Genomic DNA, 48,210 nt, shown 5'->3' with positions numbered 1-48,210 from the left:
GCCGTCAAACGCGCCATCCGAGCTATTTACACCGCGTCCACCGCCGATGCCGCTGCAGCCGCGCTGGATGATCTCGATGACGAGTGGGGGCGAGCCTATCCGGCGATGATACGTTTGTGGCGTAACGCCTGGACCGAGTTCGTGCCGTTCCTCGACTACGACATCGAGGTCCGGAGGGTGATCTGTACGACGAACGCGATCGAATCGTTGAACGCCCGCTACCGGCGAGCAGTCCGAGCGCGAGGGCATTTCCCCAGCGAGCAGGCCGCGATGAAATGTCTGTACCTTGTCACCCGCAGCCTCGACCCGACCGGACGAGGCCACACCCGATGGATGATGCGCTGGAAGCCAGTCCTCAACGCCTTCGCCATCACTTTCGGTGACCGCTGGCCGGGCGCCGAGCACTACTGACAACATCGCCGGAACCACCGTTCTCGTTACAGACCCTGCAGCGGCGCCGGGAGGGGGTCGTCTCCCGATTGTCCTCCGTCCAGTGGCCGGCCGCGTAGATGCAGTGAGCCGCGGTGACCCCGCGGGGCCGTGAGCCTGCACGCGTCTCCGGGCTCGCATCCTCGCGTCACGACATGGCGAAGACCGGTCGCCCGAGGCGGCGCGGGCAGACCCTCTGACTGTCGCAGGACGACACCGGTGTTGGTCGCAGGCCCGCAGGCGACTATTGAGGTGATCGCGGCGACGAACCGTGTAAGGGACGTCTACGTTCGGTGACGGTCAGGACGGCGGCGAAGACGGCCTGGACGGCGACGTAGCCGAGCACGAACGGCAGCATGACCAACGCGGGATATGTCGTCGTCGGATCGGGCAACGGGGTGAGCGCGGCGATCGCGACGACCAGACCGCAGTTGAGCAGTGACAGGCGGGCGTAGCCGACGCCGTCGCCGTCGGCCTGGCGGCGGGCCAGCTCGAACACCACGACGAGCCGGAACAGCACACCGACCATGAGCGCGGCGATGATCGGAGCGCCGACGGTGTAGCCGGGGCCCAGGACCCGCAGCACCGGCCAGCCCAGGGCCGCACCCAGGACGAGGAGCGGGACGAACAGCACCAGCATGCGGCGTCGCGTGTGGCGGGCGAGCTCGGCGGCGCGGTGGGGTTCGCGCGCGGTCTGCACGGCGAGGGAGTTGGTGAAGAACACCGCGGCGGTGTCGACGACGACGGTGGCCTGCCAGGCGATGAAGAAGACCGCGCCGATGGTGTTGCCCATCCGGAAGTTCGCCAGCAGCGGGATCTGGTTGTAGAGCAGCACCGCCCCGAGCTGGGCGACCGCGGTCGGAGCGAGGAACCCCGCCATGGTGGCCCGGCTGGGGAGAGTGCCGGGTCCGCCCGTGGCGGCAAACCGGCGGACCAGGAACCACAGCACGATCGTGCCGGCTCCGATCCACACCACGACCGGGATCACCCACGACAGCACCATGCCCTGCGACGCCAGACCCGCCCCGAGCGCGGCGAGCAGGCCGATCCGGGCGACGGCGAAGGTCCCGCTGCGCCACACCGCCAGCCAGGGCCGGCCGACGGCGACCATGACGAAGTCGTGCACCACGAACACGCCCCACCCGGCGCAGCCGAGCACCAGCAGCAACAGGCCGAACCCGAAGGGACCCTCGCCGGCGGCGACCAACGCCACCCGCGGGACGAGCAGCCCGTAGACCAGACCGGCCAGACCGGACAACGGCATGATCAGCAACAGGCTGCCGAACACCAGCCGTACGGACTTCCGACCCGCCCCCGGCAGCCACCTCATGATGCCGATGCCGAGGTTGAGCTGGGCCGCGCCGCCGATCAGCTGCATGGCCGAGACGAACTCCGTCGCCCGCCCGACCTCTTCCTGCGGCATCACCCATGCCGCGATCAGGAACCCCAGCAGACCGGCGACGGAGTTGAACACCGAGGTCAACGTCAGGGCCAGCGAGTCGCTCGACCCATCCTCCCGCGGACGACCCGACGGCTCGGAACGAGGCACTGTGGCGACGCTACGGGAGCCCCGGGGCGAGTGGCCGACCGGTCACACGTGCAGCTCCGAGCACTCGCCCCGGGCGAGCTGCGCGCGGAACACGGCGTCGAACGGGCTGTTCGGCTCGTCGTCGAGCGAATCGACGAACACCACCACCATCCGCCCGTCCTGACCTGCCGCGATGCGCCCGAGCATCGCTCGCCACGCGGCGAGGTTCGGGTGTCGGTACATGAGCGCGGCCTCGGCCGGGGCCAGGAGATCCACCGCGCTCTGCAGAGCGGCGGGCGTCAGGTCGTAGGTTCCCGTGCCCCTCCGTCGGCCGGTGACGATCCCGAGGACCAGCGCAGGGAGGCGGTGCAGCCAGCCGACGTTGACCACCGGAAACGACCACCCGATGCCGTCGTCGGTCGGGACGAACGCGACCCCGTAGGCGGCCGTCGGGGTCCAGCCGGGCATCCGGGCGGTGAACCGGTCCACTGCCGCCTGGATCAGCTCCGGTGTGGGCCACTGTTCGTCGAGACTCATGCCGCACAACTACCGGACTGCTGCGGCCGCCCGGGAGCGGTTTTCCGGCGAGCGCGGACCCCGTGTCGGCGGGGGATTCCGGCCAGGTCTTTGACCTGAAGCCGGGTTCAGCCCCGAAGCTCAGCGCATGAGCACCTCGACGGCCTGTTGGGCCTACCTGTTCGAGCACCCCGGCGCCGATCCCGCGCGTGACCGCCTCGTCCTCGACTCCGGGGGGCAGCGCTCGCTGATCGTTGCCGTCGCCTCGACGGCGGACGCCCCCGCCGTCGCCGCCGGCCTCGTTCGCGACGAACACGTCACGCTGATCGAGCTGTGCGGCGGCTTCGGCAGCGGTGACGTGGCCGCGGTCGCCGCCGCCGTCGGCGAGCACGCAGCCGTCGGGCACGTCGTGTTCGGGGTGGACCAGATCCCGGCTGCCGCGGCCTATGCGACGGCGGCCACCGCGGCGCTGTCGGCCGCGGCGTCCACACCCGACGCGTCGTCCTCACCGGCACCCGGTCGCCGATAACGCCGCCTGGTCCACGACGCATGCGTTCATCTCGCGCGCAGCCGGCCCGTCGGCGAGTGCGCGCGGGGGGAGCCGGCCGCGGGGGAGAGGCGCGATCGCCGCGGGCCCCGTCGCGGCTCCGGCGGGTTCAGGCGCTACCGGCGGGTGCGGGCCAGCTGAGGCGGACGTCCTCGGCGTAGTCCGCGCACCGGGCCTGCGGTACCGTCGTGACCTGCTCGGGGACGTCGTCCCCGACGAGCAGCCGGAACGGCCCCCCGGGTGCGGCGACGTGTCGGCGGAGCGCCTCGTCCGCCCGTCCACGGGCGCCCGAGCGGACCGTCGGTGCGCCAGGGGACCTCGACCATCCGACGGTGATCAGCGGCCGGACGGGACAACCTCCCCCGACATCACACCGGCCCGATGCTCGGCGGGAGGAAGACCGAGCGCGGCGAGGGCGGCGCCCGTCAGCTCGCCCGCCGCCACCGGGTAGCGCCGGAGGTGGGGGATCCGTGCGCAGTCGTCGACGATCGTCCTCGCGGTCCTGACCAGCGTCGCGGCGTCGGCGTCGGCGTCGGGCAGGTCGGGGCGGGCCGCCGAGAGCCATCGCTGCCACTCCGCCACCTCGTCGGCCTGGATGCGGTCGATGCGCTCGCGGGCGGCGTCGGGGAGGTAGAGCCGTTCGGTCAGCCGGACGGCGAGCAGGTCGGTCGCCTCGAGCGCGACGCGCACGTAGCCCGCGACGAGCAGGCCGAGGACCGCTTCGTCCGGGCCGGGGGTGCGCAGTGCGCGTGTCGTCTCCAGCGCGAGCCACTCGTGCAGCCGGGTGACGGCGGCCACCAGGATGTCGGCCTTGGTGTCGAAGTACCGGTAGAGGGCGGGCCCGACGACGCCGACCCGGCCGCCGATGTCGTCGATGCTCACCCCGGCGAAGCCCTTCGCGCGGAACTCCTGCGCAGCCGCCCCGACGAGCTGCTCGCGGCGGGAGGACGGCACCCGGTCGGAGATCCCCACCGAGCCGTCCGTGACGGTGGCCGCGGGGGCGGCGATCACCCGCCTGCTCGCCTCGGCCAGCTGGTGGGCGAGCCGGGCGCGGGGGAGCGGGGTGTCGTAGAAGCCCGCTCCGGAGATGATGCTGACGATGACCCAGCTGCGGAGGTCGGTCACCTCGGGGGACAGGTCGCCGCGGGAGGGGGAGAGGAGGAGCTCGTCGAGCTGCCTGCCGATCCACCGGGTCCTGTTGCGGACCAGCTGGAAGTCCTGGGCGTCGAGGTGGCGGGCCTCGCGCTGCCACAGCAGGGAGAGCCGGCGGCTGTCCAGCGCGGCCTCGGTGAGCGCGCCGAGCGTGGTGTCGAGATCGCGCTCACCGGGCGGCAGCGCGGCCAGCGTCGTGATCGTGTCGACGACGTGCTGCTGGTCCTCGAGCACGACGTGCGAGAGCAGGGCCCGCTTGTTGGCGTAGTGGCGGTAGAGGGCCCGCGCGGTGATCCCGCTGGCCTCGGCGATGTCGTCCATCCGGACGGCGTGGAACCCGCGGAGGCTGAAGAGCTCCCCTGCGTTACGGGCGATCTCGGCCCGCCGGTTGCGGGGCCGGGACCGCGGTGGCGCGCTCGCCGCGTCCATGCCGTGGTCTCCTCTCGCCGTCCCGATCCTAGCGAGGGAGACCACGGCCCGGCCTCAGGTGGGCGTGCCCCGCCGTCCCACCGATGCGGTGGCGACGGTCCCCGTCGACCGCCCCTGGACGAACTCCTCGACCGTGGTGGCGTTACAGCTCATGTACAGCGTCGCGAGGTCCTCGCCGCCGAACGTGCACGCGACCGCCTGCGCCCCGGTCACGGCGACCTTGTCGGTCAGCTCACCGCCCTCGACCACCCGGTAGAAGCCGGCGTCGTCCCCGGTGGTGAGCGCATTGCCGAACCACACCCCTCCGTCGGTGTCGAGGGCGATGCCGTCCGGCATGAACGTCTCGGGCAGCTGTGCCCAGACGTGCGGGTCCGACAGGGTCCCGTCGGGCGCGCGGTGGTAGGCGGTGATCCGGTGCAGGAAGGTCTCCGCGAGCAGGAGGCGCCCGTCGGACGTGAGCGCCATGCCGTTGGGGAACAGCACGTCGCCCTCGACACGCCGGACGGTGCCGTGCGGGTCGACGTGCGCCAACGCCGTCGGCCGCGGGTCCTCGGTTCCGACGGCGAACCCGAAGTTGCCGGCGTAGGCGTGCCCGTCGGACGTCACGAGCAGGTCGTTTCCGGGGCCGCCCGCGATGTCGCTGAAGTCGGCGTAGGTGCTCAGCGCGCCGTCCGTCCCGATCCGCTGGATCGTCGCGTCGGTCTGGGAGACCACCAGGGGGGTGCCGTCCGGCAGGAACCCCAGGCCCGACGGTGCGCCCGGAACCCGGGCGACCGTGGCGGCGTCCCCGTCGGGGGCGAAGGTCAGCACCGTGCCGGCGAAGAAGTCGCTGGCCCAGAGTGCACCGTCGTGCCATCGCAGGCCTTCGAGGAACTGGTGTCCGGTGGCGAACCCGGTCGGGGTGTGCAGCTTCATCGCGTCACTTCCGTGTCGATTCGAGGGTCGTGTGCTCGCGCGCCAGCTCGCGGAGCCGGAACTTCTGGATCTTGCCGCTGGGATTGCGGGGCAGGTCGTCGACCAGGAGCAGGCGCTCGGGGAGCTTCTGGCGGGCCATCCGCCGCGTGGTCAGCCACTCGACGAGCGCTGGCAGGGTCACCTCGCGACCGGCCTGCGCGACCACGACGGCGCAGACCCGTTCGCCGAGCACCGGGTCGGGGGAGGAGACGACGGCGACGTCGGCGACCGCGGGGTGTTCGAAGAGGTGGTCCTCGATCTCCTTGGCGCTGATGTTCTCCCCGCCGCGGATGATGATGTCCTTCTGGCGTCCGGTGATCTCGACGTAGCCGTCGTCGTCGATGTGGGCGAGGTCGCCGGTACGCAGCCAGCCGTCGTCGGTGAAGGCCGCGGAGTTGAGCGAGGCGTCGAGGTAGCCGAGGAACAGCTCGGGACCGCGCACCTGCAGCTCACCGTCCGGGGCGAGCCGTACCTCGGTGGGGCCGATCGGCCTGCCGTCGGTCCGCGCGCGCTTGTCCACGGGGTCGTCGGCGTTGCAGGCCGTAGCCGTCGGGTACTCGGTGGACCCGTAGCCCCGGCTGACGGTGCAGCCCAGCGCCGTGGTCGCGGCCCGGACCAGCTCCGGCGGGACGTCGGCGCCGCCGCACGCGAAGACGCGCAGCGAGCTCACGTCGCGTTCGGCCAGCGACGGGTGGTGGACGAGCCCGTGCAGGAACGGCGTGGCCGCGACCGTGAACGTGCACCGATGCTCCTCGATGAGCTCCAGACCCCGACCGGGCTCCCACACGTCGAGCAGGACGACCGCGCTGCCCAGCATGAAGGGCAGCTGCAGTCCGTAGAGGACACCGATGATGTGGCCGACCGGCGAGGGCATGAAGACGACGTCGGTCGCGGAGAGCCCGAAGAAGTCGATGATGCTGCGGTTCTCGTGGTCGAGGGTGTCGTGGCTGTGCAACGCGCCCTTGGGCGCCGAGTTCGTACCGGAGGTGTAGAGCAGCAGGGCGATGTCGTCCGGGGCCCGGGGCGTCCGGACGCCGTCCGCCCGGCCCTCGCCGAGGAGAGCGTCGAAGCTCAGCGTGCCGTCCCCGCCGTCCACCACGACGACGGTCTCCAGCTCGGGGACCTCGTCGCGGATCTCGTCGAGCATGGCCGGGTAGTCGAAGTCGCGGAACAGCCGCGGGACCACGGCGACCTTCGAGCCGGCCTGGCGCAGGATGAACGCCGTCTCGCGGTGCCGGTAGATCGGGATGATCGGGTTGCTGACCGCGCCGAGCCGGATCGCCCCGAGGTGCACGACGACCGCCTCGGCTCGGTTGGGGAGCAGCCAGGACACGACGTCGCCGGGGCCGACCCCGCGCCCGTGCAGCGCCGAGGCGAACCGGTTCACCGCCTCGTCGAGCGCGCGGTAGGTCCAGCGCCGCCCCCGGTCGACGACGGCGGTCGCCTCGGGCCTGCGCGCCGCGGCCGTGGCCAGGTGGCCGTCGACGAGGTTCCCCGCCCAGTGACCGGCCTCGACGTTGCGCCGGGCCTGCTCGTCGTCGAGCCTGGTCGCTCTCATGACTGCCTCTCGGGGTCCAGGAGTGCTGCGCCGACGTGGTGCCGCAGCTCGGTCTCGTCGCCGTACCAGCCGCGCAGCGCCAGGGCGCGCCGGTAGTACCAGCTGACGTCGGTCTCGGTGGTGAAGCCCATGCCGCCGTGCAGCTGGATCGCGTCCTCGCAGACCCGGACGGCGGCGTCCGCCGCGTGTGCCTTGGCCGTCGAGGCGATCAGGTCCAGCTCCGGAGGCGACGCCCCGCCGGCGTCGGCGAGGGCGGCCAGGCAGAGGTTGTGCAGGCCGGTCGACCGCGCGGACATGTCGGCGACGAGGTGCTTGACGGCCTGGAAGCCGCCGATCGGCCGGCCGAACTGCTCGCGCTGCCCGACGTGGGCCACGGTGCGGTCCAGTGCGCCGCGGGCGAGACCGCCGAGCTCGCAGGCGAGCAGCAACCGGCCCCACGACCGGATCCGGTCCCCGAGCCCGTCGTCGGTGACCAGGGTGTGGGCCACCGCGCCGTCGAAGGAGACGGACGCGAACGCGACCCCCGGATCGGCACTGACCAGGGGCTCGATGCGCACCCCGGGAGAGTCCGGGTCGACCAGGCACACCGTCGTACCGGCGACGACGACGAGCACCCCCGCCTGCGCGGCGAACCGGACGGCGGCGACGGACCCGACGACCTCCCGCCCGGTGACCGCGACCGACCCGAGGTCGCCCGGGACCGACGCCCCGGGGTCGACGAGCGCGGGCGGTGTCCCGTCGGCGGCCGGGACGATCTGTTCGACCAGCGCCGGCAGCAGACTGTTCTCCAGCAGCGGCCCGGGAAGCAGGTGCCGTCCGTACTCCACCAGGAACACATGGCCGAGAGCGGCCGGTGGTGCGCCGATCCCGCCCCGGTCCTGCGGCACGGCCAGGGAGTACCAGCCCAGTCCGGCGAGCTCGGATGCCAGGCCCGCGTCCCAGCCCCCGCCGTCCAGGAGCGCCCGCCGCCGTTCACCGGTGTGGGACCGGGTGAGGTAGTCGTCCACAGCGGACGCGAAGTCGTCGTGATCAGCCACGGGGCAGCCCCAGGAGTCGTTCGGCCACGATGGTGCGCTGGATCTGGGCGGAGCCGCCGTAGATGGACGCGGCCCGCGAGTACAGGTGCTCACGGGCCCAGCGGTCGGACCGCAGGCCGCCGGGCCGGGCGCCGGGCACCGCGCGCAGTGCGCCCAGCAGCCCCGCGATCTCGGCGAACACGGTCTGCTCGACGTCGTTGAGCACGAGCTTGTCGACGGAGTCCAGCGGTGTCGGGCCGGCGTCGGCGACGAGCCGGGCGGTGGTCTGCCGGGTCTGCGCGTCGAGGACCCGCATGGCGACCTGTGCCCGCCCGACGGCGGCCCGGGCCCGGGCCCCGGCGACACCGTGCGCGCGGAGCTCGCCGACGGCGTCCTCCAGCGCGACCTCGAGCTCCACCCGGCGGCGCAGGGTTGCCGCCCCGCGCTCGCTGCCCAGCGTGTGGGTGGCGATCGTCCAGCCGTCGTTCTCGTCCCCGAGCAGGTTCCGCCGCGGTACCCGGACCTCGTCCAGGAAGACCTCGCAGAACTCCCGGTCGCCGGTCATCTGCCGGATGGGCCGGGCGGTGATGCCGGGGCTCGTCATGTCGACGAGCAGGTAGCTGATGCCCGTCTGCTTGCGCACGGTCGGGTCGGTACGGACCAGCAGCGCACACCACTGCGCCTCGTGCGCCCAGCTGGTCCAGATCTTCTGGCCGCTGACCACGTAGTCGTCGCCGTCGGCGACCGCGCGGGTGCGCAGGGAGGCGAGGTCGGACCCGGCGTCGGGCTCGGAGAAGCCCTGGCACCAGATGTCCTCGCCGGACAGCATGCGGGGCAGCAGCTCGCGACGCTGCCGGTCGGTGCCGTAGCGGTCGATGGACGGTCCGACGACCTCCAGCCCGATCAGGCCGACGGGCTGGGGGGCGCGGGCCCGCACGAGCTCCTCGACGAACACCAGCTGGTGGGCGTGGGTGAGCCCGCCACCGCCCGCCTCCCGCGACCAGGCGAGGCCCAGCCAGCCGGCGTCGGACAGGGTCTTCTGCCAGCGGCGCAGCACCGCGAACCGGGCGTCGGGGTCCGACGGGACCTCGGGGGCCCCGGTCGCGGCGAGCCAGGCCCGGGCCCGGGCCCGGAAGTCCTCCAGGGATTCCACGGTCACCGTCCCGTGTAGACCGGTTCGCGGCGTTCGAGGAACGCGTTCACGGCCTCCTTGGAGTCCTCGTAGCCGGACAGCTCACGGGTCCGGTCCTGCTCGAACTCGTAGCCGGACCTGAGGTCGCGGTACTCGATGCCGTTGAGGCTGCGCTTGGCCAGCCGCAGCGTGACGGGGCTGTGCCGGGCGATCGACCGCGCCAGCTCCCGGGCCTTCGCGAGCAGCTGCTCCTCCGGGACGATCTCGACGATGCCGCCGTAGGGCAGCAGCGTCTCGGCGGGGTAGAGGTCGCCGGTGTAGTGCATCAGCCGGACCACGCCCTGCGGCACGAGCCGGGACAGGTGCTTCGCGCCGCCCAGCACCCCGACGGTGACCTCGGGGGTGGCGAACCGGGCACCCTCCGCCGCGACGACGAGGTCGCACGATGCCGCGATCGCCAATCCCGTCCCCACGGCGGCCCCGTGGACCGCCGCGATCACCGGGTAGGCGGAGTCGTAGATCGCCCAGAACGCCTCCCGGGCCTGCTCGAGCTGCTCCGGGGCGTTGTCGGGGTCCAGGGTCCGGAACGCGTCGAGGTCGTTGCCCGCGCAGAAGTGCCTGCCCCGGCCGGCGAGCACGACGACGCGTGCCCCGGGGAGGTGACGCTCGACGTCGCCGAAGAACGCGCGGATCTCACGGTAGAACTGCTGGTCGACCGCGTTCACCGGCGGGCGGTCGAGCCACACGGTGGCCACCGGGCCCTCGGTCTCCCACTTCAGGAACTGCAGATCGCTCACGGGGTGTCCTCTCCTCGACGGTGGTAGGCGGCGGCGAACGCCTCGAGCTCGCGCGGGACGTCGCTGCCCGCGGGCTGGAAGTGGAGCCAGTCGCAGCCGGCCTTCTCCAGCTCGGCGAACCGGTCCCGCCACTGGTCACGGGTCAGCGCGAGCCCGGCCGCGGTGATCACCTCGCCGGTCACGAAGGGCCGGTCGATCTCGTTGACCCCGACCACGTGCCGGTCGTGCAGGGCGATGTGACGGACGCCCTCGGGGATGTGGTCGTAGGCCGCGGCCCACGCGTGGCCGCTCTCGCCGAGCAGCTCGTCGATCACCCCGTGCTCGACGGCCCAGTGCAGGAACAGCCCCGCGCCGTGGCCCGCGGCGTCGATCACACGCTCGGAGCCCGGGTCCTCGCCCTCGTCGAGCACGGTGCCGATGAGCATCATCATCTGCGGCCCGAAGTCCGGCTCGGGCGCGGTGATCCGGAACAGCTCCGCGCCCAGGGACCGGGCGACCCCCGTACCCTTCGGGCCCTCGCCCGCGACCCCCCAGGGAACCGAGATCGGCAGGGCCGGGCCGAAGCGGGCGTCGGGCTGGATGAGCTGCATGGTCGCGCCCTCCCACTCCACCTGCTCGCCGCGCAGCAGGGCCCGCACGACCTCGGTGTAGTGCTCGACCCGCGCCCACGGCACCGGTGGTCTGCCCATGGCGAGGCGGCCGGTGAAGCCGCTCCCGATCCCGATGAGGACGCGGTCCGGCCCGGCCGTGTGCACCAGCGTGGTGATCGCCGAGGCGGTGACCATCGGGTGGCGCAGACTCGGGATCAGCACCCCCGGCCCCAGCACGATCCGGTCGGTCCGCTCAGCGGCCTGGTTCAGCACCATCCAGACGTCCGGGTACAGCGCGGGCGAGTCGTAGCACAGCGCCCTCTCGTAGCCGAGCTCCTCCGCGATGCGGATGTGCTCCGGAGTCTCCAGCGACGTGGCGAACGAGCATCCCAGCTTCATTGTCGGGTCTCCCGGTCGAAGGGGTCGGGAGTCGGAAGTTAGGGGCCATGGACATAGATTGTCAATCGACGATAACTGGATAGCATGGCCGAGTAGGCTCATCAGCAGTTGTGAACGTCTGAATGTCCATCACTGCTCACTGGTACGACATGGAGGTCGACATGCTGGTGCACTGCCTGACGCTCACGTTCACGGAGTCCGCGACCACGGCCGACGTCGAGGCGTTCCGGGACGCGATCGCGCGGCTGCCCGGCCAGGTCGGCGTCCCCCTGCGCACCCGGCAGGGTCCCGACCTCGGTGAGCGTCCGACGAACGCCGACTACGCGGTCGTCTCCGAGTTCGCGAGCGTCGAGGACTTCCGGACCTACCTCGCCCACCCGGCCCATCTCGCGGTGCCCCGGGACCACGTCCGGTCCGCGCACAGCGTCCAGTTCCACGTCGTCGAACCGGACTGAGCCTCGGTGGCCCGGTCTCCGGTGCCGACCCGTCGTGGCGCGCACCGGGCGCCGTCGGGCCCGTGGCGTGGCGGGCCGGTCAGCCGAGCGGGTCGCGTTCGGCCCGCTCGCGACGGAGTCGGTCGAGGTCGTCGGTGGCCAGCGCGTTCCAGAACCGCAGGGCCGCGTGCTCCATCTCCAGGCCCAGTTCGATGGTGATCATGCGCGGCTCGGCCCACTCCTCCCGGCCGTGCCCGAGCTGACCTCGGCGGGCCCGGACGAGCACGGGTACCGGATCGGCGCGGTGGTGCGGCAGCGCGCGGTCGAGCACGATCCGGCGGCCCGGGAGGTCCCGCTGATCGGGATGGCCCTGCCGTTCGTCGGGCATCGCGAGCTGCGCAGTGCGGGCCGGGACGGCATGAGGCCGGTCCCGGTGGGTCAGGTCGTGGCGGCCGGAGCCGGCCAGACGAAGCGGTCGTCCGCGGCGTAGTCCTCGCACCGGGCCTGCAGCGCTGCGGTGACCTGGTCGGGGGCGTCCGCCCCGACCAGGAGCCGGAACGGGCCGTCGGGTGCGTGGACGTGCCGGCGCAGGGCCTCGACCGCCTCCGCCACGGGCGCCCCGAGCGGACCGTCGGTGTGCCACGGCACCTCGGCCGTCCCGAACAGCTCGCGCCGGAGGTCGTCGCAGTCCGCGGAGGGGGTCGCGAAGTGCATCCCCGCGCCCGCCCAGTCCGTGTCGAACCCGCCGAGCTGGGCCACGGTGACGCGGATGCCGACGCGCGACATCTCACCGGCGAGCGCCTGGGAGAAGCCCTCCAGGCCCCACTTGCCCGCGTTGTAGAGGCCGAGGGTGGGCATGGCGCCGACCGCGCCGGTCGTCGAGATCTGGACGATGTGCCCGGCGCCCCGGGCGCGCAGGTGGGGCAGCACCGCCTGCGCGACCCACAGCGGGCCGAGCAGGTTCGTGTCCACGATGCCGCGCGCCTCGGTCTCGTCGACCTCCTCGATCGCGCCGACGAGGCCGTACCCGGCGTTGTTGACCACGACGTCGAGCCGGCCGAAACGCGCGATGCCGGAGGCGACCGCGGCTCGGACCGCGTCCCGCTCGCGGACGTCGGCGACCGCCACGTGCAGCGTCGACGGGAACTCCCGGCCCAGGTCGGCGAGCACGTCGGCGCGGCGGACGGTGGCCACCACCCGTTCCCCGGCGTCGAGCGCGGCCCGGGTCAGCGCCCGACCGAGGCCGCGGCCGGCGCCGGTCACGAACCAGACGGGTCGTTCGGTCACGGGGCTCTCCTCGTCGGGGCGGGCGCTCATGGCCGCAACGATACGGAACGTTCCGTATCGATTGCTATCGTGGCCGGGTGGACGACGACAGCCGTGACCACCCGCCGGCACCGGTCGGTCGCTCCGAACGGGCACGGACGGCCGCGCTCTCCGCGGCGCTGGCCCTGGCGACGGAGCTGCCGTATCCGCAGGTGACGATGGAGGCGATCGCCGCACGTGCCGGTGTCGGCAAGGCGACGCTCTACCGGCGGTGGCCGCACCGGGGTGCGCTGCTGGTCGACGCCGTGGCCCACCGCAACGCGGCGGCCGCCGGCGGCGGGATACCGGACACCGGCGACCTGGTCGCCGACCTGACCGCGGTGCTGCGGTCGGTCGTCGACGAGCTCGCGGACCCCGGATGGGACGCGCTCCTGCGGGCGCTGTGCGTCGAGGCGCTCGTCGACACCGAGGTCGGGGCGCAGGTGCTGGAACAGGTCTTCGCCCCGCAGATCACCCTGTTCGCCGACCGGTTCGCGACGGCCAGGGCCGCCGGTCAGATCGACGGCTCCGTGGGCGACGTCGAGGCGTTCGAGCTGGTCGTCGCGCCGGTCTTCCACCGGTGGCAGCTGCGGACCGGGGTGCTCGACCACGCCTACGGCGACGCCGTCGTGCGGCGCGCGTGCCGGGCGCTCGCGCCCTGAGTGCCCGGAGGTGCCCCGCCGCGCGGGCGGCTGGTCGACTCCGGTGTCCCGGGGACCGTCGAGCCGCTCAGTGCCGCGACGCCGGTGCGAACCCGGGAACGCCCGCCCGCGCGGCCGACCCGAGGAACGCCCGGCGTTCCGCATCGATCCGTGCGGTGATGCCGGGCTCGGCGGTCGGGCCGAACCCGACCTCCGGCCGGGACCCGTCCAACAGGGGGAACACGGCGTCGCAGAACTCGTCCGGGTCGGCGCCGTGGGCCGCGCCCGGTCCGGCGAGGCCCGTCGCCACGGCGGGCGGGATCAGCTCGACGACCTGGCAGCGGGTTCGGTCCAGCGCCTCCCGGAGGGTCACGGTGTAGCTGTGCACCGCCGCCTTCGCCGCGCTGTAGACGGGAGCGAACGTCTGCGGGACGAAGGCGCCACCCGAGCTGACGTTGACCACGAGAGCGGGTCCGCCCCGGTCCAGCATCATCGGGACGAGCAGCCGGGTCAGGTGCAGCGGAGCGGACAGGAGCACGTCGATCTCGTTCTGGACCTCCGACCACGGGACGACGTCCGCGGCGATCCCCACCCGCCGTTGGATACCCGCGTTGTTGACCAGGACATCGAGCTCGGGCAGCACCCGGCGGACGTGCTCGGCGAGCCGTTCACGCTCCGTGGGATCGGCCAGGTCACCGGCGAAGGTCTCGACACCCGGTTCGCCGGCGGCGACCGTGGCGAGCCGACCGGGGTCCCGCCCGGTGACCAGGACCCGGTGCCCCGCTCGTCGGTAACGCCTCGCGAGCCCGAGTCCGATGCCCGCGCTGCCTCCGGTGACCAGGACCGAGCGGGTTCCAGGTGTTGTCATGTAAACCATGGTGGACCTGGAGGGTTTACATGACAACCTGACAGTAGGATGATCTGCATGACACCGCCGCTGGACGAGGCCGAGACCGCCCGGTGGGCCGCGTGGAAGCGCGCGAACGATGCCGTGAACGCTGCGGTCGCCACCGCGATCGCCGACGCGTCGGGGCTGTCGGTCGCGGACTTCTCGGTGCTGTCGCGGGTCGTCGAGCACGGGGGCGGACGGATGGCCCAGCAGGAGCTCGGGGACATGCTCGGGTGGCAGCGGGCGCGGCTGTCGCGCCACCTGGGACGGATGGCGGAACGGGGACTGGTCGACCGCGACACCGACGCCGACCGGCGGCGTCGGGTCGTCGTCACCGAACCGGGCCTGCGCTCGCTGCGGGCGGCCCGGCCCGCGCACGCCGACGCCGTCCGCCGGGCGTTGCTCGCCCCCACCTCCAGTCCGGGGGGCGACGAGTTCTGGGCCACGGTCGTCCGGCTCGCCGACCGCAAGGACTCCCGCGCTGGTGGGGCCGAACGGGGTGATGGCAACCGCGGTCCGTAACCGGTGCGCCTCCGATTCGTTGAATCGACACGGCTACCGCAGGGGGCGTCGTGTCAGGACCGAGATGGGACCCGGACCCGGACCCGGACCCGGACTCGGGTCGCTGGGTGCTCGGGGACGAGTCGTCCCCGGTGGCCCGCCGCGGACGACGCCGGTCGGTCGAGGTGATGGACCGGTCGGACGGCGATGTCGCGCTCCCGGCCCGGGATCTCTCGCCCGAGGACCTCGTCGCCGGCATCGTCTTCCCGGCCGCACGGGAGCCCGGGCGCCGATCGGCCGGGACGCGGGACCACCCCCGACCGATAACGGAGCGTGACGATCTCGCCCGGCGAGGAGCAGGTCGGATCGACCACGGCTCCCGGCGCGGGCGTCGCCGTGCACCCGAGAGCGCCGGACCGGGCGCGCCCTCGTCCGACCGGGCTCCCGGGGGATCACCGGCCGAGGACCCGTACGCCGAGGACCCGTATGCCGGGGACCCGTATGCCGAGGATCCGTACGCCGGAGGAGCGCGTCCGACCGGGACGGTGCGGCCCCGGCCGCACCCGGTGCGCCGGCCGCCGACGGTCGCGTCCCCACCCGGGCACGGCCACAGCGGCCGTGCCCGCCACGGCGGCCGCCGGCGGGCCGAGGACCGCGCCGGGAGTCGGTACGGCCTCGGCGGGTTCGCGGCCGCCGGCCCCGGCGACGACCCGGACCTGTGGGAAGGTCCGGGGACCGGACCGGGTCCCGACCTCGGTGCCGCCCGGTCCCGGCCCGTCGACCGGGCCCCGGAGACGACGTGGGACGCGCGCAGGCTGCCGCTCGTCGAGGCCCGGCCGGCCGACCCGCACGACCTCGGGTACGACCCGCGCGACCTCGACCTCGACCGTGGTGTCGACGCCGACACCCACCTCGACGCCGACACCCACCTCGACACCGACACCGACACCGACGACATCGGGGTGGGGCCCGGCGACCGCCCGGAGGACCCGCCGCGGCGCGGACGCCGACGTGCGGTGCGGGCGGAGCCTCGTCGACGCCGATGGCCGTGGGTCGTCGGCGTCGCCGCGGCGGCTGCCGCGGTCGTGCCGATCGGGTTCGCCGTGTTCGGCGGGACCGGGGACGAGACCCCGGCCGCGTGGCGGGAGGGTTCGGTCGCGTTCGGGAGGTCGTCCGGCGGCGGCCAGCCCGGCGTCGTCCCGGCCGCCGACACCCCGGTGGCGGACATCGCACCGAACGGCGCGCCGGCTCCCGACGCCGCCGCGGGCGCGTCGGGTGAGGTCACCTTCGAGGTGAACGGCTCCGGCACGTCACGAATGATCACCTTCGGCGGTGGGTCGTCGGTCGGCCAGGCCTCCGAGGTCCCGCTGCCCTGGCGGCGGGCCGTCCCGGCCTCGGACGAGCCCGCCGAGTACTCGGTGACCGCGTCCGGCGGGGACGGCGAGATCTCGTGCCGGATCCTCGCCGACGGTGCCGTCCTCTCCGAGGAGACGGCCGGGAGCGGCTACTCCGCGGTGTCCTGCGTCGGCCGGCGCTGACCGGCGACCCCGGCGGGTGGCGCCGCGGTCAGTGCCCGGCCTCCCGGAACCGCTTCCGCGACCGCTCCAGCTCCGCCTCGGCCGCCGCCCGGTTCGCCCAGTCGGCGCCCTCCACACTCTTGCCCGGCTCCAGGTCCTTGTAGATCTCGAAGAAGTGCTGGATCTCCCGGCGGTGGAACTCGGGCAGGTGGTGGATGTCGCGCAGGTTCTCCAGCCGCGGGTCGTGGGCCGGGACGCAGAGGAGCTTGTCGTCGCCACCCGCCTCGTCGGTCATCCGGAACATGCCGATGGTGCGCACGAGCACGAGCACCCCGGGGAACAACGGCTCGCCGGTGGTGACGAGGAGCGCGTCGAGGGGGTCACCGTCCTCCCCGAGCGTGTCCTCGACGAAGCCGTAGTCGCCCGGGTACTGGGTGGCGGTGAACAGGGTGCGGTCGAGCCGGATGCGCCCGGACTCGTGGTCCACCTCGTACTTGTTGCGGCTGCCCTTCGGCACCTCGACCAGCATGTCGAACTCCACGGGCTCCTCCGATGCGTTGGCGTCAGGTCAAGGGCATACACGCTCGCCCGTCGGGGCGCACCCTGCGGAGGGGCGGGGACCGCGTGGCGCGCTCGGCGGTGCCGGTGGGCGCCGGGCGGTGCCGCCCGGCCCGGCCGCGCTCAGGGCCCTCGGTCGTCGGTGACCCCGTCGGTCCAGCCGGCCCAGCCGGAGAAGTCCAGGGTCCCGTCTCGGTCGAGCCGATCGGCGAACGCGAACAGCGCCGGTGCCGCGGTCGGGTGCACGTCGAGGGCCTCGCGCAGCTGCGCTCCGACGCAGGGCAGGTCGGTGAACACCGTCAGCCCCCACACCGTGCAGGCCTGGCCACCGGGTGCGCGGACGAGCGGTCCGAGCGCCCGGACCGCGGCGAGCAGCTCGGCGAGCAGCTCGGCGAGCAGCTCGTGGTGCGCCGGGTCGGTCGCGGCGGTGGCCACCGCACCGCCCGCGGCCCAGGCCAGGCCCTCGACCTCGTCGTCGGCGCGGTCGTCGACCCAGGCCGCCCGCAGTGGCCCGGCGAACCGGGCGACGGCGTCGGCGAGGGTGGCCCGGCCGGCCAGCAGGTCCTCGACGAGGGCGCGGTAGGTGGCCTCGGCCTCGGCGAACTCCACGGAGCGCAGGCTAGTTCCTCCGGTCGGCGAAGCCGGCGGGCAGCTCCTCCGGGCCGACGGCGATGACCGACTCGTCGTCGACGCCGACGTGCTCGAACAGCGTGATCTCGGCGAACTCCGGGATCGTCTCGATGGGGTAGGTCGGCCCGGCGTCGCGCAGCTCGCGCATGCGGTCGAGGTGCTCGTTCTGGAAGCAGACGGTCTCCCTGCCGTCGTCGGCGACCCAGCGCGGGAAGAAGATGGTGCCGTGCAGGCGCCGGCGGACCGGCATCACGCAGACGACGACCGAGGTGCCGGTCGGCTCGTTCCAGGACACCTTGTAGACGCCCTCGTCGAGCCGGACCAGGTCCACCTCCTGGTCCTTCACCCAGCGCCCGCCGACGTGGCCGCTGTGGATCCGGTAGTCGATGGTGTGGTCGTTCTTCACGTACATCTCGTACTGCCAGCCGTTGTCGTAGGTGTAGATGAACCGGTGGCCGACGACGGCGGTCAGATCGTTCTCGTCCATGCCGATAGTTTTGACCCAAAATTGTTTTGTGGCAATGCGACGTGCGACACTGTGCCGGTGACGACGACCGCCGCGCTGCTCGTCCGTGAACTCGGTCCGCTGCGGCGGACCCTGCTGCGCCGCGCCAGGACCGCTGCCGACCTGCCGGATCTCTCCGAGGCGCAGATCGAGCTGCTCCGCACGCTGGCCACGGCCGGGCCGCTCGCCCCGAGCGAGCTGGCCGCGAGACTGCGCCTGGCCCGCTCCACCGTCAGCAACCTGTTGCGCACGCTCACCGCCGACGAGTTCGTGCAGCGACGCGACGGTGCCGACCGGCGCACCGTGCTCGTCGCCGTCGCGCCACGGGCGACCGAGGCGCTGGGCCGCTACGACGCGGCGGCCGAGACCCTGCTCGGTGTGGCGCTGGAGCGGCTCGCCCCGGCCGACCGTGCGGCGCTCGCCGTCGCCGCCCCGGTGCTGGCCCGGCTCACCGGGGCCCTCGACGAGGGCTGACGCGGCGCTGTTGTCCGGACCCCGTCTCCTCCCTGCGGTGGAGGCGCGAATCGTCCTGTGGACCGATTCGCCGGAGTGCGCCGAGGGGCAGGCTCGGAGACGACCCCGAGCCACCTGCGAAAGGCCCCATGATGACGACCGAGTGCCCGGCCATGGTCCGCCTGAGCGACGCCATCGGCCGCACGGTCGCGGCCGGTACCGCCCGCGCCACCCTGCTGATGGACCTGTCGGGGACCCGCGCCATGGGGGAGGCGCTCCCGCGACGACGGCGCCCGCTGCCGGCCCTGGCCCGGGCCGTCCTGCGCCGGGTGCCCCGGCAGGTCGTGACGAGCGGTGTCCTCGACCTCGCCCGGCGCCGCGCCATGGCGGGCCACGACCACATCGCGTTCCTGCAGATCGAGGACCGGGTCTGGAGCGGGCGGCCGGGGCGCAGGCTCGACGCGCTGGGCCTCACCGACCCCGGCCGGATCGTCACCCCGCTCGCGGCGTTCGACCGGCTCGCCGAGGTCACCGAGGCCGTCGACCACGGCGTCGTCGCCGACCGCGGCGAGCGGTGGCGACGGCTGACCGTCACCACCGCCGACGGCGAGCCGGGCGAGGTGTGGCTCGACGGCGCCCACGTGCGCCGGATCCGGCTCCCCGAGCAGCGCCAGGACTCGACCACGGTCACCCTCGACGCGTTCGGCACCGACGTCGACGACCGCGACTGGACCCGGCTGCCGGGCTGAGGCCCCGGTCAGCCGGCGGCCGCGGTCATCCGCTCGTTGTCCCGGCGCACCGAGCGCGCCGCGAGGAACAGCCCCACCGACGCGATCGCCATCGACAGCGGCACGATCACGGCCAGGGCCTGCCGCAGCCCGTTCGCCGCAGCGTCGGCCGCGCTCGCTCCGGCGGCGAGTGCGTCCGCGGCGAACGCGTCCGACAGGGCACCCGCGATCACCGGCCCGACCGCCCCGCCCAGCAGGTAGAACGCGGCGAAGAAGACCGCCGTCGCCGTCGACCGCAGCCGTGGCCCGACGACGTCGGCGACGGCCGGGTAGGCCGAGGTGTAGTAGAGGTACTGCAGCAGCCACCCGGCGCCGAACAGCACCACGAACGTGCCCGTCGCCTCCGGCCCCACGGACAGCGCGAACCAGGTCAGCGGGACCGACACCAGCGTCGCCACCGCACCGACCAGCACCCGCGCACCCGTCGAACGGCGGGCGGCCCGGTCCGAGACCCAGCCGCCGACGAGCAGTCCGACCAGCCCCGTCACCCCGACGACGACGCCGGTCAGCACCGCCGCCCCGGTCAGGGACGCACCGAAGTAGCGCTGGAACAGCGGCACGGTGAAGGTGTTGACCGAGTACGAGGCGAGGTTCGCGCCGATCCCGGCGATGATCAGGAACCACATGGTCGGGACGGCCAGGACCCGGCGGAACGGCCGGTCGACCGGCATCGGCGTCGGCGTGGAAGTCGATGCCGCCGCGGCCGCGGTCCTCGACGCCGGTTCGGACGCGCCGCGGCGGGGCTCGCGCACCAGGAAGAACCCGGCCGCGATCAGCAGCCCCGGGATCGCGGCCAGCACGAACGGCGCCCGCCACGTCCCGAACGCCTCGGCGATCGCGCCGACCGAGAAGTAGGCGAGGACGAGCCCGACCGGCAGACCGAGCTGGAACAGCCCGAACGCCCGCGCCCGCTTCCCCGCCGGGTAGAGGTCGGCGATCGTCGAGTTCGCGGCGGGCGCGTAGCTGGCCTCGCCGACACCGACGCCGACCCGCATCAGCAGCAGGGAGACGTAGTTCCAGGCCGTGCCGCTCGCGGCGGTCAGCAGGCTCCACGCCACGATGCCCCAGCCCATGATCCGGGCCCGCGAGCGGTGGTCGGCGAGCCGCCCGAGGGGGAGCCCGCAGACCGCGTAGACGACGGTGAACGCCGCCGCCAGGACGCCGATCTGCAGGTCGGAGAGCCCGAACTCCAGCTTGATGGGCTCGGCGACGATCGCCGGGACGGCCCGGTCGTAGAAGTTGAACGTGTTCGCGGCGAACAGCAGCGCCAGCACCCGGCCGGCGTTGGGGGCCTGTGCGCCCTGCTCGGTGGGCAGGAATCGTTCGCGTTCGGTCGTCATGTGGCCCCCGGTCCTCGGCGCGGCCGCGCCGTTGCGGCCACCCGGGTCAGACTGCCCGACGGGGACGATTCCGTCACCGTCCACGGTTCATGCCGTGCCCGTGGCCACCATCGACCGGGTCCGGTCCGCGGGGCGGCCGTCCGGGCGCAGCCCGACCGGTCGCCGGGAGCGCGCCGCGGCCGCGGCGAGTGCCGTCGCGGCCGCCAGCAGGGTCACCGGCACCGCGACGACCCCGACCGGGAGGACCCGGTGCAGCGAGCCCGTCGCCGCGACGGCGAGGACGAAGACCGCGATGCGGGCGCCGGCTCCGGGGTTCCAGCTGCGCCCGGCCGGGTCGACCATGCCCGACACCCAGTTCGTGACGACCCCGGTGAAGTAGTTGGTGGGAGTGCCGGCCGGGCCGACCCGGCGCAGCGTCGCCCCCTGCAGGCCCATGGCCAGGGTCGCCGTCCCGATCATCGGCTCGACGGGGAAGGTGTGTCCGGGACCGCCGAGCAGCCACGCGAGGCCGAACGCGGACAGGCCCGCGAGCTCCAGGCCGAGCGTGACACCGACGGCGCCCCGGGCCGGCAGCCTCCGCTCGGCCAGACCGGCCGTCACGGTGCCGGCGACCAGGCCCAGCACGTAGCCGCCCAGCGCCCAGGCCGCGGGGGCGAGCGCCGGGGCCGACCCCAGCCCCGGCCGAGCGCCACGAAGCTGCCGGTCATGGCGCTGACGACCACATCGTGGAACGCCGTGAACGAGGCACCGTCCAGGGCGCCTGCCGCCGCGGCGAGCAGCAGCGGTACCGCTGCGAAGATCCGTGCCGTCCGGGAGTCATGATCTGTTGAGAGCACGGCGGCAGCATTCGGCCGTTCGGCCTAACGTGACGCTAAGTGCCGGGCAATGATCAGCTCACCGGACGGGGCGCGGCGGCCAGGACGCACGCCGGGTCCGCACCCGCACCCCGTCGGGGACCCGGCCCCCCGACAGGCCCCCGGCGCGCAGGCAGAAGTGCGTCCACATGTGCAACTGGATCTCCTTCCCGACCCGCAGCACGTCGAACGCCAGCGCCGCCGCGCGGTCCCCGGGCCGCGACCAGGTCTCGATGCGGAACCCGATGCCCCGGTCGTCGTCGCTCGCGGAGAACTCGATCTGCCCGGCCTCCAGATGACCGGCCAGTGTCGCGAACCGGAACGACGTCGCGTCGCGGTGCACCACTCGGACCGGCCCGTTCCACGGTGCCGGCATGAGCACCACGTACTCGTCACCCACGACGAGCTCGCCGAGCCGCCCGCGCGTCTTGCGGAAGGTGACGACCTCCGACGGGGCGAGGCGGTCGAGGTCGGCGCACACCCGTTCCATCAGGGCGGCCGCGTCGAGACCGCTGTCGCGTACGTCGACGGTGAAGACGCGGTGCAGCAGCGGTCCGGACCCCTCCTCGACCGTCTTCACGTGCGCGTCGACCAGCTCCTCCGGCAGCGCGGGCGGCAGGTCGGAGGCATCGCCGACCGCCTCGGCGCGGTCGATGTGCGGCAGGCGGCGCAGGTAGCGCGTGGCGGTCAGGGCGAGTCCCGCGGGATAGCGCAACACCGCGCCGGCGCGGCGCACCGGGCCCGGCTGGGGGGTCGGTTCCGTGCGCCGTGCCGTGGTCAGCCGGGTTCGTTCCGCGTAGTGCTCCACCGCCGCCACCAGCCGTTCCGGGTCGGTGACGGTCACGGTCATCCCGGGGTGTCGCAGCGCGCCGAACGGGTCGAGCGCCGGGACGGGGCGGTGGAACCGGATGCACACACCCCGCTCGGTGGCGCTGCCGAACGTCACGCCCCGGTCGGCGAGCGACAGCCGCGCGCCGAGCACCTTCACCGCGCGGAACGGGCCGGTGAGCTGGGCACCCGCCAGGTTCCGGACCGGTGTGGCGAGCGAGAAGAACCCGAAGCGGACCCGCAGGCCGTCGTCGTCGAGGTCGACGTGGGCGTCCGACGGATCGCCCACCCCGAACGGCAGCAGCGCCGCGCCGAGGCGCGGGTCGAGGTCGAACGGGTGGCGTCGGGGCGACGCGGCGGAGTCGGGCACACCCGCGGGTACCCGCTGCGCGCCGACCGACGCAGATCGACGCAGATCGACGCAGGCCCGTCCGGGTCATCCCCGTGCCCGCTTGAGGATCACCCCGATCTCGATGGTCTGCCCCGCTCCGACCGCGGGCACGATCGTCCCGACCGTCTCCCATCCCTGGGAGCCGAGCTCGTTGAGCTCCTGCTCCATCCCGGGATAGTCGAAGCCCTTCCAACCGAGCTTGTACTTCAGCACCTTGTGTTCGAACATCGGTCGTCCTCTCCGTGAACGGGTGGTCAGTCGGTGGCCCGCAGCAGTTCCCTGAGGCGGACGAGGACGTCCAGCTGGGCCGGGTTGTAGAGCTCCCGCATCGCCGCGCTCGTCGTCTCCGCGAGGACCCGCGCGCCGCGCGGGGCGTCGTCGTCCGGGCCTGCCAGGTCCGGATGGGCCGCCTGGATCCGCCGCACGTACGGCGCCATCCGTTCGGCGAGATCGGCGCGGACGTCCTCGCCGGCGTCGGGGGGCAGGCGGTCGAACTCGCCGTCGGTCGGGTCGGTCGGCAGGTCACGCAGCAGCTCGCCGTAGGCGGTCAGCTTGCGCGGCCCCATGAACCGGCTCATGAGCAGCATCACCGACCGGTCGGACTCGGTCAGCGCGGCCGCCTGCGCCGGCGCCATGGCCACCGGCAGGTCCGCCGGGGCCCGGCGGTCGATGATGGTGGCGAGCTCGAGGCGGGCCCGCTGCAGCCGTTCGATCGTGGCGGCGAGCTCGGCGTCGAGCGTGCGCAGCGCCTGCTCGGGATGGTCGCCCTCGTCGAGGGTGTCCGCGATCTGCGGCAGCGAGAACCCGAGATCGGCCAGCCGCTTGATGCGCAGCAGCCGCACGAGGTGCTCGACCCCGTACTGCTTGTACCCGTTGGATCGTCGCTCGGGCTCGGCCAACAGCCCCACCTGGTGGTAGTGCCGCACCGCCCGCAGGCTGGTTCCGGCCAGCTCGGCGACCTCCCGGGTGCTCCACGTCATGGTGAGGAGCCGACACCGTGCCGTCGCGGCATGGTCAAGCCGGCAGTGACCTGGACCACACGCCAGGGCCTTCGGCTTGAGTGTGCCGCAGCGGCACGGACTTCCCTCGTCGCAGCACACCACGACGAGGGAGGACGGCATGACCATGACCGAGCCGCAGCAGGACGAGACCCGCGACCGCGCCACCTCGAGCCTGCTCGACCAGATGGGCGGGACCGCGGGGTTCGTCTACTCGACGATCCCGGTGATCGTGTTCGTGACGGCGAACGCCTTCCTGTCCCTGCCGCTGACCATCGGCATCGCCGTCGCGACCGGTCTGGCCCTGTTCGGGTACCGGCTGCTGCAGGGGGAGAGGTTCAGCTCGGCGGTCGGCAGCCTGCTGGGCGTCGCGCTGGCGGCCGGGGTCGTCGCCTGGACCGGATCGGCGCGCGACTTCTTCGCGATCGGCATCTGGGCCGCGTTGGCCGGGTTCGTCGTCACCGCCGGCTCGCTGCTGGCCCGCAGGCCGCTCACCGGCGTGATCTGGAACGCGATGCACGGCGGTACGCACCCCTGGCGCTCGACGCCCGCGGTCCTGCGCGCCCACGACCTCGCCACGGCAGCCGCCGCCCTGGTGTTCGGCGCGCGGTTCGGGATCCAGCAGTGGCTCTACGTCGTCGAGGCCACCGGCGGGCTGGGCGTCGCCCGGGTCGCCATGGGCACCCCGCTGACCGTGCTGGCCGCGCTGGTGGTCGTCTGGGCGTTCCGCCGCAGCACGAAGGCCCTGGTCCGGTGAGGGCGCTGCGACGCAGCCCGGCACTGTGGCTCACCGCCTACGGGCTGACCCTGCTCAGTGGCGGGATCATGGCGGCGGTCCTGCCGCTGCTGGTCCTGCAGCGCACCGGGGACGTGCTGGCCGCGGGCGTGCTGGCGACGGTGACGACGACGGCGTCCGCGCTGACCGGGCTGGTGTCGGGCCTGGTGGTCGACCGGGTCGACCGCAGGCTGGTCACCGTCGTCGCCGGGGTGCTCGGGGCCGCAGTGGTCGCGGCACTGCCGGTCGTCGACGCGCTGTGGGGGCTGGGCATGACCGCCTTCCTGGTGCTCGGCGTGCTGGGGGCGGTCGTGCGGGTGCCCGCGATGACCGCGCAGGAGGTCCTGCTCCCGGCACTGGTCCGGCTCGACCCGCGCCCGGGTCGCCTCGACCGGCTCGTCGCGCTGCGGGAGAACCTGGCCAACGTCCTGCTGCTCGCCGGTCCGGCGGTCGGCGGCCTGCTGGTCGTGTTCGCCGGCCCGGCGTCGACGGTGCTCGTGGTGACCGCGTCGACGAGCCTGCTCGCGGCGCTGACCGCGGCACTGCTCGACCCGCGGGCCGGTCGGGTCGAGGGGGTGCTGCGCACCGCTCCGGGGGGTGCGGTGCGCAGGGCCGTGCGGGATCTCGCGGAGTCGTGGGTGTTCCTGGCCGGGCAACGGCTGGTGCTCGGGGCGACGCTGGTGTCGGCCGTGCTGGTCGCGGTCATCGCGGCCCTGCAGACGACGCTGATGCCGGCCTACTTCACGGCTCTGGAGCTGCCCGCGCTCGCCGGGCTGACGCTCAGCGCACTCGCCGCGGGCGGCCTGGCCGGCTCCGTGCTGTACGCGGCGCTGGTGAACCGGGTGCGGCGCCGGACCTGGTTCGTGTTCGGGATGCTCGGCTTCGGCGCCGGGTTCGCGCTGGTCGGGAGCCTCGCCTCGCCGTGGCTCGTGCTCGGTGCCGCCGCGCTCGTCGGGTTCACCAACGCCCCGGTCGGCGCGGTGCTCGGGGTGCTCACGATCGAGGCCACCCCGGACCCCCTGCGCGGCCGGGTCCTGGGCGCGCAGAACACCCTGCTGCTCGCCGCGCCGGCACTGACCGCGGCGCCGGTCGCGGCGCTGGCCTCGACCTCCGGCCTCAGCGCGGCCGGGATCGCACTCGCCGCGGTCGCGGTCGGCACCGCGCTCGTCGCGCTGGTGACGCCCGCGTTCCGTGACCTCGGTGAGCCCGGAGAACCCGGCGAGCCGGGTGCGGCCGACGCTCTCGCCCCGCCGGTGACGGCGGGTGTCCGGTGAGCCGGCGGCTGCGGCCGCTGCGTCGCCACGAGATCCTCACCCGCTCGCTGTACGCGACCCACCTCCCCGAGACCGGCGGCCCCGGTGCGCAGTGGACCGTCGAGGTCGACCAGGCGCGGGACGGGGACGCCCGCCTCTACCGCGACGGGGAGCAGGTCGCGCGGGCCGGGATGCCGGCGTCGCTGCCGGTGCCGGGCGGCCGGATCGAGGTCGACGCCGGCCTCTACGGCATCACCCGGATGCACCTGGTCACCGACGACGGCGGGGAGCGGCGGCTGCCCCCGGTGCCCGGGACGCTCGAGCACCGCCGCGCGCGGCTCGCCCGTCGCTCGCCTGCCGTGAGCCGCACGATCGCGGCGGTCGCCGTCGCCGTACTGCTGGTCAACCTCGTCCTGGCCGTCCCGGTGGCGCTGGAGCTGCTCACCGGCATCGACGCCGTCGCCGCGCGGTTCGGGACCTTCACCTCGCCGATCACCCTTCCCGGCTGGCTGAACACGGGCCTCCTGGTCGCCGGTGTCGCCGCCGCGGCCGAGCGCGCGCTGACCTGGCGCCGCCACCGCGTCGTCGACGCCGAGACGATCTGGACCGCGTTGTGACCGCCGACCCGACCCTGGAGACCACCATGGCCCTGCCCGGCCGGATCCCCGCCCGCGATCTGCTGCGGATGCCCGACCGCACCGCCGCGACCCTCTCCCCGGACGGCACCCGCCTCGCCTTCCTGGCCCCGTGGAAGGGACGCCTGAACGTGTGGGTGTCCGATGTGGATGGTGGCGGCGAGCGCTGCGTCACCGCCGACGAGACCCGCACCGTGCTGCGCTACTTCTGGACCGACGACCCCCGTTACCTGCTCTACCTGCAGGACACCGGTGGTGACGAGAACTGGCACGTGTTCCGCGTCGACCTGACCGCACCGGACGCGCCAGCGGTCGACCTCACGCCGTTCGAGGGCGCGACGACGTTCGGTGTCGAGCAGCGCCCGGGACGCCCCGGGACGCTGCTGTTGCAGAGCAACGCCCGCAACCCCGTCGAGTTCGACCTGTGCGAGCTCGACGTCGCGACCGGGGAGCTGACGGTGCTCGCGCAGAGTCCGGGCGGCGGTGACGGCTGGACCCTCGTCGGCGACGAGCTGCTGCGCGAGACCCTCACCGCGGACGGCGTCGGGCAGGTGTGGCGCGGCGACGACCTGGTCGCGACCTTCGACGGCGACGCCCACCCGCTCGGCGTGTACCCCTGCGAACCGACCCCGGACGGCACCGGCATCTGGGTCGGCACGTACGGCGACGGCGACCGCCTGCACCTCGGCCGTCTCGACACCACCACCGGTGAGGTCACCGTGGTCGACCGGCACCCCGAGCACGACATCGACATCCGTGCCCAGATCTTCCCCAGCCTGCCGTCGGCGCTGATCCGCCACCGCGGCACCGGTGAGCTGCTCGGCGTCCGCTACCTCGGTGCGCGGCAGGAGATCCGGACCGTCGACCCGGACTTCGCCGAGGTGCTCGCCGCGTTGCGCGACCTGTGCGACGGCGACCTGAGCGCGGTCTCCGGTGACGTCGAGGGCCGTCGGTGGGTGGCGACGTTCGTCCACGACCGGGACCCGCAGACCTGGTTCCACGACCGCGCCACGGGGGAGTCACGGCTGCTGTTCCGCCAGCGCGCCGACCTCGACCCGGAGCAGCTCGCGCCGGTGGAGCCGGTCACGATCACCGCCCGCGACGGCCGGGAGATGCTCGCCTACCTGACGTTGCCGGTCGGTGTGGCGCCCGAGCGGCTGCCGATGGTGCTGATGCCGCACGGCGGACCGTGGGCGCGGGACTGGTGGGGCTTCGACCCGAGCGTGCAGCTGTGGGCCAACCGCGGCTACGCGGTGCTGCAGCTGCAGTTCCGGGGGTCCTACGGCTTCGGCCGCGCCCACATGGAGGCCGCGGTCGGGGAGTTCGCCGGCGCCATGCACGACGACCTGATCGACGCCGTCGACTGGGCCGTCGCCCGCGGGTACGCCGACCCGGACCGGGTCGCGATGTTCGGCGGCTCCTACGGCGGCTACGCCACCCTGGTCGGGATCGCGTTCACCCCGGACCGCTTCGCCGCGGCGGTGGAGTACGTCGGCATCTCCGACCTGGCGAACTTCCTGCGCACCGTCCCGGAGTTCACCCGCCCCGGCCTGGTCAACAACTGGTTCCGCTACGTCGGCGACCCGGCCGACCCCGCCCAGGAGGCGGACATGCTGGCCCGCTCACCGATCACCCGGGTCGACGACATCCGCACCCCGCTGATGGTGGTGCAGGGCGCGAACGACGTCCGCGTGGTGCGCGCCGAGTCCGACAACCTCGTGGCGGCGCTGCGCGGACGCGGGGTGGACGTGGAGTACCTGGTGTTCGACGACGAGGGCCACGCCATCGTGAACCCGGAGAACCTGGTGACGATGTTCGAGACGGCCGACCGCTTCCTCGCCACCCACCTGGGGGCCGAGGAGACGGCGACGGGGAAGGCGTAGCCCTCGGGATCCCGGGTAGGCGTGCTCCGAACCCACTACTCCAGGAGGACGCGCCCGTGACCGACACCGCCGCCGTCGTCGCCCAGCTCCGTGTGCTGGAGCAGCTGACCCGCACCGAGAACCGGATCGCCTGCCTGCGCACCGTGCAGGCCCGCACCGACGAGACCCGCCGCGAACTCACCGACAACGCCGCCCGGGCGCAGGAGCGGCTCGCCCGCATCCAGGACGCCCTGCGCGACCTCGACGCCGTCCCCGACCTGGTCGGCACCGTCGGCGGCCGGATCGTCGCGTTCGTGAAGAGCCAGGTCGAGCAGGCCCAGCGATTCGACGAGGCGCTGCTCGGCGACCTCGCCCTGGAGCGCCAGCTCCAGGACCGCGCCCGCTACCTGCAGGCGCTGACCGCTTCTGGGCCGGAACGGGTGCACCGCCTCGCGGGCCGGCTCGTCGAGGCCCACACCGAGACCGTCGAGTGGCTGACCACCGTGCTCGCGGAGGAGGCCGTCGGCGGCCCTGCGCCGCTGCGGGCCACCCCGCTGCAGCTCGTGCGCGACGCCGTCACCGACGCCGTTCGGCTCCCGGCCCGTCTCGGCGCCGTCGGTCTGAACCGGGCCGGGCACGAGCTGGCCCGGGCCGGGGAACGGGTGCGGCGCACCGCCTCGGCGCTCGGCGACGGCGCCGACCGCGCCGGGCGCGACGCCGCCGAGGTCCTCGGCTCCGGCCTGGACGCCGCCCTGGAGCGCGCCGAGGACATCGCCCGTCGCGAACGTGCCGGTGGAACCGCCCGCGCCCTGCACGGCACCCGCCGGGCCCGCGGCGCGCTGAACTCGGAGGAGCTGCCGGTCCAGGACTACGACGAGCTGTCGGTCCCCGACGCGGCCCGCGCGGTCCGTGAGCTCGACGCGCCGCAGGACGTGCAGGCCGTGCTGCGCTACGAGGAGCAGCACAAGAACCGGGCGGGCGTGCTCACCGCGGCCCGCACCCGGCACGCCGAGGTGGCCCGCGAGACGGTCGCGCACTGACGTGACGCCGATGCTGCTGACCCCACCCGGGGTCTACCGGCCGCAGTCGGACTCGCAGATGCTGGCGCGTGCCGTCGGCGTCTCCGGGCGGGCCCGCGGTGCCGTGCTCGATCTCGGGACCGGGACGGGGACAGTGGCGCTCGCCGCGGCCCGCTGCGGGGCCGGCGCGGTCACCGCGGTCGACCTGTCCCGGCGTGCCGTGTTCGCCGCCCGGCTCAATGCGCGGCTGCACCGCGTCGCGCTGACCGTGCAGCGGGGTGACCTGTTCGCCCCGGTGCGGGGCTGCCGGTTCGCCCTGGTCACCGCCAACCCGCCGTACGTGCCCTCGTCCACCGACCGGCTCGCCCGGCACCGCCGCGCCCGCAGCTGGGACGGCGGCCGTGACGGTCGCGCGGTGGTCGACCGGATCTGCGACGGCGTCGCCGACCACCTCGAACCGGGCGGTGCCCTGCTGATGGTGCACAGCGCGGTCTCCGGCGTGGAGGCCTCGCTGGACCGGCTCGCCGCGGCCGGGCTCACCGCCCGGGTCGTCGACCGGACCCGGATCCCGCTCGGTCCGGTCATGCGGGCCCGCTCCGTCCTGCACGAGACGCGTGGCCTGGTCGGGCCCGGCGCCGCGGACGAGGAGCTCGTCGTGATCGAGGCCGTCCGTGAGCGGTGAGCCGACCCGCGTGCGGCTGACCGAGGACGGTCCGCTGCTGGTGTACGGCCCCGTGGAGGTCGAGCTGCCCGACGGCACCCGGACGACGTCGCGGCGCCCGGTCACGGCTCTGTGCACCTGCCGGCGCACGCGTCGTCCACCGTTCTGCGACACCAGCCACCGCACCCGGGTCCGACAGGAGGAACCGACGTGAGCGCACCCCCGCACCCGGGCAGCGGGCTCGCCCCGCTGCCCGCGCCGCGCGGCCCGCTGTCCGGCGCCGTCCTGGACCGGCTGCGCGGCGACCCGGCCGCACTCCCCGCCGCAGGCGACGCCGACCCGTGGGGTGCGGACCTGCACCTGGCCCTGCACTGCTGCTACGAGCTGCACTACCGCGGCTTCGCCGAGGTCGGCGACGAGTACGAGTGGGACGTGGCGCTGCTCGGGCTGCGCGTCGCCCTGGAGGAACGCTTCCTCGCCGCGCTGCGGGCGGCGGTGCCCGCCTCCGACGACGTCGACGGCGCCGTCGACGCCCTGCTGGTCGAACCGGTCGGGGCCGGCGCCGAGACCGGCGTGACCCACCATCTGCTACGCCGCGGCGAGCTGTGGCAGCTGCGCGAGTACGTGGTGCACCGCTCGATCTACCACCTCAAGGAGGCCGACCCGCAGGCCTGGGTGATCCCGCGGCTGCCCCCGGCCGCCAAGGCGGGCCTGGTCACCGTCGAGCACGACGAGTACGGCGCGGGCGACGCCGCGGCCATGCACGCCGTGCTGTTCGCCGCCATGATGCGCGACCTCGGCCTGTCCGACGCCTACGGCGCTCATGTCGACGCCGTCGGCACCGAGACCCTCGCCGAGGTCAACTTCATGTCGCTGTGCGGACTGCGGCGCAGTCTGCGCGGTGCCCTGGTCGGGCAGTTCGCGCTGGTGGAGCTGACGTCGTCGCCGGGGTCGGAACGGCTGGTCCGGGCGATGCGCCGGCTCGGGTGCGGCCCGGTCGCGGCCCGGTTCTACGACGAGCACGTGGAGGCCGACGCCGTCCACGAGCAGGTCGTGCGCCGTGACGTCCTGGCACCGCTGCTGCGCACCGAGCCCACCCTCGCCGCCGACGTCGTGTTCGGCATCCGCGCCGCCGGGCTGCTCGGCGACCGGCTCACCGACCGGGTGCTGGGGGACTGGACGGCGGGGAGATCCAGCCTGCGCCGCCCGCTCGACGACGGGCCGGTCCGATGACCGCCCCACCGGTCGAGCTGGAACAGGGGTCCTTCTGGGACGACGTCGAGGCCCTGCGGGCCCACCTCGCCGAGCCGTTGCCGCGGATCCCGCCCTGGTTCGGCTACGACGAGCTCGGCTCGGAGCTGTTCGAGCAGATCACCGAGCTGCCGACCTACTACCTGACCCGGTGCGAGCGGGCGCTGCTGACGCGGTACGGCGCCGACATCGCCGCCCGGCTGGACTGCCCGCGCGTCGCCGAGCTCGGCTCGGGCAGCGCGAAGAAGACCCGGCTGCTGCTCGAACACTGCTCGGCGGCCCGGCCGACGACGTACCTGCCGATCGACGTGAGCCGCGAGATGCTCGTGCTCGGTGCCGAACGGATGGCACACCTGCCCGGGCTGACCGTCACCGGGCTGTGGGGGCGCTACGAGGCCGGCCTCGACCGGCTGCGCGACGACGGCGGTGCCCCGGTGGCGGTGCTGTTCCTCGGTGCCAACATCGGCAACACCACCGTGGACGAGCGCACCGCCCTGCTGGCCCGGATCGGTGCGACCCTGCGGCCCGGCGATGCGCTGCTGCTGTCCGCCGACCTCGTCAAACCGGCCGAGGTGTTCGAGACCTGCTACAACGACCCGCCCGGCCACGAGGCGTTCGCCCGGTTCTGGCTCAACCATCTCGACCACCTCGCGCGCCGGTTCGGTGGAGTGGTCGACCTCGACGGTCTGCACGCCGTCGCGCACTACGACACCGGCGCCGACGTCGTCGACGGGCGGCTGTGGGCACGTCGGGACCAGTCCGTGGCGCTTCCCGGCCTGGACCGGACGCTGGAGCTGCGTCGCGGTGACAGCGTCAACGTGGGGTTCTCGGCGAAGTTCGAGCGCGACCGGCTGCTCACCGACGTGGCCCGGCACGGGCTGCGGATCGAGACCGAGTGGGTCGACGAGGACTACCGCTACGGGCTGTTCCTCTTCCGCCGCGACTCGGGGTGGTGACTAGGGGACGAGGACGACCTTGCCGGTGACGTGGCCGTCCTCGACGAGCGCCAGCGCGGCCCCGGCCTCGTCCAGCGGGCGGACCTCGCGCACCATCGTGTCGAGCTCGCCCTCGGCGACGAGCCGGGCCAGCGCGTCGAGCACGGCGGTGCTGCGGTCGCGGGTGACATCGCGCCCGCCCAGCCGCGCGACCAGCGGCTTGTCCGCGATCGAGTACAGCGTCGCGGGTGGGACGAGCCCGGCCACCGCACGCAGCGCGTCGCCGCCGACGAGGTCCAGGGCGCCGTCGATCCCGCCCGGTGCGGCCGCGCGGATCCGGTCGGCGACGCCGTCGCCGTAGGCCACCGGGACGGCGCCGAACCCGGCGAGCAGGGCGTGCTTGCCGGGGCTCGCCGTGCCGACGACGGTCAGCCCACGGCGGCGGGCCAGCTGCACCAGCGGCAGACCGACCCCGCCGCCCGCCCCGTTGACCAGCAGCGTCGCCCCGGCGGGGAGGTCGAGGTTGGTGAGGGTGTCCCAGGCGGTGCCCGCGGCGACCGGCAGCACCGCCGCCTGCTCGGGTGAGACCCCGGGTGGGCGGTGCGCGGCGAAGCCGGCGATGACCCGCGCCCGCGGCGCCCACCCGCCCTGCATGTCCGGGCAGCCGCCGAACACCTCGTCGCCGGGGGCGAACCCGGTGACGCCGTCGCCGACCTCCAGGACGGTCCCGGCGATCTCGCGGCCGAGCACCGCGGGCCCGGCGACGCCGTAGTCGCCGTCGCGCATCCGCCAGTCGCCGGGGTTGACCCCGGCCGCCCGGACCCGCACGAGCAGCTCACCCGGCCCGGGTCGCGGCTCCTCGACCTCGACGAACGCCTGCTGCTCCGGGCCACCCGCCGCCACGAACCCGTACCCGCGCACCCGCCACCTCCGTGATCGTTCCTGGGGGCCCACGCTACGTCCGGCGGGCCCGGGCTGTGCGAAGATCACGATCCGGTATACCGTTAGCATATGCAACGGACTGTGCCGACCGCGTCCGAACGCCTCCTCCGGGTCCGTGACCGGTTCGTCGCCTCCGACCCCGGCCTCGTCCGGCTCGTCTCGGCGGTCCGGGCCGTGCTGGCCATCGCCACCGCGCTCGGCGTGGAGTACCTCGTCGCGACGGCGACGGGCACCCCGCCGCTGGTGCCGATGATGCTCGGGGCGGTGGTGGCGATGCTGTCCTCGTTCGGGGTCGTCGACGCCACCCGCGCCGGGCAGGCGGTGACGCTGTGCTTCCTGGGACTGTCGATGCTCGCCGGGATGGGCGTGGCGCTGCTCGTCGATCGCAACCGGCTCGCGTCGCTGACCGCGTTCGTCGTGGTCGTGTTCGTCGCGGTCTGGGTACGGCGCTTCGGACTGCGGTTCTTCGTCTGCGGCATGGGCGGGTTCATGGGCTACTTCTTCGCCCTGTTCCTGAGCCTGCGCCCGGAGATGCTGCCCGGGGTGGCGTTCGTCGTCGCTGTCGCGATCGCCTGGGTGATGCTGCTGACGCTGGTGCTGCTCCCGATCCGCAACGACCGGGTGCTCCGCCGGATGCTGCGCTCGTTCGAGGCGCGGCTCGCCGGTCTCGCCGGGACCGTGCTGGCCCTGGCCGAGCACGCCCCGGGCACCGCCGGGCGGGCCCGCGTCGAGGCCCGGCTGGCGAGTCTGCTGGTCCGCGTGAACGAGGCCGCGCTGGTCATCGACGGGCAGCTGGGGACCCCGGCCGCCGTCGCCGACGACGACGCCGCCCGGATCGTCCGCCGGGCGGTGTTCGACGCCGAGCTGGCCGTGACCGCACTGACCCGGGTCGGGCCCGGCGCCCTCGACTGCGACGACGCCCGTGCGGTCCTCACCGCCCTGCACGGCGGCCGCTGGGACGCGGTGCGCGAACGGGCCGGACGGGTCGCCGACCGGGTGGCGGCCCCGGCGCCGCGCCGGCTCGCCGTCGACGCGACGGTGCTCGCCGACGCCCGCGCCGAGTGGACCGCCGCCCTCGACGCGGTGCGGGAGAGGGGTGCCCGCGACACCGCGCGAGCGGGCGCCACGGAGCTCGCCGGGGGGACGACGGCGTTCGCCCCCGCCGTTCAGCTGTTCGGGGGCAACCTGCCCGGCTCGGCGGGCACGGTGACCCGGTTGCACCGCCCGCCGGACCCCGGCCGCCCCGCCTCTCGGCTGTCGCTGACCACCCGCCAGGCGGTGCAGGTCGCGGTCGCCACCGCCCTCGCGATCGCGGTGGGCGACGCGCTGTCCGAGCAGCGCTACTACTGGGCGGTGCTGGCGGCGTTCATCGCGTTCACCGGCACCGCGACCGTCGCCGAGACGGTGCGCAAGGCGGCACATCGCATCGTCGGCACCATGATCGGCCTGGTCGGCGCGATCGCGTTGGTGCCGGTGCTGGGACCCGAGGTCGCCGTGGTGCTGCCGGTGATCCTGCTCAGCATCTTCGGCGCGCTCTACCTGTTCCGGCTCTCCTACGCGCTGATGATCTTCTTCATCACGCTGATGCTCGGCGAGCTCTACGCGCTGCTCGGGACCTTCACGGTGGACCTGATGGTGCTGCGGCTCGAGGAGACCGTGGCCGGCGGCCTCGTCGGCTGCGCGGTGTCGGTGCTCGTGCTGCCCACCCGGACCCGGTCCGCCGCCGAGGAGGCCCGGCGCGGACTGCTCGACGCGCTGGCCGAGCTGCTGGGCACGGTCGACCGTGCGCTGCGCCACCCCGGCCCGTGCGAGGACCTGCGTGCCGTGGCGCGCACACTCGACGCCGCGCTGCACCAGACGCTGCTGCTGGGGCGCCCGCTGGCACGGACCTGGCTGGGCTCCACCCACCGCGACGCCGTACACGAGCTGACCGCCTGCACCGCCGTCGCCGAGCACGCGCGACGCCTGGCCCGCTCCGCCGAAGGGGTGTCCGGGACCCCGGCACTGACCGCGGCCTGCGCCCGGCTCGCGCAGCTCACCGCGGACGCCGTCGCCGGGCGACCGGTCCCCGCGGGCAGCTGCGCGGGCGTGCTCGACCTCCTGATCGGCCCGGCCGGCGGGACCGGGCGCGGCGCCACGCTCGCCCGTGAGGCGGGGCTGCTTGCCGCCGAGCTCCCGGCGCTGCTGGAGACCGGCGACGACGGGTCCGTCCCGGCCACGGTCGGGCGGGTCCGCGGCCCCGACGGCGCCCCCGCCGCGGCGACGGTCACCGTCGTCGACGGGGCGGGCCGCCAGCTGGACCGCGTCACCACCGGCGACGACGGCGGGTTCGCCGTCCGCGTGCCGGCCGGGACGCACCTGCTCGTCGCCGCCCCGGCCGTCGCCGGACCCGTGCCGCACGGTGAGCACGTGCACCTCGCGCCGGGGACAGTGCTGCCGGACGTGGTGCTGGCCGAGCCCCTCACCCGTCCGGCGCCGGCGCCCGTGCTCGCGGGGGGCAGGGTCCCGCTGCGCGGACCGGCACGGGCGGTCGGGCGGGCGTGCGTCGGTCACACCTGAGGACGTGCGGGTTCAGGGCGGTGGGGCCGGCTCACCGTCGCGCTCCGCGGCGAGCACCTTCCCGGCGCGGACGAGCACGTCGAGCTGGGCGGTGTTGTACAGCTCGCGCATCGCGCGACCCAGGGTCTGCTCGGCCCGCTGCTCACCGATCGGCGCGTCGGTGTTCGGCGCGACCAGACCGGGATGGGTCTCGTAGAGCGCTCGCATGTACGGCACCATCCGGTCGGCGAGCTCCTGGCGGGTGGCCTCGTCGGCGTCGGCAGGGAGCGTGTCGAACCGGTCCTGCGCCGGGTCGGGGCGGGCCTCGGCCAGCATGTCCGCGACGGCCTGCAGCCGCTCCGCGCCCAGCACCCGCGGTAGGACGAGGGTGAGCGACCGGTCGGCGTCGGACATCGGCTGGTCCACGGCCGCGGCGAACTCGGTGGGCAGGTCGGTGGGCGCGGCGCCGTCCAGGATCAGCGCCAGCTCGGCGCGGGCCTGCTGCAGCCGCTCGATGGTGGCGGCCAGCTCGGCGTCCAACGCGCGGGCGGCCTCCTCGGGGTGCGTCCCGACGTCGTTCATCTCCGAGATCTGGGACAGCGAGAACCCGAGGTCGACGAGCCGCTTGATCCGCAGCAGCCGCACCAGGTGTGTGACCCGGTACTGCTTGTAGCCGTTCGCGCGCCGCTCGGGCTCGGGCAGCAGGCCGATCTCGTGGTAGTGCCGCACCGCCCGCAGGCTGGTCCCCGCCAGCTCGGCGACCTCACGGGTACTCCAGGTCACGACGTCCCCCTTGTCCGGTTCCTGCTCCGCCCTCCACCCTGCCGCATCCGTCGTCCCGTCGGCAGGCCGACCCGGGTCCGGCCGGGATGCCAGACTGCGCCGGGGGAGGTCGGCGTGTCGGGTCCGCTCCGACCCCGGTCGCCGACACCGTCGCCCGGACCGTCCGTGCCCGCGAGAGAGGACCTGGCTGTGACCGAGCACCTCATCCGTTACTCCGGCCGCGGCGGGTTCACACCCGGCGTCGTCGCCCGGGCCCACGGCAGCACCGTCACCTTCGAGGACGGCCGCGAGCTGCTCGACTTCACCTCCGGCCAGATGAGCGCGATCCTCGGGCACGCGCACCCGGAGATCGTCGCGACCGTCCGCGAGCAGGTCGGGCGGCTCGACCACCTCTACAGCGGGATGCTGTCGCGGCCGGTGATCGAGCTGTGCGAACGGCTGTGCGCCTCGGTCGGCGGCGGCCTGGACCGGGCGATGCTGCTCACGACGGGCGCGGAGTCCAACGAGGCCGCGATCCGGATGGCCAAGCTCGTCACCGGCAGGCACGAGATCGTCTCCTTCGCCCGGTCCTGGCACGGGATGACCCAGGCCGCGGCGAACGCGACCTACGTCGCCGGTCGCGCCGGCTACGGGCCCGCCGCCCCCGGCAACTTCGCGCTGCCGGTGCCCGACCGCTACCGCCCCGACCTCGTCGACGACGCCGGGGAGCTCGACTGGCGCCGCCAGCTCGACCTCGGGTTCGCCCTGATCGACGCCCAGTCCGTCGGCAGCCTCGCCGCCTGCATCGTCGAGCCGGTGCTGTCCTCGGGCGGGGTCGTCGACCTGCCGCCGGGCTACCTGGCGGCGCTGCGCGACAAGTGCCACGAGCGCGGGATGCTGCTGATCCTCGACGAGGCCCAGACCGGTCTGTGCCGCACCGGCGACTGGTACGCCCACCAGCGCGACGGCGTGGTCCCCGACATCCTCACCCTGTCCAAGACGCTCGGGGCGGGACTTCCGCTGGCCGCCGTCCTCACCACGGCCGCGATCGAGCAGGCCGCACACGAGCGCGGCTTCCTGTTCTTCACCACCCACGTCAACGACCCGCTCCCGGCGGCGGTCGGGCTCACCGTGCTCGACGTGCTCACCCGCGACCGGCTCGACCTGCGCGCCCATGAGCTGGGCTCGCTGCTCCAGGACGGTCTGCGGGACCTGGCCCGCACGTCCGGGACGATCGGCGACGTCCGCGGCCGGGGTCTGCTGGTCGGGCTGGAGCTGGCGGGCTCCGACACCGACGCGCTCGGTGCGGCCGTCACCACGCGGTGCGCCGAGCTGGGGCTGCACATGAACATCGTGCAGCTGCCCGGCATGGGCGGGACGTTCCGGATCGCGCCGCCGCTGACCGCGACCGAGGACGAGATCCACCGCGGCGTGGAGATCCTGGGCACGGCCCTGGGCGAGGTGGGTCGACGCGGGTGACCCGGGACCCCGTCAGCCGGCCGTGACGAGCGTGAGGTCACCGTCGGGCCGGGCCCGGACCGCCGCCCCGGCCGGGTCGCCGTCGAGCAGCTCCAGCAGCGCGTCGTCGTCGCCGCGCCCGACGAACCGCGCACCACCGTCGTCGAGCCGGCCGACGACGACCGCGTCCCGGCTGCCGTCGCGGCGGTGGCGCACCGTCCAGGTCTCGACGGTCGCCGCCCCGTCGGCCGCGGTCGTCGTCGGGACGGTGGCGACGGCGTCGAGCCGGGCCTGGATCGCGGCGCTGTCGTCGTCGCGCCAGGGGGTGGGGCGGGTGGAGTAGACCCCGGCGGAGTACTTCGACAGGAACCCGCCGTTCGCGCCGACCAGGCCGTAGGTGCCCGGGTCGGCCCGCAGACGTCGCACGACCTCGGCGATCGCGTGCATCGCGTAGTCGTTCCCCGGTCCGCCGAAGAACGGCAGCCCACCGGTGACGGTGAGCCCGCGCGGGTCGGCGGCGGCCAGACCGAGCGGGTCGGCGACGCTGGACACCGCGATCGGGAAGCAGGAGTACAGGTCGATCGCGGACAGGTCGTCCACACCGGTCCCGGCCAGTTCCAGGGCGTGCCGGACCGCGGCCCCGGCGGCCGGATAGGCGCCCAGGTCGGGGCGGTCGAGCACGGCCTTCTCGGTGAGGTCGGCATGGCCGTGCAGGAACACCCACCGCTCCGGGGCGATCCCCAGGTCCCGCGCGGTGCCGACCGAGGTGAGGACGACCGCGGCACCCTGGTTGACCTGGTCGCGCGAGACCAGGAACCGCGGATACGGGTCGGTGATCATCCGGTTCCGGTCGTCGACGGTGACGAGCTCCTCGGCGGTGCGGACGCGCGGTGCGGCGGCGTGCGGGTGCCCGGCGGCGACCCGGGTGAACGGCGCGAACAGCGCGCCCATCCCGCGGGCGTAGGCGTCCCGGTCGAGCCCGAGCCGGGCCCGGCGGGCGTTCTCGCACAGCGCGTAGTACCCGGCCGGGGTGCGCACGCCGTGCCGCTCGGCGACCGGGCTGCGCAGCTCGGAGCCGTACCCGCGGTCCTCCAGCGTGCCGCCGACGTGCTCGCCGTGGTCGGGCCGCTCGTCGGTGGGGCGCGACATCATGTGCCGAACCGTCGACATCGCCTCGGCCCCGACCAGCAGCGCCGCGCCGGCCTCGCCGCGGGCGATCGCGCCGGCGAACTCGGTGACCAGCCGTTGCGGGGACTGCCCGCCGACGACGCCGAGCACCGCCCGCTCCGGGTCGGCGCCGATCCGGCGGGCGACCGCGCGCGGGTAGTTGTCCGCCCGGCCCAGCGGCGCGACGGCGCCCGGGAGCGACATCTCGAACTGCCGCACCCCGGCGACGACGGTCAGCGCCACCGCGACCGTGGCCGGGTCCGCGCCGGTGTCGGCGAGCGCCGCGGCGGCCGCGGCGGCCCCGAGCCCGACCGGCGACAGGGCGGCGTAGCCGGGCTCGCCGATCCGTTCGGAGGCCTCCCCGACCCCGACGACGACGGGTGTGCGCGGGTCGAGGCTCATCGGACCAGTCCCGCGAGTGCGGCGATGCGCTGCTCGCACCCGCGTGCCATCTCCCGGGTGATCTCGCCCGCGCCGCGCAGCTCGGTGAACGCGCCGACGACCTGCCCGACGAAGAACGACTGCAGCTCCTGCGCGCCCGCGTTCCCGGCGTCGGCGGCGGCGTCGATGCTCGACCAGGCCTGCAGGGTCAGCAGTGGCTGCAGCGGCATCGGCAGCGGCGCCGGCGCGCCGGGTGCCTCCCAGGCGTCGTGGTAGGCGCTGCGCAGCTGCCGGGCGGGCTTGCCGGTACGGGCGGGGGAGCGGACGGTGTCGCCGCTGCCCGCGGCGAGGAACTTGCGCTTCACCGACTCCGGCGCCACGTCCTCCACACTGGACAGCCACACCGAGCCGCACCACACCCCGGCCGCGCCGAGCGCGAGCGCGGCGGCCATCTGGTCACCCGAGGCGATGCCGCCGGCGGCCAGCACCGGACGGTCCCCGGCGACGCCGACGATCTCCGGGGTGAGCACGGTCGTCGCGATCGTGCCGGTGTGCCCACCGGCCTCGGTACCCTGCGCGACGAGCACGTCGACCCCGGCCGCGAGCTGCCGTTCGGCGTGCCGCCGGGTCCCGACCAGGGCGGCGACCGCCATCCCGGCGTCGTGCGCGCGCTCCACGAGGTGCGGTGGCGCGGTGCCGAGTGCGTTCGCGACGAGCGCGGGGCGGTGCGCGAACACGGCGTCGAGCTGGGCCTCGGCGCCGCGCCGGCTCATCCCTGCCGCGATCGCGTCCCGCCCGGGGTCGGCCGGCAGCCGCGGGATGCCGTAGCGGTCCAGCAGGTCGTCGACGAATGCGAGGTGTTCGGCCGGGAGCTGTGCGCGCAGTGCGGCGACCAGGTCCTCCCGGTCGGCGCCGGGGTCGGCGGTCTTCTCCGGGACGAGCAGGTCGACGCCGTAGGGCCGCCCGTCGAGCTGCTCCTCGATCCAGTGCAGCTGCGCGTCGAGCTCGTCGGCGGTGTAGGACACGGCCGCGAGCACCCCGAACCCGCCGGCGCGGCTCACCTCGGTCACCACCGCCGGGGACCGGTTGAACCCGACGATCGGGTGCTCGACGCCCAGCAGATCGGTCAGCGCTGTCCTGATCACAGCGCCGAGCCTATTACGGACGACCATCGTCCAGAAGTGGGTCGGTGGTCACAACGACGTCTGGCAGGATCGCCGCCGTGCCCCCGTCGCCGCGCCGCAGCGGACGTCCGCGCGACCCGGACGTCGACCGTCGCGCGCACGCCGCCGCCCGCGAGGTCTACGGCGAACGCGGCTGGTCCGGGCTGTCGCCGGAGGAGGTGGCCCGCCGGTCGTCGATCGGGAAGGGGTCGCTGTACCTGCGCTGGCCGACCCGGGCCGCGCTGCTGGTGGCCGCGGTGCGCGACCGGGCCCGGTTCGTCGCCGACATCGACACCGGCTCCCTGCGCGAGGACCTGGTGACCTTCGCCGAGCAGTGGACGGCGTTCGCCACCAGCGACGACGGTCGCCTGGTCGAGCGGCTGCTCGTCGACTCCCACCGGGTCCCCGAGATCGCGGCCGCGCTCGCCGACGACGCCTACCCCGAGCACGTCCGCGGCGCCCGCACGATGGTGCGCCGCGGCATCGACCGCGGCGAGCTCCCGGCCGGGACCTCGGTGGCACTGGTCGCGGACCTGGTCGCGGGGGCGGTGCGCAACCACGTCGCGACCACCCCCGCGCACCTCGCCGCCCGCGACGGCGGCCGCGGGTACGCGGCCGCGGTCGTCGACACCGTCCTGGCCGGGGTGCGGGCGCGGGCTCAGCCCTCGCCGTAGGCGGCGGCGATCTCCTGCGGCCCTGCCCACCGGCGGTACGTGGGCCCCTGCGGCCAGCCCTCCGGCGAGTCCTGCCAGACCTCCTGGCGGCCGTAGGGCAGCACGTCGACCAGGGCGAACAGGTGGGAGAGCTGCTCGGTGCCGCGGCCGTCGGTGTGCCAGGTACGGAAGACGCGGTCGCCGTCGCGCAGGAACACGTTGACCGCGAAGCCGCCGCCGGGCGGCGCGCCGACGTCGGTGCCGAAGCTGCTGTCGGCCGTCGAGTACCAGGTCATGGTGTTGCCGACGCGACGCCGGTAGGCGAGCGCCTCGTCGATCGGGCCCTGGGTGACGATCACGAAGCGGGCGTCGAACTTCTCCAGTCCGGCGAGCCGGGTGAACTGCGAGGTGAACCCGGTGCACCCGCCGCACTGCCACTCGGCGCCGTCGTGCCACATGTGGCGGTAGACGATCAGCTGCGGGTGGCCGTCGAAGATCTCGGCGAGGCGGACGGGGCCGTCCTCACGGTGCAGGACGTAGTCGGGCATCTCGACCATCGGCAGCCGTCGACGTGCCGCGGCGATGGCGTCGAGTTCGCGGGTGGCGGCCTTCTCCCGGACGCGCAGTGCGGCGAGCTCGCGCTCCCAGGTGGCGGTGTCGACGACGGGGGGCAGAGCGGTGGGCAGGGCGGCGGTCGGCTCGGTCATGTGAGACGTGACCGGTGTCGCGTCCGGAACTCATCGCTCACCGACCTCGCCGGTGGTCGGCCGTGTCAGGTCGGCGCCGGCGGGCTCGGTCCGTAGTAGGTGTGCCCGGTGGGTGTCGTGGTGGCCACGGTCCCGTCCGGTGCGCGGGCGACGTGCCAGCCGGGTTGTTCGCGCACGTGGTTGTGGAACTCGCACACCCCGCGCCCGTTCTCCGACGTGGTGGGTCCACCGTCGGCGGCGCGTTCGATGTGGTCGAGGTGGCGGACGGGGGCGTCGCAGTACGGTTCGGTGCATCGGTGGCCGGCCCGGGCCCTGACCAGGGTGGCGAGCAGTCCGGTGGAGGGGCGCTTGCGGGAGTCGCCGCCGATCACGATGCCCTGGTCGGTCAGCAGCCGGTGCACCGACGTGGCACCGTCGGAGGTGGCGAGCAGCTCGGCCGGGACGGGCCCGAGCCCACGAGTGTGTCGGCGGCGACCTGTCCGCGGGTGCGGGTCAGCGGCTCGGGGCTCACCGAGAGTTCGGTGAAGGTTCTCTGCCGGGCGGCGAGGCAGGCCGCGCCCTGCTCGACGGGGACGTAGGCGGGCAGGTAGCTCATGGCGTCCGGCGCCGGCCGGAGGGTGACCCGTCGTTCGGCTCTGGCGGCGTGGACGCGGGCGCGGAACCGGTCGGGGACGAGCTCGGCGACCAGCCGCCGGGTCATCGCGCGGAGCCGGCCGATCCCGAGCCGCGCGAGGTCCCGGTGTGCGGCGAGGCGGTTCTCGACGTAGGCGCGGGCGAAGGCTCGGACCCGGGTGGCCTGCAGCGCGGCGAGCGAGGCCTGGAGGGACTCGATCTGGCGGACCTGGTCGACCAGCTGGGTCTCGGTGCACCCGGACGGGTCCTCGTGCGCGGCGTCCTCGACGGCGATCTGGACCAGCAGCAGGTCGACCCGCAGGAACCCGCCCGCGTCCGCGTCGGGGCAGCGGGTGGGTGGTTCCTGGACGGTGGTCACGACGTCGACGATACTCGAACACGTGTTCGATCCGCTGGTCCGCGATCGCGGGCCGCGACCGGGTCGGGCACGGGGGAGCGGCCTCAGCCCCACTTCTCCCGCACCGAGGTGAACACCTTCTGCCCGTGGGAGAACTCCACGACGTTCCCGTCGGGATCGGTCAGCGCGCAGATGTACCCCACGGGCCCCGGCATCTGCCGGGGTTCCCAGTGCAGGCACCCCGCGTCCCGGGCGCGGTCGGCGGCGGCGTCGACGTCGTCGCGGGTCGGTACCTCGATCCCCAGGTGGGCGAAGGGACGCAGCAGCCCCAGCTCACCGCCCTTGTCGGCGTCGAACGACACCAGGACCAGCACCATCGGCGTCTCGACCTGACCGGCGTTGGACAGCCAGGCGCTCCGCCCGGCGTCGTCGGAGAAGCGCTCGACGACCGTGAGGGGTGTCATCGTCGTGTAGAAGTCGATGGCGGCGTCGAGGTCGCCGGTCGGCAGCGCGACGTGGGTCCACCGCGCCTCGGTCAGCTGTGCGTCGGTCACGGGGATTCTCTACCCGACGACGCCGCGGTCGTGCAGCCCGCCGATGGTGCGCTCGTCGAGGCCGAGGACGTCGGCGAGCACCTCGTCGGTCTCCCGGCCCAGCTCGGGGGCGGCGCCGGCGTCGCCGTGGTCGGCGTCCCACCGGATCGGCGAGCGCGCCGTGATCCCGGTGGCGCCGCCGGGCAGAGCCAGGTCCGCGAGCAGCGGGTGCCCACCCGCGCGGTGCTCGGCGACCACGTGCGTCATGCCCTGGTAGCGGCCCCACAGCACCCGCGCGGTGTTGAGCTCGGACTCGACGGTCGCCGAGTCGCGCGCGGCGAACCACGGCCGCAGCACCGCCGCGATCGTCTCGCGCAGCCGGTAGCGCTCGGTCTCCGAGGACAGGTCGGCGTCGAGCGCGGGCTCCAGGGCGGCGAACACGTCGCCGGTCCCGGTGACCGACACCAGCGCGTTCCACTGCGCCGGGGTCAGCGCGACGACCATCACCCGGTTCCCGTCGGAACAGGCGAAGTCGACGCCGAAGCTGCCGTAGACGTGGTTGCCGTGCCGCGGCCGCTCGTGCCCGCGCTCGGCGGCCTCGGAGAGCCAGCCCAGGTTCGCGACCCCGGCCAGTGCCACGTCGGACAGCGCGATCTCGGAGTACACCCCGGCGCCGGTGCGGGAACGCTGGTACACCCCGGCGAGCACGGCCGTCGCGACCGACATGCCCGTGACCAGGTCCCACGCCGGCAGCACGTGGTTGACCGGGGCCGCGCCCTCCTCACTGCCGGTGATCTGCGGGATCCCGACCTCGGCGTTGACGGTGTAGTCGACGGCGGGACGGCCGTCCGGGTAGCCCTGCACGCGCACGTGCACCAGGTCCGGGCGACGTGCGACGAGCGCGTCGTTGGCCATCCAGCGGCGGCCCACGACGTTGTCGACGAGGACGCCGCGGTCCGGGCCCGGCGCCGTCGCCAGAGCCAGGACGAGCTCGCGGCCCTCGTCGGAGCGCATGTCGATGCTGATCGAGCGTTTGCCCTTGTTCAGCGAGGCCCAGTAGTAGGAGTCGCCGGTGCCGTTCCCGGCGGCGGGCCAGCGACCGTGGTCGGGGCCGCCGCCGAGCGGGTCGACGCGGATGACCGAGGCACCGAGCTGCGCGAGCGTCATGCCACCGGTGGGACCGGCGACGAAACTCGCGCACTCGACGACGTGCAGACCGGAGAGCGGGCGCGACATGTCGACCATCCTGCCCGGGCGTGCGCGGCCGGACGGCTCAGAGGTGGTCGATCAGCCGCTGACGGGCCAGGCGCTCGACCATCTCGGGGAGCGCGGCGGCGGAGACGACGTCGAGGTCGCGGTGCGAGCCACGTACGACGTGGTCGACGAGGTCCTGGGGGAATCGGCCGGCGAACTCGGCGGTGAGCCGGTCGACGGCGCCCCGGACGGTGGGGTCGGTGACGGGTGGGTGGACGGAGGCCTGCACAGGAATGGTCGATTCGGTTGAGGTGATGTCCGGTACGCGGCGGAGTGCCGCGCCGCGCGGGATCGCGCGGTGCCGGTACGGGGTCGTGGCACCGGCCGTGGCCGGGGCGCCGGGTCGGCGCCTCCCGGGGACGGTCCGGGCGGTTCGTCGGCCGCCGCGGCCGGAGTGTTACCGGGCGCGGTCGACGTGCACCACCATATCGGACATCCTCCTCGTGCGTCGACCGATTACGCCGGCCCCTGCTGATCGCGGTCCAGGTGGACCTCGCGGTCCGGCTCCACCGCGGCGACCCCGGTGACCGCGCGCAGGGCGTCCGGGTCGGCGCAGGTCCCGACGACCACGCCGACCCCCGTGAGCACCTTCTCCACCTGCAGCCCGACGGCCGCACAGGCCCGCGCGACGTCGTCGGCGACGTGCCCGTCGGCCACCGACACCAGCAGCCTCCCGGTCGTGGTCATCGGCCCGGGGCCCGGACGAGGCCCGCGCCGACGTCGCCCGAGGGCAGCGGCAACCGCTGGGCGGCCTGGGTGAGCTGGGTCCACAGGTCCCGCCCGCGGGCGCCGGTGCGCTGCGACCAGAGCGCCGCGATCCCGGAGACGTGCGGGGTGGCCATCGAGGTGCCCGAGATCGTGTTGGTGCGCTGGGGCATCGGCCACGACGAGTAGACGTCCACGCCGGGCCCGGCGATGTCGACCTGCCCGCCCTCGATCGCGGAGCTGGCCGCGGAGAAATCGGCGATGGCCAGCGCGGCGTCCACCGCGCCGACCGCCATGATCGACGGGCTGTTCGCCGGGACGCCGACGAAACCGACGTTGCCGGTCGAGCGCTCGGCGTTGTTGCCGGCCGCGGCGACGATCAGGGTGCCCGCGTCGAGGGCCCGACGTCCGGCGTTCTCGTAGGCGGGGGAGACCTCGTTCAGATCCGCGCCCAGCGACATCGACACGATGTGCGCGCCGGAGGAGATCGCCCACTCGATCCCCTCGAGGATGCCGGCGTCGGTGCCGGAGCCGTCGTCGCCGAGCACCTTCCCGACCAGGATCCTCGCCTCGTGGGCGATGCCGTAGCGGCGTCCCGAGCCCGGCGCGAGCGGCCCGCAGGAGGTGCCGATGCAGTGCGTGCCGTGTCCCTGTACGTCGGCGACCTCCTGGCCGTCGACGAACGAGCGCGACTCGATCTGCCGGCCGGCGAAGTCGGGGTGGCCGAGGTCGAGGCCGGTGTCGAGGACGGCGACGGTGATCCCGGCGCCGGTCTCGACGGCGACGTCCGCGCCGGTGGCCTGCAGACCCCACGTGACCTGGTCGTTGTCGACGAACCGGGTCGTGCCGGGCGCGTCGGCGGCCTCCGTCGCGGCGGCGCGCTCGGCCAGGAAGCCCGCCGCGTCGGCGAACCCGCGCAGGTAGTCGGCGCTGGGCCCGGACAGGGCGCGCAGCACGCGTTCGGGCTCCACCGAGAGCACCCGGCTGTCGGCCCGCACCGTGCGCAGCCGCGCCGGGTCCAGCTCGGCGACGGCGACGCCGAGCCGGGCGAACAGGGTCGGGTGGGCCACCGGGGTGTCGTCGCGGCTGCTGGTCACCTCGGACAGCCCGGTCAGCTCCGCCACCGCCGAGCGGGTCGTGTCGTGGTCGGTCAGCAGGTCGTCGCTGAGCACCAGCAGGTACCGGCCGGTCAGCGTGCCTGCGGCCCGGCCCGGAACGGCCGCGTGCGGGTCCACCATGTCGCCTCCGTCGATCGACGTCTCGGCCACCCATCGTGCCGCAGCGACCGCGCTCCGGCACGGTCTGCGGCGGCCCCGGCGCGTCCGGTCAGGATCTCGGCTCGACGGTGTCCGCCAGCAGCGCCTCGGCGACCACGTGCAGCTTCCGGTTCGTCTCGTGCGAGAGCCGGCGCAGCAGCGTGAACGCCTCGTCGGCGGAGCAGCCGCGCCGGGCCATGAGCGCCCCCTTGGCCTGCTCGATGCTGACGTGCCGGGCGAAACGGGCCCGCAGGTGCGTGTTCTCGGTGTCCAGCGCGCGGGCCAGCGCCGCGGCGGCGAGGTCGCGGCCGTCGGGACCGGGGCCGAGCAGGCCGGTGACGTCCTCGACGTGGTGCAGCACCCCGACCACTCGTCCGTCCGGGGCCGCCAGCGGGGAGTTCACCGTGACCCACAGCCGTTCGACGAAACCGGGCGTGCCGGTCGGCGCGGGCACGTCGTGGCGCCGGACCGGCAGGTGGTCGCGCTGCCCGAGGCGCAGCACCCGCGACAACGACGCCGTCAGCGTCGCGACGCCGTCGGCGCCGGGCCGTCGCGGGTCGTCCGGCAGCGCCTCCGCGAGCGGCCGGCCGGCCAGCTCGTCGGGCGTGCGCAGGGTCGCGGCGCAGAAGGCGTCGTTCGCCCCCACGATCGTGAGCTCGCGGCCGAGGATCGCGTAGGGGGAGCGCGTGGCACGGAACGCGGGATCGTCGCAGCAGGCGCGCAGGATGAGCGCGTCCGAGGACCCGGAAAACATCTCGACCTCCGCCGCGCCGGAACGCGACGGTTCGGCGGATGCCGCAGCGAGCGGCACCGGAGGCCAGGCCCGGCGCGACCGGCAGATGGTGTCTGCGCGGGAACGGTTCCGGGGAGACCCGGGATGCCGGGCCGGTTGCTTGACCCTGCGTGCGTGCGCCCGGAACCTGACGGTTCGTGGACGTCGGCGAGAACGTTAAGACAGTGCGTCACGTGTGCTGACAGCGGGTGTCCGATTACGCCGGACGCCGCGTGCACTGCGGCCGAACGCCGTGACCGGATAGTCCATTCCATATACGAGATTACGGTAGGCTCGCGCCGACCCCACCCGACCGCCTTCCAGGAGCAACGATGCTCGGTCTGATGCAGGACCGTCCGCTGACGCTGCCGCACGTGTTCCACCGTGCCGAGCAGTACTTCGGGCACAAGGAGATCGTCACCGCCACCCCGACGGGGACGGTCCGCACCACGGGTCTGTAACGAGAACGGTGGTTCCGGCGATGTTGTCAGTAGTGCTCGGCGCCCGGCCAGCGGTCACCGAAAGTGATGGCGAAGGCGTTGAGGACTGGCTTCCAGCGCATCATCCATCGGGTGTGGCCTCGTCCGGTCGGGTCGAGGCTGCGGGTGACAAGGTACAGACATTTCATCGCGGCCTGCTCGCTGGGGAAATGCCCTCGCGCTCGGACCGCTCGCCGGTAGCGGGCGTTCAACGATTCGATCGCGTTCGTCGTACAGATCACCCTCCGGACCTCGATGTCGTAGTCGAGGAACGGCACGAACTCGGTCCAGGCGTTACGCCACAAACGTATCATCGCCGGATAGGCTCGCCCCCACTCGTCATCGAGATCATCCAGCGCGGCTGCAGCGGCATCGGCGGTGGACGCGGTGTAAATAGCTC

56 protein-coding genes are annotated in these 48,210 nt (G+C 74.2%); 21 read left to right on the top strand and 35 right to left on the bottom strand.

What is annotated here, in order from left to right:
* Window positions 1-411, top strand: a 411-nt coding sequence (locus FVA95_RS15485) for a transposase (protein WP_193564361.1), incomplete at its 5' end; no start/stop codon positions are given.
* A 262-nt stretch (window positions 412-673) separates the two neighbouring features.
* Here FVA95_RS15485 and FVA95_RS15480 read toward each other — a convergent pair.
* A complete protein-coding gene (locus tag FVA95_RS15480; RefSeq protein ID WP_149664861.1) occupies window positions 674-1,978 on the bottom strand; it encodes a lipopolysaccharide biosynthesis protein in 1,305 nt (434 codons plus the stop codon).
* Between the two features lie 42 nt (window positions 1,979-2,020).
* Window positions 2,021-2,494: a hypothetical protein gene (locus FVA95_RS15475; RefSeq protein WP_149664860.1), complete on the bottom strand. Its 474-nt coding sequence runs from the start codon at window positions 2,492-2,494 to the stop codon at window positions 2,021-2,023.
* A gap of 127 nt (window positions 2,495-2,621) precedes the next feature.
* Here FVA95_RS15475 and FVA95_RS15470 point away from each other — a divergent pair, with 127 nt between their 5' ends.
* Window positions 2,622-3,002 carry a DUF6506 family protein gene (locus FVA95_RS15470; RefSeq protein WP_193564360.1) on the top strand — a complete coding sequence of 127 codons (381 nt, stop codon included), beginning with the start codon at window positions 2,622-2,624 and terminating at the stop codon, window positions 3,000-3,002.
* A 354-nt stretch (window positions 3,003-3,356) separates the two neighbouring features.
* Here the strand turns inward: FVA95_RS15470 and FVA95_RS15465 are convergent, their stop codons facing one another.
* Genes FVA95_RS15465 through FVA95_RS15435 form a run of 7 tightly spaced genes read right to left on the bottom strand, consistent with a single transcriptional unit; the run spans window position 3,357 to window position 11,047 of the window.
* Window positions 3,357-4,601, bottom strand: a complete 1,245-nt coding sequence (locus FVA95_RS15465; RefSeq protein ID WP_149664859.1) for a TetR/AcrR family transcriptional regulator — start codon at window positions 4,599-4,601, stop codon at window positions 3,357-3,359.
* Window positions 4,602-4,655: 54 nt separating this feature from the next.
* Window positions 4,656-5,516 (bottom strand): SMP-30/gluconolactonase/LRE family protein, encoded by an 861-nt coding sequence (locus FVA95_RS15460; RefSeq protein WP_149664858.1) that lies wholly within the window; start codon window positions 5,514-5,516, stop codon window positions 4,656-4,658.
* A 4-nt stretch (window positions 5,517-5,520) separates the two neighbouring features.
* Window positions 5,521-7,113: an AMP-binding protein gene (locus FVA95_RS15455; protein WP_149664857.1), complete on the bottom strand. Its 1,593-nt coding sequence runs from the start codon at window positions 7,111-7,113 to the stop codon at window positions 5,521-5,523.
* The gene (locus tag FVA95_RS15450) at window positions 7,110-8,150 is read right to left on the bottom strand and encodes an acyl-CoA dehydrogenase family protein (protein WP_161992321.1); all 1,041 of its coding nucleotides are present in this window, start codon (window positions 8,148-8,150) and stop codon (window positions 7,110-7,112) included. Before FVA95_RS15450 ends, FVA95_RS15455 begins: the two co-directional genes overlap by 4 nt.
* Window positions 8,143-9,282, bottom strand: a complete 1,140-nt coding sequence (locus FVA95_RS15445; RefSeq protein WP_205015868.1) for an acyl-CoA dehydrogenase family protein — start codon at window positions 9,280-9,282, stop codon at window positions 8,143-8,145. The genes FVA95_RS15450 and FVA95_RS15445 overlap by 8 nt, the downstream gene beginning before the upstream one ends.
* A 2-nt stretch (window positions 9,283-9,284) precedes the next feature.
* Complete coding sequence (locus FVA95_RS15440; RefSeq protein WP_149664854.1) at window positions 9,285-10,058, bottom strand: enoyl-CoA hydratase-related protein; 774 nt, start codon at window positions 10,056-10,058, stop codon at window positions 9,285-9,287.
* On the bottom strand, window positions 10,055-11,047 hold the full coding sequence (locus FVA95_RS15435) for an LLM class flavin-dependent oxidoreductase (RefSeq protein WP_161992320.1): 993 nt from the start codon (window positions 11,045-11,047) through the stop codon (window positions 10,055-10,057). The genes FVA95_RS15440 and FVA95_RS15435 overlap by 4 nt, the downstream gene beginning before the upstream one ends.
* Window positions 11,048-11,169: 122 nt before the next feature.
* On the opposite strand from FVA95_RS15435, the gene FVA95_RS15430 reads away from it, so the two are divergent.
* Complete coding sequence (locus FVA95_RS15430) at window positions 11,170-11,502, top strand: Dabb family protein (protein ID WP_149664852.1); 333 nt, start codon at window positions 11,170-11,172, stop codon at window positions 11,500-11,502.
* 79 nt (window positions 11,503-11,581) lie between these two features.
* On the opposite strand, the gene FVA95_RS32955 is transcribed toward FVA95_RS15430, so the two are convergent.
* Complete coding sequence (locus FVA95_RS32955; protein ID WP_240051524.1) at window positions 11,582-11,869, bottom strand: hypothetical protein; 288 nt, start codon at window positions 11,867-11,869, stop codon at window positions 11,582-11,584.
* A 50-nt stretch (window positions 11,870-11,919) separates the two neighbouring features.
* Window positions 11,920-12,798, bottom strand: coding sequence for an SDR family NAD(P)-dependent oxidoreductase (locus FVA95_RS15415; protein ID WP_149664851.1), 879 nt, complete (start codon window positions 12,796-12,798; stop codon window positions 11,920-11,922).
* A gap of 47 nt (window positions 12,799-12,845) precedes the next feature.
* Here FVA95_RS15415 and FVA95_RS15410 point away from each other — a divergent pair, with 47 nt between their 5' ends.
* A complete protein-coding gene (locus tag FVA95_RS15410; RefSeq protein ID WP_240051522.1) occupies window positions 12,846-13,448 on the top strand; it encodes a TetR/AcrR family transcriptional regulator in 603 nt (200 codons plus the stop codon).
* Between the two features lie 67 nt (window positions 13,449-13,515).
* Here FVA95_RS15410 and FVA95_RS15405 read toward each other — a convergent pair whose 3' ends face one another.
* A complete protein-coding gene (locus tag FVA95_RS15405) occupies window positions 13,516-14,295 on the bottom strand; it encodes an SDR family NAD(P)-dependent oxidoreductase (protein ID WP_149664850.1) in 780 nt (259 codons plus the stop codon).
* A 57-nt stretch (window positions 14,296-14,352) separates the two neighbouring features.
* Between FVA95_RS15405 and FVA95_RS15400 the strand changes: the two genes are divergently transcribed.
* Together FVA95_RS15400 and FVA95_RS15395 are read left to right on the top strand one after the other, a co-directional pair.
* Window positions 14,353-14,838, top strand: coding sequence for a MarR family winged helix-turn-helix transcriptional regulator (locus tag FVA95_RS15400; protein ID WP_161992319.1), 486 nt, complete (start codon window positions 14,353-14,355; stop codon window positions 14,836-14,838).
* A 50-nt stretch (window positions 14,839-14,888) separates the two neighbouring features.
* Window positions 14,889-16,355 carry an MmpS family transport accessory protein gene (locus FVA95_RS15395; protein ID WP_149664848.1) on the top strand — a complete coding sequence of 489 codons (1,467 nt, stop codon included), beginning with the start codon at window positions 14,889-14,891 and terminating at the stop codon, window positions 16,353-16,355.
* 28 nt (window positions 16,356-16,383) lie between these two features.
* Here the strand turns inward: FVA95_RS15395 and FVA95_RS15390 are convergent, their stop codons facing one another.
* The 3 genes from FVA95_RS15390 to FVA95_RS15380 form a co-directional block, all read right to left on the bottom strand.
* Window positions 16,384-16,875, bottom strand: coding sequence for an inorganic diphosphatase (locus tag FVA95_RS15390; protein ID WP_149664847.1), 492 nt, complete (start codon window positions 16,873-16,875; stop codon window positions 16,384-16,386).
* 140 nt (window positions 16,876-17,015) lie between these two features.
* The gene (locus tag FVA95_RS15385) at window positions 17,016-17,501 is read right to left on the bottom strand and encodes a hypothetical protein (RefSeq protein ID WP_149664846.1); all 486 of its coding nucleotides are present in this window, start codon (window positions 17,499-17,501) and stop codon (window positions 17,016-17,018) included.
* Window positions 17,502-17,511: 10 nt separating this feature from the next.
* Window positions 17,512-18,009 carry a phenolic acid decarboxylase gene (locus tag FVA95_RS15380; RefSeq protein WP_149664845.1) on the bottom strand — a complete coding sequence of 166 codons (498 nt, stop codon included), beginning with the start codon at window positions 18,007-18,009 and terminating at the stop codon, window positions 17,512-17,514.
* A 57-nt stretch (window positions 18,010-18,066) separates the two neighbouring features.
* Between FVA95_RS15380 and FVA95_RS15375 the strand changes: the two genes are divergently transcribed.
* Both FVA95_RS15375 and FVA95_RS15370 read left to right on the top strand, forming a co-directional pair.
* Window positions 18,067-18,501: a MarR family transcriptional regulator gene (locus FVA95_RS15375; protein ID WP_193564359.1), complete on the top strand. Its 435-nt coding sequence runs from the start codon at window positions 18,067-18,069 to the stop codon at window positions 18,499-18,501.
* A 128-nt stretch (window positions 18,502-18,629) separates the two neighbouring features.
* Window positions 18,630-19,229, top strand: coding sequence for a hypothetical protein (locus tag FVA95_RS15370; protein WP_240051520.1), 600 nt, complete (start codon window positions 18,630-18,632; stop codon window positions 19,227-19,229).
* Window positions 19,230-19,237: 8 nt separating this feature from the next.
* Here the strand turns inward: FVA95_RS15370 and FVA95_RS15365 are convergent, their stop codons facing one another.
* The 6 genes from FVA95_RS15365 to FVA95_RS15340 all read right to left on the bottom strand — a co-directional run bounded on the left by FVA95_RS15365 (window position 19,238) and on the right by FVA95_RS15340 (window position 23,661).
* The gene (locus FVA95_RS15365) at window positions 19,238-20,608 is read right to left on the bottom strand and encodes an MFS transporter (protein WP_149664844.1); all 1,371 of its coding nucleotides are present in this window, start codon (window positions 20,606-20,608) and stop codon (window positions 19,238-19,240) included.
* Between the two features lie 87 nt (window positions 20,609-20,695).
* Window positions 20,696-21,283, bottom strand: coding sequence for a DUF1275 family protein (locus FVA95_RS15360; protein WP_149664843.1), 588 nt, complete (start codon window positions 21,281-21,283; stop codon window positions 20,696-20,698).
* Window positions 21,205-21,444 carry a DUF1275 family protein gene (locus FVA95_RS33930; protein ID WP_149664842.1) on the bottom strand — a complete coding sequence of 80 codons (240 nt, stop codon included), beginning with the start codon at window positions 21,442-21,444 and terminating at the stop codon, window positions 21,205-21,207. Before FVA95_RS33930 ends, FVA95_RS15360 begins: the two co-directional genes overlap by 79 nt.
* A 58-nt stretch (window positions 21,445-21,502) precedes the next feature.
* Window positions 21,503-22,660, bottom strand: a complete 1,158-nt coding sequence (locus FVA95_RS15350; RefSeq protein ID WP_240051518.1) for a DUF1990 family protein — start codon at window positions 22,658-22,660, stop codon at window positions 21,503-21,505.
* Window positions 22,661-22,726: 66 nt separating this feature from the next.
* Window positions 22,727-22,909, bottom strand: coding sequence for a DUF4177 domain-containing protein (locus tag FVA95_RS15345; protein WP_020623321.1), 183 nt, complete (start codon window positions 22,907-22,909; stop codon window positions 22,727-22,729).
* Between the two features lie 26 nt (window positions 22,910-22,935).
* Window positions 22,936-23,661, bottom strand: a complete 726-nt coding sequence (locus FVA95_RS15340; protein WP_149664841.1) for a MerR family transcriptional regulator — start codon at window positions 23,659-23,661, stop codon at window positions 22,936-22,938.
* A 139-nt stretch (window positions 23,662-23,800) separates the two neighbouring features.
* Here FVA95_RS15340 and FVA95_RS15335 point away from each other — a divergent pair, with 139 nt between their 5' ends.
* From FVA95_RS15335 to FVA95_RS15295, 9 genes are read left to right on the top strand one after another with little or no spacing between them, the layout of a single operon-like run.
* Window positions 23,801-24,436, top strand: coding sequence for a DUF3159 domain-containing protein (locus FVA95_RS15335; RefSeq protein WP_149664840.1), 636 nt, complete (start codon window positions 23,801-23,803; stop codon window positions 24,434-24,436).
* Complete coding sequence (locus FVA95_RS15330) at window positions 24,433-25,728, top strand: MFS transporter (RefSeq protein ID WP_240051516.1); 1,296 nt, start codon at window positions 24,433-24,435, stop codon at window positions 25,726-25,728. Before FVA95_RS15335 ends, FVA95_RS15330 begins: the two co-directional genes overlap by 4 nt.
* Window positions 25,725-26,324: a hypothetical protein gene (locus tag FVA95_RS15325; RefSeq protein WP_149664839.1), complete on the top strand. Its 600-nt coding sequence runs from the start codon at window positions 25,725-25,727 to the stop codon at window positions 26,322-26,324. The genes FVA95_RS15330 and FVA95_RS15325 overlap by 4 nt, the downstream gene beginning before the upstream one ends.
* Window positions 26,321-28,225, top strand: a complete 1,905-nt coding sequence (locus tag FVA95_RS15320) for a S9 family peptidase (protein WP_240051514.1) — start codon at window positions 26,321-26,323, stop codon at window positions 28,223-28,225. Before FVA95_RS15325 ends, FVA95_RS15320 begins: the two co-directional genes overlap by 4 nt.
* 56 nt (window positions 28,226-28,281) lie before the next feature.
* On the top strand, window positions 28,282-29,244 hold the full coding sequence (locus FVA95_RS15315; protein ID WP_149664838.1) for a ferritin-like domain-containing protein: 963 nt from the start codon (window positions 28,282-28,284) through the stop codon (window positions 29,242-29,244).
* Between the two features lie 10 nt (window positions 29,245-29,254).
* The gene (locus tag FVA95_RS15310) at window positions 29,255-29,905 is read left to right on the top strand and encodes a HemK2/MTQ2 family protein methyltransferase (protein ID WP_193564358.1); all 651 of its coding nucleotides are present in this window, start codon (window positions 29,255-29,257) and stop codon (window positions 29,903-29,905) included.
* On the top strand, window positions 29,895-30,098 hold the full coding sequence (locus FVA95_RS15305; RefSeq protein ID WP_149664837.1) for a CDGSH iron-sulfur domain-containing protein: 204 nt from the start codon (window positions 29,895-29,897) through the stop codon (window positions 30,096-30,098). Before FVA95_RS15310 ends, FVA95_RS15305 begins: the two co-directional genes overlap by 11 nt.
* The gene (locus FVA95_RS15300) at window positions 30,095-31,117 is read left to right on the top strand and encodes an iron-containing redox enzyme family protein (RefSeq protein WP_193564357.1); all 1,023 of its coding nucleotides are present in this window, start codon (window positions 30,095-30,097) and stop codon (window positions 31,115-31,117) included. The genes FVA95_RS15305 and FVA95_RS15300 overlap by 4 nt, the downstream gene beginning before the upstream one ends.
* The gene (locus FVA95_RS15295) at window positions 31,114-32,091 is read left to right on the top strand and encodes an L-histidine N(alpha)-methyltransferase (RefSeq protein WP_149664836.1); all 978 of its coding nucleotides are present in this window, start codon (window positions 31,114-31,116) and stop codon (window positions 32,089-32,091) included. The genes FVA95_RS15300 and FVA95_RS15295 overlap by 4 nt, the downstream gene beginning before the upstream one ends.
* Here the strand turns inward: FVA95_RS15295 and FVA95_RS15290 are convergent, their stop codons facing one another.
* Window positions 32,092-32,991 (bottom strand): NADP-dependent oxidoreductase, encoded by a 900-nt coding sequence (locus FVA95_RS15290; protein WP_149664835.1) that lies wholly within the window; start codon window positions 32,989-32,991, stop codon window positions 32,092-32,094.
* Window positions 32,992-33,081: 90 nt separating this feature from the next.
* Here FVA95_RS15290 and FVA95_RS15285 point away from each other — a divergent pair, with 90 nt between their 5' ends.
* Window positions 33,082-35,571: an FUSC family protein gene (locus FVA95_RS15285; protein ID WP_149664834.1), complete on the top strand. Its 2,490-nt coding sequence runs from the start codon at window positions 33,082-33,084 to the stop codon at window positions 35,569-35,571.
* A 12-nt stretch (window positions 35,572-35,583) separates the two neighbouring features.
* Here the strand turns inward: FVA95_RS15285 and FVA95_RS15280 are convergent, their stop codons facing one another.
* Window positions 35,584-36,333, bottom strand: coding sequence for a MerR family transcriptional regulator (locus tag FVA95_RS15280; protein ID WP_149664833.1), 750 nt, complete (start codon window positions 36,331-36,333; stop codon window positions 35,584-35,586).
* A gap of 183 nt (window positions 36,334-36,516) precedes the next feature.
* Between FVA95_RS15280 and FVA95_RS15275 the strand changes: the two genes are divergently transcribed.
* A complete protein-coding gene (locus FVA95_RS15275; RefSeq protein WP_205015870.1) occupies window positions 36,517-37,791 on the top strand; it encodes an aspartate aminotransferase family protein in 1,275 nt (424 codons plus the stop codon).
* A 12-nt stretch (window positions 37,792-37,803) separates the two neighbouring features.
* Here FVA95_RS15275 and FVA95_RS15270 read toward each other — a convergent pair whose 3' ends face one another.
* On the bottom strand, window positions 37,804-39,339 hold the full coding sequence (locus FVA95_RS15270; RefSeq protein WP_149664831.1) for an acetyl-CoA acetyltransferase: 1,536 nt from the start codon (window positions 39,337-39,339) through the stop codon (window positions 37,804-37,806).
* Window positions 39,336-40,463 (bottom strand): nitronate monooxygenase family protein, encoded by a 1,128-nt coding sequence (locus tag FVA95_RS15265; RefSeq protein ID WP_240051513.1) that lies wholly within the window; start codon window positions 40,461-40,463, stop codon window positions 39,336-39,338. Before FVA95_RS15265 ends, FVA95_RS15270 begins: the two co-directional genes overlap by 4 nt.
* Before the next feature lie 77 nt (window positions 40,464-40,540).
* Between FVA95_RS15265 and FVA95_RS15260 the strand changes: the two genes are divergently transcribed.
* Entirely contained in the window at window positions 40,541-41,155 is a 615-nt protein-coding gene (locus tag FVA95_RS15260; protein ID WP_161992317.1) for a TetR/AcrR family transcriptional regulator, read from the top strand.
* Here the strand turns inward: FVA95_RS15260 and FVA95_RS15255 are convergent.
* From FVA95_RS15255 to FVA95_RS32945, 9 genes are all read right to left on the bottom strand, one after another.
* Entirely contained in the window at window positions 41,140-41,841 is a 702-nt protein-coding gene (locus FVA95_RS15255) for a DUF899 family protein (protein WP_149664829.1), read from the bottom strand. The genes FVA95_RS15260 and FVA95_RS15255 overlap by 16 nt on opposite strands.
* Window positions 41,842-41,906: 65 nt before the next feature.
* Window positions 41,907-42,242 (bottom strand): hypothetical protein, encoded by a 336-nt coding sequence (locus FVA95_RS32950; RefSeq protein WP_240051512.1) that lies wholly within the window; start codon window positions 42,240-42,242, stop codon window positions 41,907-41,909.
* Window positions 42,227-42,832 carry a hypothetical protein gene (locus FVA95_RS15250; RefSeq protein WP_240051511.1) on the bottom strand — a complete coding sequence of 202 codons (606 nt, stop codon included), beginning with the start codon at window positions 42,830-42,832 and terminating at the stop codon, window positions 42,227-42,229. The genes FVA95_RS32950 and FVA95_RS15250 overlap by 16 nt, the downstream gene beginning before the upstream one ends.
* An 83-nt stretch (window positions 42,833-42,915) precedes the next feature.
* Window positions 42,916-43,365, bottom strand: a complete 450-nt coding sequence (locus FVA95_RS15245) for a VOC family protein (RefSeq protein WP_149664828.1) — start codon at window positions 43,363-43,365, stop codon at window positions 42,916-42,918.
* 9 nt (window positions 43,366-43,374) lie between these two features.
* Window positions 43,375-44,580, bottom strand: a complete 1,206-nt coding sequence (locus tag FVA95_RS15240) for a CoA transferase (protein WP_149664827.1) — start codon at window positions 44,578-44,580, stop codon at window positions 43,375-43,377.
* A 37-nt stretch (window positions 44,581-44,617) separates the two neighbouring features.
* On the bottom strand, window positions 44,618-44,827 hold the full coding sequence (locus tag FVA95_RS15235; protein WP_020622443.1) for a hypothetical protein: 210 nt from the start codon (window positions 44,825-44,827) through the stop codon (window positions 44,618-44,620).
* A gap of 227 nt (window positions 44,828-45,054) precedes the next feature.
* Window positions 45,055-45,285, bottom strand: a complete 231-nt coding sequence (locus FVA95_RS15230; protein ID WP_020622444.1) for a hypothetical protein — start codon at window positions 45,283-45,285, stop codon at window positions 45,055-45,057.
* Window positions 45,282-46,541 carry a S8 family serine peptidase gene (locus tag FVA95_RS15225; RefSeq protein WP_149664826.1) on the bottom strand — a complete coding sequence of 420 codons (1,260 nt, stop codon included), beginning with the start codon at window positions 46,539-46,541 and terminating at the stop codon, window positions 45,282-45,284. The genes FVA95_RS15230 and FVA95_RS15225 overlap by 4 nt, the downstream gene beginning before the upstream one ends.
* Before the next feature lie 88 nt (window positions 46,542-46,629).
* Window positions 46,630-47,313 carry an ANTAR domain-containing protein gene (locus tag FVA95_RS32945; protein WP_149664825.1) on the bottom strand — a complete coding sequence of 228 codons (684 nt, stop codon included), beginning with the start codon at window positions 47,311-47,313 and terminating at the stop codon, window positions 46,630-46,632.
* Between the two features lie 350 nt (window positions 47,314-47,663).
* On the opposite strand from FVA95_RS32945, the gene FVA95_RS33505 reads away from it, so the two are divergent.
* Window positions 47,664-47,792 carry a hypothetical protein gene (locus FVA95_RS33505; RefSeq protein ID WP_255474651.1) on the top strand — a complete coding sequence of 43 codons (129 nt, stop codon included), beginning with the start codon at window positions 47,664-47,666 and terminating at the stop codon, window positions 47,790-47,792.
* A gap of 26 nt (window positions 47,793-47,818) precedes the next feature.
* Here the strand turns inward: FVA95_RS33505 and FVA95_RS15215 are convergent.
* A partial coding sequence (locus FVA95_RS15215) for a transposase (protein WP_193564271.1) occupies window positions 47,819-48,210 on the bottom strand: 392 nt, incomplete at its 5' end.

It is taken from the genome of Pseudonocardia sp. EV170527-09 (genome assembly GCF_008369905.1).
Lineage (GTDB): Bacteria > Actinomycetota > Actinomycetes > Mycobacteriales > Pseudonocardiaceae > Pseudonocardia.
Note: the sequence above shows the minus strand (reverse complement) of the source record. Positions and strands in the feature narration are given on the sequence as shown.

What these genes read in the sequence shown, in the direction of transcription:
- FVA95_RS15475 (WP_149664860.1), bottom strand. Translation starts at nt 2,494, where the DNA reads ATGAGTCTCGACGAACAGTGGCCCACACCGGAGCTGATCCAGGCGGCA.
- FVA95_RS15470 (WP_193564360.1), top strand. Translation starts at nt 2,622, where the DNA reads ATGAGCACCTCGACGGCCTGTTGGGCCTACCTGTTCGAGCACCCCGGC.
- FVA95_RS15465 (WP_149664859.1), bottom strand. Translation starts at nt 4,601, where the DNA reads ATGGACGCGGCGAGCGCGCCACCGCGGTCCCGGCCCCGCAACCGGCGG.
- FVA95_RS15460 (WP_149664858.1), bottom strand. Translation starts at nt 5,516, where the DNA reads ATGAAGCTGCACACCCCGACCGGGTTCGCCACCGGACACCAGTTCCTC.
- FVA95_RS15455 (WP_149664857.1), bottom strand. Translation starts at nt 7,113, where the DNA reads ATGAGAGCGACCAGGCTCGACGACGAGCAGGCCCGGCGCAACGTCGAG.
- FVA95_RS15435 (WP_161992320.1), bottom strand. Translation starts at nt 11,047, where the DNA reads ATGAAGCTGGGATGCTCGTTCGCCACGTCGCTGGAGACTCCGGAGCAC.
- FVA95_RS15430 (WP_149664852.1), top strand. Translation starts at nt 11,170, where the DNA reads ATGTCCATCACTGCTCACTGGTACGACATGGAGGTCGACATGCTGGTG.
- FVA95_RS32955 (WP_240051524.1), bottom strand. Translation starts at nt 11,869, where the DNA reads ATGCCCGACGAACGGCAGGGCCATCCCGATCAGCGGGACCTCCCGGGC.
- FVA95_RS15415 (WP_149664851.1), bottom strand. Translation starts at nt 12,798, where the DNA reads ATGAGCGCCCGCCCCGACGAGGAGAGCCCCGTGACCGAACGACCCGTC.
- FVA95_RS15405 (WP_149664850.1), bottom strand. Translation starts at nt 14,295, where the DNA reads ATGACAACACCTGGAACCCGCTCGGTCCTGGTCACCGGAGGCAGCGCG.
- FVA95_RS15400 (WP_161992319.1), top strand. Translation starts at nt 14,353, where the DNA reads ATGACACCGCCGCTGGACGAGGCCGAGACCGCCCGGTGGGCCGCGTGG.
- FVA95_RS15380 (WP_149664845.1), bottom strand. Translation starts at nt 18,009, where the DNA reads ATGGACGAGAACGATCTGACCGCCGTCGTCGGCCACCGGTTCATCTAC.
- FVA95_RS15370 (WP_240051520.1), top strand. Translation starts at nt 18,630, where the DNA reads ATGATGACGACCGAGTGCCCGGCCATGGTCCGCCTGAGCGACGCCATC.
- FVA95_RS15365 (WP_149664844.1), bottom strand. Translation starts at nt 20,608, where the DNA reads ATGACGACCGAACGCGAACGATTCCTGCCCACCGAGCAGGGCGCACAG.
- FVA95_RS15345 (WP_020623321.1), bottom strand. Translation starts at nt 22,909, where the DNA reads ATGTTCGAACACAAGGTGCTGAAGTACAAGCTCGGTTGGAAGGGCTTC.
- FVA95_RS15340 (WP_149664841.1), bottom strand. Translation starts at nt 23,661, where the DNA reads ATGACGTGGAGCACCCGGGAGGTCGCCGAGCTGGCCGGAACCAGCCTG.
- FVA95_RS15335 (WP_149664840.1), top strand. Translation starts at nt 23,801, where the DNA reads ATGACCATGACCGAGCCGCAGCAGGACGAGACCCGCGACCGCGCCACC.
- FVA95_RS15310 (WP_193564358.1), top strand. Translation starts at nt 29,255, where the DNA reads ATGCTGCTGACCCCACCCGGGGTCTACCGGCCGCAGTCGGACTCGCAG.
- FVA95_RS15295 (WP_149664836.1), top strand. Translation starts at nt 31,114, where the DNA reads ATGACCGCCCCACCGGTCGAGCTGGAACAGGGGTCCTTCTGGGACGAC.
- FVA95_RS15285 (WP_149664834.1), top strand. Translation starts at nt 33,082, where the DNA reads ATGCAACGGACTGTGCCGACCGCGTCCGAACGCCTCCTCCGGGTCCGT.
- FVA95_RS15270 (WP_149664831.1), bottom strand. Translation starts at nt 39,339, where the DNA reads ATGAGCCTCGACCCGCGCACACCCGTCGTCGTCGGGGTCGGGGAGGCC.
- FVA95_RS15255 (WP_149664829.1), bottom strand. Translation starts at nt 41,841, where the DNA reads ATGACCGAGCCGACCGCCGCCCTGCCCACCGCTCTGCCCCCCGTCGTC.
- FVA95_RS15240 (WP_149664827.1), bottom strand. Translation starts at nt 44,580, where the DNA reads ATGTCGCGCCCGCTCTCCGGTCTGCACGTCGTCGAGTGCGCGAGTTTC.
- FVA95_RS15230 (WP_020622444.1), bottom strand. Translation starts at nt 45,285, where the DNA reads ATGACCACGACCGGGAGGCTGCTGGTGTCGGTGGCCGACGGGCACGTC.
- FVA95_RS15225 (WP_149664826.1), bottom strand. Translation starts at nt 46,541, where the DNA reads ATGGTGGACCCGCACGCGGCCGTTCCGGGCCGGGCCGCAGGCACGCTG.
- FVA95_RS32945 (WP_149664825.1), bottom strand. Translation starts at nt 47,313, where the DNA reads ATGTTTTCCGGGTCCTCGGACGCGCTCATCCTGCGCGCCTGCTGCGAC.
- FVA95_RS33505 (WP_255474651.1), top strand. Translation starts at nt 47,664, where the DNA reads ATGCTCGGTCTGATGCAGGACCGTCCGCTGACGCTGCCGCACGTGTTC.